Source organism: Pseudomonas folii (assembly GCF_014357575.1).
GTDB classification, from domain to species: domain Bacteria; phylum Pseudomonadota; class Gammaproteobacteria; order Pseudomonadales; family Pseudomonadaceae; genus Aquipseudomonas; species Aquipseudomonas folii.
Genome location: NZ_JACONW010000006.1, coordinates 1 through 57,671 on the forward strand (window position 1 = coordinate 1; position 57,671 = coordinate 57,671).

Here is a 57,671-nt window from a genome sequence, read left to right on the forward strand (position 1 = left end):
GGAGTTTTTCGTTCTGTCTGCGCCAGAAGAGGTGCGAATTATAGAGAGATCTGAGAGGCCGTCAATAGCTAATTTGTGCTTTCCATGAAAAACCTTATAAAGCCCTTCTTCTATATAGAGAGCCTATATATAGAAGCGCTACAGCACACCAGCCTGCTGCAGTCTGACCACTTCCGGCGTCGACAACCCCAATATGCGCTCCAGCACTTCTGAAGTGTGCTCACCCAACAAAGGCGGCGCACGCCGATATTCAACTGGCGTCACAGACAGCCGTATGGGGCTGGCCACTTGAGGCACACTCCCGCCCAGCGCATGGGGCATGTTCATCGCAAGCCCTCGCGCCTGCACATGCGGATCATCAAACACCTGAGCCAAATCATTGATAGGCCCGCAAGGCACACCCGCAGCCTCCAGCTCGCTCACCCACTGTGCAGTGGTCTTGAATACGGTCGCCTGACGAATCAGAGGGATCAACTCCGCCCTGTTGGCGACCCGCAGCTTGTTAGTCAGGAATCTTGGATCGTCCGCCCACTGCGCCTGCCCGGCCACTTCAGCGAACTTCCTGAACTGGCCGTCATTACCCACTGTCAGGATGAAGTCGCCATCAGCCGTGGGGAAGTCCTGATAAGGAACGATGTTCGGATGCGCATTACCCAAACGAGTAGGAGCAACGCCGGTAGTCAGGTAGTTCAACGCCTGATTTGCAAGACAGGCCACCTGCACATCCAGCAACGCCATATCGATATGCTGACCAAGCCCGCTCTGATCACGATGCACCAAGGCAGCCAGTATCGCTGTGCTTGAATAGACTCCGGTCATCACATCTGTCAGTGCAACCCCCACCTTCACCGGACCGCCCCCCTCCTGATCATCAGCACGCCCGGTCAGGCTCATCAAACCACCCAGCCCCTGAATCATGAAGTCGTACCCTGCACGCTTCGCATAGGGGCCGGTTTGTCCAAAGCCGGTTATAGAGCAATAGATCAGACGCGGATTGATTGCGTTAAGTGAGGCGTAATCCAGTCCGTAAGCAGCCAGACCGCCGACCTTGAAGTTCTCGATCAGGATGTCGGACTTTGCTGCCAGCTCCCTGACCAACTTCTGCCCCTCAGGCAACGTGAAGTCGATGGTGACGGACTGCTTGTTCCGGTTAGCCGACAGATAATAAGCCGCCTCACTGGTGCTCTCGCCCTGAGCACCCTTCAGAAATGGAGGCCCCCACGCGCGAGTGTCATCACCACTGCCCGGCCGTTCGACCTTGATGACCTCGGCTCCCAGATCAGCCAGTATCTGCCCCGCCCAGGGCCCGGCCAGGACACGAGATAAATCCAGCACGCGGATATGCGATAGCGCCCCCATTGCCGACCTCCTTAATAGAAGGCCTGAATGCCGGTCTGCGCACGCCCGAGAATCAGCGCATGTACGTCATGAGTCCCCTCGTAGGTATTTACCACCTCAAGGTTGACCAGATGCCGGGCAATGCCGAACTCATCGGAGATACCGTTACCGCCCAGCATGTCGCGAGCCATACGGGCGATGTCCAGAGATTTGCCGCAGGAGTTACGCTTCATGATCGAAGTGATTTCAACCGCTGCCGTGCCCTCATCCTTCATACGCCCCAGACGCAGACAGCCTTGCAGCGCCAGAGTGATCTCAGTCTGCATGTCCGCCAGCTTTTTCTGGATCAACTGATTGGCCGCCAATGGACGCCCGAATTGCTGACGATCCAGGGTGTACTGCCGCGCCGTGTGCCAGCAAAACTCGGCCGCCCCCAAAGCGCCCCACGAGATGCCATAACGAGCCGAGTTAAGACACGTAAAGGGCCCTTTAAGGCCGCGCACATCCGGGAAGATATTTTCTTCAGGGACAAAGACGTTATCCATGACAATCTCGCCGGTGATGGAGGCGCGCAGACCGACCTTGCCATGGATAGCCGGCGCACTCAGCCCGGCCCAACCCTTCTCAAGCACAAAGCCGCGAATGTCACCCTCATCGTCCTTACCCCAGACCACGAACACATCGGCGATCGGACTGTTGGTGATCCACATCTTGCTGCCTGAAAGCCTGTATCCGCCGTCGACTTTCTTTGCCCGGGTAATCATCGCACCAGGGTCAGACCCGTGATTAGGCTCCGTCAGACCAAAGCAGCCAATCCACTCGCCGGACGCGAGCTTTGGCAGATACTTCTGCTTTTGCGCCTCAGTACCGAACTCGTTGATAGGGACCATGACCAGCGAGGACTGCACGCTCATCATGGAACGGTAACCCGAGTCGATGCGCTCGACCTCTCGTGCAATCAATCCATAGCAAACGTAATTGAGGCCGCTGCCGCCATACTCTTCCGGGATAGTCGCACCGAGCAGGCCGATATCACCCATTTCGCGAAAGATCGCAGGATCGGTCTGCTCATGGCGAAAGGCTTCAAGCACTCTGGGCGCCAACTTGTCCTGGGCGAACTGCGCCGCGCTTTCTCGCACCATGCGCTCTTCTTCCGTGAGCTGTTGGTCCAACAGCAGGGGATCGATCCAGTTAAAGCTTGCCTTGCCAGCCATGAGCCATCCTCAATCATTGAAATAGTTATGGGTTGATCCTAGACCTGACACGACGACCTCACAAACGATGAATCTGCACGCTATTGTGCTAATTTCTCACTCCGAGATTCATAACAAGACCCATATCGGCTGTGATTAGTGAGGGCTGCGTACATGCGTCGCAAAATTCCCAGCACCGCTGCACTCGTCAGTTTCGAGGCCGCCGCTCGCCATGAGAGCTTCACCAAAGCCGCTGACGAACTGTCCCTGACTCAAAGCGCCATTTGCCGACAGATCGGCAGCCTCGAATCCTTCCTCGGCATAGAACTGTTCCGACGCTCTCGGCGGGGCGTGAAGCTGACCGACGCGGGCTTGTCCTACAGCAGGCGTGTCGCGACGCAACTGGACGCGGTAGAGCGCGACACCTTGTCAGTGATGGGCAACCAAGGCGCCAACGCGATTGAGCTGGCAGTCGTACCGACGTTTGGCACCCAATGGCTACTGCCTCGCCTGAAGGACTTCCAGCAGAACCAGCCCGACGTCACGGTGAACCTCACCAACCGAACCCGACCGTTTCTGTTTGCCGATACTGATTTCGATGCCGCTATCTACTTTGGTGATGCCGAATGGCCAGGCACCGAGTCCTACCGGCTGATGGGTGAAAACCCCGTCCCGGTCTGCAGCCCCGCTCTATTAGGCAAACGGAGCCAGTTCTCCCCAGCAGAAATCGCGACTCTACCGCTGCTGCAACAGACCACCCGCCCCTACGCCTGGCGACAATGGTTCAGCGGACTGGAGATGAACGTCGCACGGGACATGACAGGCCCGCGCTATGAGCTGTTTTCCATGCTAGCCCAAGCTGCCAGCCACGAAATGGGCATCGCCCTGATCCCGCCCTTCCTTATACAGCGCGAGCTGAAAGAGCAGCGACTCGTGATCGCCAACCCGCACGCACTCGCCAGCCCCAAGGCCTACTACCTGATGATTCCGGTGCGCAAAGTGGAATCGGCTTCACTAGGCGCATTTCGAGACTGGCTTGTAGAGCAAGCCAGGACTTATGAGCGTGAAAGCTCTAAAAAAGCCTGATAGTTGTGTAGTCATGCCCTCACAAAACCTACAGATATAAGTTTTTGTCGCATAAAGACTCTCCTATCTCCGCATGAAAAATAAGGCCTCTAAGCCACAAACTGCCTGATGCCCAGCCCGATTCTTCCTCAAAATCCCTGATTCCAGAACCGGATTCAGGGTTTTCTGATATTTCGACTACTTTCCCTGTAAGGCCCAGCAATTAAGGGCTCGCAGCCGAATGCTGCGACATTTGGTCACGGGATGACTTGTAGTTAATTTATCGTCTCGTTACAAAATGAATTGAAGGTACCAAACTTCGCCTGCAAAATGCCGCGCCCCGCCCGGAAATGGCGGGATCATGCTGATCGGCAGCCCCAGTCGTACTTGCTGAAGTGCGCTGGCCTAATTGAAGAAAACAAGAAGATCACGCAGGAGATTACACGTGCACATTGGCGTTCCTCTGGAGACCCAGTCGGGTGAAAAGCGGGTTGCTGCAACCCCCGAAACCATCAAGAAGCTGATCGCCCAAGGCCATCGGGTTACGGTGCAAAGTGGAGCGGGCATCACTGCCAGCGTCACGGACAGCGCTTACCAGGCAGCAGGCGCCACCATTGGCACCGCCGCCGATACGCTGGCTGCCGAGCTAGTGCTCAAGGTCTGCGCGCCGAACGACAGCGAACTGGCGCAGATCAAGAGCGGCGCGATCGTTGTCGGGATGCTTAACCCCTTCAATAGCGAAACCATCGGCAAGATGGCCGAGCAAGGTGTCACCGCATTTGCTCTGGAAGCCGCGCCGCGTACTTCCCGCGCGCAGAGCCTTGATGTGCTGTCGTCCCAGGCCAACATTGCGGGCTATAAGGCCGTTTTGCTGGGCGCTCATCACTATCCGCGTTTCATGCCGATGCTGATGACCGCAGCGGGCACAGTCAAAGCTGCGCGAGTACTGGTACTCGGCGCTGGCGTGGCTGGCCTGCAAGCGATTGCCACTGCCAAGCGCCTGGGCGCCGTGGTTGAAGCTTCCGATGTCCGCCCTGCCGTGAAGGAGCAAATCGAATCTCTGGGCGCCAAGTTCATCGACGTGCCTTACGAAACCGATGAAGAGCGTGAGTGTGCCGTCGGTGTGGGTGGTTACGCCCGCCCGATGCCTGCCAGCTGGATGCAGCGTCAGGCGGTTGCAGTTCACGAGCGCGCCAAGCAGTCGGACATCGTCATCACCACCGCACTGATCCCGGGCCGCAAAGCGCCGGTATTGCTCAGCGCCGAAACCGTGGCCGAGATGAAGCCCGGCTCTGTGGTGATCGATCTGGCTGCTGCACAAGGCGGCAACTGCCCGCTGACTGTGGCTGATCAGGTCGTTGTCGAGCACGGCGTCACGCTGGTGGGTTACACCAACCTGCCCGCGCTGGTCGCCGCAGACGCATCGGCCCTGTACGCCCGCAACCTGCTGGACTTCATGAAGCTGCTGTTCGACAAGGACGGTCAGCTGCACATCAACCTGGAAGACGACATTGTTGCCGCGTGCCTGATGTGCCGCGACCGCCAAGTCATCCGCAAGAACGGCTGAGGATAAAACAATGGAAGAGCTGATCTCCCCAGGTATCTACAACCTGATCATTTTCGTGCTGGCGATCTACGTCGGCTATCACGTGGTCTGGAACGTAACGCCAGCACTGCACACACCGCTGATGGCCGTGACTAACGCCATCTCGGCGATTGTCATCGTCGGCGCGATGCTGGCCGCTGCGCTGACCGTCACGCCGCTGGGCAAGACGATGGGCACCCTGGCCGTGGCTTTGGCTGCCGTTAACGTATTCGGTGGCTTCCTTGTCACCCGACGCATGCTGGAAATGTTCAAGAAAAAAGCGCCGAAAGCCAAAGATGAGGTAGCGAAGTAATGAGCATGAACCTCGTCACCTTGTTGTACCTCGTTTCGGCGATCTGCTTCATTCAGGCTCTCAAAGGCCTGTCGCACCCGACCACTTCACGCCGCGGCAACCTGTTCGGCATGCTCGGCATGGGTCTGGCCGTCGTGACCACCATTGGCCTGGTTTACAAACTGGCAGCCCTGTCCGACACCTCGGCTGGCATCGGCTATATCGTAATCGGCCTGCTGGTGGGTGGCACCGCGGGTTCGATCATGGCCAAGCGCGTTGAAATGACCAAGATGCCTGAGCTGGTTGCTTTCATGCACAGCATGATCGGCCTGGCAGCAGTGTTCATTGCCATTGCAGCAGTGGTAGAGCCGCAGTCGCTGAACATCGTGAAAAACCTGGGCGATGCTATTCCTGCGGGCAACCGTCTGGAGCTTTTCCTGGGCGCGGCGATTGGTGCAATCACCTTCTCCGGCTCGGTCATTGCGTTCGGCAAGCTGTCCGGCAAATACAAGTTTCGCCTGTTCCAGGGCGCACCGGTACAGTTCGCCGGGCAGCACAAGCTGAATCTGGTATTGGGTCTGGCTACCCTGGCGTTCGGCCTGTTCTTCATGTTCACCGGCAACCTCGCCGCGTTCGCCATCATGCTGGCCTTGGCCTTCGTGATCGGTGTACTGCTGATCATCCCGATTGGCGGAGCCGACATGCCTGTCGTCGTATCGATGCTCAACAGCTATTCGGGCTGGGCAGCGGCCGGTATCGGTTTCTCGCTGAACAACTCGATGCTGATCATCGCTGGCTCTCTGGTGGGCTCTTCCGGTGCGATCCTGTCGTACATCATGTGCAAAGCCATGAACCGCTCGTTCTTCAACGTGATTGGCGGCGGCTTCGGCGGTGCGACTGACGATGCAGGTCCGGCAGGCGCCAAAGAAGCCCGCCCGGTGAAGTCCGGCTCGGCCGACGACGCAACCTTCCTGCTGACCAACGCCGACACCGTGATCATCGTTCCGGGCTACGGCCTGGCAGTTGCCCGGGCGCAGCACGCGCTTAAAGAGCTGACCGAGAAGCTGACTCACCACGGCGTGACAGTGAAGTACGCGATCCACCCGGTTGCCGGACGTATGCCAGGCCACATGAACGTACTGCTCGCCGAGGCCGAAGTGCCTTACGACCAGGTGTTCGAGATGGAAGACATCAACTCCGAGTTTGGTCAGGCGGACGTGGTGCTGGTGTTGGGTGCCAACGACGTGGTCAACCCGGCAGCCAAGAACGACCCTAAATCGCCAATTGCGGGCATGCCGATTCTGGAAGCCTTCAAGGCCAAAACCATCATCGTCAACAAGCGCTCGATGGCCAGCGGTTATGCTGGTCTGGATAACGAGTTGTTCTATCTGGACAAAACCATGATGGTCTTCGGAGACGCCAAAAAGGTGATCGAGGACATGGTTAAGGCGGTCGACAACGCGTAGTCTCCAGGCGCGTTTAACCCGAGCCCCGGCGCGAAAACGCCGGGGCTTTTTACATTCTGCGCAACAGTGTTTTGCTTTGAAACCCGCTAATTAGAGCCTCCAATGCGACCTTGGTAGCGGGACGAACACAGTCCAACTCTCTAGACTTGGACTTCGCTTCCACCTCCGAGACAAGAATCCCATGTACCGTGATCGTATCCGCTTGCCCTCTCTGATGAATAAGGTCATGAGCGCGGCCGACGCTGCCGCCTTGATTCAGGACGGCATGACCATTGGCATGAGCGGCTTTACCCGAGCAGGTGAAGCCAAAGCCGTACCCCACGCACTGGCCGAGCGCGCAAAGCTGTCGCCGCTCAAGATCAGCCTGATGACCGGCGCCAGCCTGGGCAACGACCTGGACAAACAACTGACCGAAGCCGGCGTGCTGTCGCGTCGCTCGCCATTCCAGGTCGACAGCACCCTGCGCAAGGCTATCAACGACGGCTCGGTGATGTTCATCGACAGCCACCTGTCTGACACGGTCGAGCAACTGCGTAACCGGCAGATCAAGGCCGTGGATCTGGCAATCATTGAGTGCGTAGCGATTACCGAAGACGGCCATCTGGTACTCAGTACCTCAGTGGGCAACTCCGCCAGCTTTGCGATCCTGGCCAAGGAAGTCATCGTCGAGATCAACCTCGCTCAGCCTCTGGAGCTTGAGGGCCTGCACGACATCTACATTCCTTCCTATCGCCCTACCCGGCTGCCCATTCCAGTGCTGCAAGCTGACACGCGCATCGGCAATCCGGCGGTACAGATCGATCCGGCAAAAATCGTCGGCATCGTGATCAGCAACCAACCCGATTCGCCCTCAACGGTATTGCCTCCGGATCAGGACACCCAGGCGATCGCCAATCACCTGGTGGAGTTCTTTAAAAACGAAGTGCGCGAGGACAGGCTGACCAACAAGCTGATGCCGCTGCAGGCAGGGATCGGCACCATCGCCAATGCCGTCATGCATGGTCTGGTGGACTCGCCTTTCCACGACATGACGATGTATTCCGAGGTCCTGCAGGACTCGACATTCGAACTGTTCGACGCGGGCAAGCTGAGTTTCGCATCGGGCAGCTCCATGACCCTGTCGGCCAGCAAACACGCTGAAGTATTCGCCGACTTCGGGCGCTACAAGTCGCGCTTGATGTTGCGCCCGCAAGAGATCTCTAATCACCCGGAAATCATCCGGCGCCTGGGCATCATCGGCATCAACACCGCGCTTGAGTTCGACCTGTACGGCAACGTCAACTCCACCCATGTGTGCGGCACGCGCATGATGAACGGCATTGGTGGCTCCGGCGATTTTGCCCGCAACGCGCACTTGGCCATTTTCGTGACCAAATCCATTGCCAAAGGCGGCGCGATTTCCAGCGTCGTGCCGATGGTCAGCCATGTGGACCATACCGAGCATGACGTGGACATTCTGGTGACCGAGCAAGGCCTGGCGGATTTGCGCGGCCTGGCACCCCGGGAACGCGCCCGAGTGATCATCGACAACTGCGTACATCCAGCTTACCGGGACGCTCTCAACGCTTACTTTGCTGCCGCTTGCCTTAAAGGGGGACACACCCCGCATGTGCTCCGCGAAGCACTGAGTTGGCACTCTCGCCTGGACGAAACAGGGAGCATGCTTCCCGTCTAAAGCAAACAGTTGCGAGGCAGCAATACAGTTTTCTGCCTCGCAACCCGACCAAAAAAGCCAATACTGAAAAAACTGTACTGCTGTACCGGTCATTTGAAGGGGGTAAAACAGGGTTTCACCAAATCAGCGCACAAAATGCACCAAAAATGTGCAGACCGATACAGTTGCCCCAAATAGGAACAAAACAGTGCCTTTAAACAGTTAACTGAACTCGCACAATACAGTTGAACTGTGTCTAGAGAGACTGGCCAACTCGGAGGAAGATGGGCACCAGTTAAATCACTCTCTAGCCCGCCACAAGCGGAAGGATGCACACCATGGAACGTACACTCAGTTCCGACCTTTTCCACGAAAACACCGCTACAACCGCAAAAGCTGCATGGCCTCTTCGCGCTTTCGCTAACCTGATGCTTTGGCAACGTCGCCTGTCCAGCCGCCACCAATTGGCCCGCCTGGATGCACGTCTGCTGGCTGACGCAGGTATCAGCGAATCGCAACGTTACGAAGAGCTGAGCAAGCCGTTCTGGCGCTAACTGGCGCACGCTGGTCCTGACCTTCCAAGGTCACTCACCAGCAACCCGAATTGCTTCATACAAGACCCGTCGCAGGTAACTGCCGACGGGTTTTGTCATTTCTGGAACGTCAAAAACTCTGGCCTCGCCTTGTAGGAGCTGCCGAAGGCTGCGATGGCGGTATGTCAGCTTCAAAGCATTCGCAGCCTTCGGCAGCTCCTACAGGGAGTGCGCTCCCATTCGCGGTATTGGATGGAGGTAAACGGCTAAAGACCGAAATCAAAGCTAAACAGCCCGAACAAGTACAGTTATTTAAAGCCAACATAAAACAGGTACAGTTTGTTATAAATCCCTCGACCTTCACTCCGCCACTTCACCAACTAACGCCAAGCGCGTCAGTGCTAAAAAGCCAAAACCACCACGCATGGATACGCGCATGACCCATTCTCCACCCAGCCAGCCTTCAAGCTTTGGCGCCTTCTGCATCGCAAGCCTGCTGCTTTCGGTCTCATATGGCTCAACCTTCCTCCTGACGCTACTGATCAAATCCTTCGGCGGGGATGAGCGTTATGCGGGCCAGGTGATTTCCGTCGCGATGATCAGCACTATTGCAGCCGTGCTGGGCTCTGGGCATCTGACGGATAAATGGGGACCTGCGCGCTGTATAGCGTTGGGGGCAAGCTTTCTGGCGGCGGCGTCCTTGGGATTCGCGACTGCAGACAGCCTCGGCCCGTGGCTGATGGCCTGCGCCCTGATGCTCGGCCTCGGCTGGGGAGTCTTCTATACCCTGGGGCCCATTATGGTGGCGGGCATGGTTGAACCTGCCCGCCGCAGCCATAGCTTCGCATTGCTATCGGGCAGCATGCTTACGGGTATTGGCACAGGGCCTTTGGCGGGAAAGCTGGCAAGCATCTTCGGGCTACCGATACAGACAGCTTTTTTCTGTGCTGCGGCCATGGCAGTGGCAGGCGGGATGTACTTCTGGCGCACAGGACAACGCCAGATCATCAACCGTACAGACCGCGCACAAATCAGCTTCGGTTCGGTACGCAAAGTGCTGACGTCCAGAGCAGCTTTTTCGATTCTGATGGTGGGCCTGGGTGGCGCGATCTTCGGTGGCCTGGGCAGCTTTCAGACCAGCTACGCCTCAAGTCTGGGGCTTGATTACTCGATGTTTTTCGTCTGCTTCATGGGGGCGGCCATCTGCTGCCGCTTGCTGATTGCGAGCTGGGTGGTCAAGCGCAACCCTTTTGCGGCGTCCTGCGTGTTGAGCGCCATCATGCTGATTGCCGTCATCGGCTTTGGACAGTGGGTTCACGACAGCCTGAGCTACGGCGTGGCGGCTGCAATGCTCGGCGTCGGTTATGGGCTCAACTATTCGGTCATTAACGGGCTTGCTGCCAACGAAGCGCCATCGGGGCTTACCGCGCAGTCATTAGTGCTTTTCAGCCTGGCGTATTTTCTGGGCGTGTTCGGCTTTCCTTTCATTGCTGGCAAACTCATCGTTCACGGCGGGGTCAATGGAATGCTGTTCAGCACCGGCTTGATTGCCCTGCTGGTCTGGGTCATCAGCCTGGGCAGATGGCTCAACGACGCTCTGTTGGAAAATGCACGTAGAATATAGGAAACACCCTCCACAGCGCCGCCATGCTAGGCTTGGGCAGTCCCGTACCATGAGTTCTGTCACGGCCTTCACGAAACAGCCGGGTTACCCCATGTTTCTTTAATATCGCTTTCTGTTCCAATGGAGTCCGATCATGTCCCGTCTTCGCTTGCTAGGTGCCGCTGTCCTGCTGACTGCTGCTACCGGCGCCAATGCCACCAGCTTTGTTGTAACAACAGATGCCATGGTGCGCACCGTTGATTCAACGACCAACGCTACTTCTGACGTCAGCTCTTCCTTCAGGGACGACAAAATCGTTCGCGAAGCCCGCGATGACGCCGCCACGTTTGTAGGCAGCGCCGGTGAAATCCGTGGCGCCCGCCTGGAAAATGCTTTCCAGCACATTCGCCAGATCGCACCACAACTGCAAGCTTCTGACGCTCAACTGGCCCAAGCCATTCTGGCCATCTGACGTCGCGCCCTGACAGCCCGGGCATCCGCTCAGGCTGTCAGGCTGGCTCTAGACCGGCCATTGCGCTAGCCTTGCGACTCGTTTTTGCAAGTGTTAGAGAGCCATGCGTTTACTGCCGCTGCTGTTCATCACCCCGATAACGTGCCTGCTCTGGACCGCACCGGCCCAGGCGCTGGATACCACCACGCAATCTTTGGTCATAACAGGCTACGTCACCAGCAAAGTGACGACCGCGCCCTTTGATAGAAAGCTGATTGTTGCCGCGCAGGATGATGCTGCGGCTTTTGTCGCCAGTGACGGCGAACTGCTGGGAGCACGCCTGGAATCAGCGCTAACGGCCCTGCGCCAGGCTGATCCAAAACTTAGTGTCAGCGACCTCGAACTCGCGCAAGCAATCCTCGTCCAATAGCCACTTCACCTCTTCTGCATTACTTGGAGACCTTCCATGCGTACCCCCCTGATTGCTGCCACCCTGGGCCTGTTTTTGCTGGCTGATGTCGCTCAAGCACAAACCGTCGTGCAGACCAGCAACATCATCGTGCGCGCTTTCGGTCGCACCATCGACTTCACGTCCGACACCACCACCTCGATCCGCGACTCCAAAATCGTGGTCCAGGCCAAGGACGACGCGGCCAGCTACGTTGCCAGCGGTGGCGATATCCACGGCGCGCAACTCGACGCAGCGTTCGACATGCTGCGCACCCGCCTGCCAGAAGCGCGCGGTGCCAGTGATCAAGTGCTCGCCGAAGCCATTCTCGCTCTGTGAGGCGCCTTTGCGTCTGGCTGCTGGCAGGCGCATTGTCTCTGCTTGGCACGTCTGCCTTCGCTGACCTGAGCCTGTCGCTGGATGCCAGCGACCTCAGCCCTGCGCAGCAAAAAGCCACCCAGACGCTACTGGATGAAGCGCTCGGTGCCCTGCCGCCCAGCTTTGTCAAAGATCTGGATCGAAGTGTCGACGTGCGTTGGTCCACCGACATGCCTGCCAATGCATATGGCCAGGCATCCGGTCCCTATCGCCTCGACCTCAATACCAATCTGCTGGCGGGATTGACCGACGGCAGCGCCGCGACCAAACAGACCAATCGCCCCCACGGCACGGTGCGCAGAGAAATGCTCGCCACCGTGCTGCACGAGCTGACTCACATCTACGACCGCGCGCGCCTTTGGTCACCGGCCCAACGCTCGGTGATCTTCCAGTGCGGACGACGCAGTAGCTCGCTGGGAAAAGTCGGCTTGCCTGATTACTGCCGGGGCCAGACTGACCGCCGCTTCACGCTGAGCGATGACCCGCGCCTGCTGGACCTGGCAGGCTGGCCGCAATACGTCGGCCGCCGCGGTGATCGCGAAGAACACAACGGCCAGGTTGCACGCAGCCCAGACATCTATGAAACCACCAGCCCGCTGGAATTCGTTGCGGTCAACATGGAGTACTTCCTGCTCGATCCGGCCTATGTCTGCCGTCGTCCAGCGCTGTACGCCTACTACAAAGAACAATTCGGCTGGGCACCTGCCGCAAAAGAACAGTGCCCGTCGTTCTACCCATACCTGAACGCAGGCAACGACTTCGGTCGTGAGCCACTGGGCAAACTCGACCCCGAGCGGGTGTATGAGGTGGATTACCTGCTGGCCGAAGCCAACCAGAACATGATGAGCCGCTGGGGCCATAGCATGTTGCGGCTGGTCATCTGCAAACCCGGCCGTCCACGTGGACCCGACTGCCGCCTCGATCTGGACCAACATCTGGTGCTGTCGTATCGCGCGTTTGTCGGTGACGTTCAACTGTCCAGTTGGGACGGTCTGATGGGTGCCTACCCGTCACGGCTGTTCGTGCTGCCACTGGCACAGGTGATCGATGAATACACCAAGACCGAACTGCGCAGTCTGGCTTCGGTGCCGCTGAAACTGTCCCGTCCGGAAATCGAAGGACTGGTGCAGCACGCCGCTGAAATGCACTGGAGTTACGACGGCAACTACTTCTTCCTGTCCAACAACTGCGCCGTGGAAAACCTCAAACTGCTGCGCAGCGGCACCCACAATCCCAAGCTGGTCGACCTGGACAGCATCCTGCCCAACGGCCTGCTTGAGGTGCTTAAAGGCCGAGGCCTGGCCGACACCAGCGTGCTGGATGATCCCAAGGAAGCGCTGCGCAAAGGCTACCGTTTCGACTCCTATCGCGACCGCTATCAAGCAATGTTCGACGTGCTGAGGAAGCACCTGCCGATCAAGCAGACCTCTGTTGAAGAATGGATGTCGCTGTCTGCCGAAGAGCGCAAGCCCTGGTTACCGCAAGCGGACCTGCGCACCAGCGCGGCCATGTTGCTGCTTGAGCAAGCCAGCCTGCGTCGGCAGTTGCTGTTAGCTCAGGATGAAGTCAAGCAACGCTACCTCAGTGCCCGTGAGCAGAAAGACGGCAGCGTCTCCAAAGCCACTGGTACCTTGCAGGAAATTCTCGCCAGCAGCGGCTTCCTCAGTCGTCCGGCCGAACTGCTCGACAGTGGCGGCTACGGCTTGCCGCAAACAGCAGAATGGAAACGCCTGGAAGACGAAAGCAGCCAGCGCCAGAAGCAGCTACAGCGCCTGACCGGTGACCTTGATAAAGAAGTCCGAGCCCTGCTTGAACCCGAGCGCGCCAAAGAAATCGCCGCCAACGAGGCCAACCTCAAGCAGCTCAGTGAACACCTGCGGGCACTGCACAAAGCCGGTGGCGGCCTGGAGCTGCCTTAAGCTTTGACCGGCTGTTTTTTCTTGCGTGGTTTCAGGTACTTCATCAAGCCCTGAAACCACATTACCAGACCGGCATTGCCCTTGATCTGAATGTCTTTGTCCTGAATGCCCTGCATGAACGCCAATTGCTTGTTTTTGGCTTGCAGGGTGGCGAAGCCGTAGGCGGCGTCCTTGAAGATAATCGCGAAGCCGGGCTCTGCAATCACGCCCGAAGCACTGCTGACCCGCTGCCCACTGACCACAAAATGCCGTGCGACCTTACCATCAGCGGTCTGCAGCACGAAGGTCAATTCCTTGCCTGCCAACTGCTGTTGAAACGCAGGATTAGTGCGACTGGCCCGCGCCATCAACAGGCCCAGCATCCAAAGTAGAAAACGAAATTTCATGGGCATGCTCGAAGGAATATCGGGCCGAGAGTGTAGCTGCTTGTTCGATGCTATTCAGCAGCAAATTCGGAGGAGATGTATAACTTTTCGTGACTTATTGGTCACATTGAAGTCGCGCTAAACCCGGAGGAGATTCTATGTTGGCCTGCAATCCCGTAGGACCGACTTTAGCCGGGAGGGCGGTATTTCTGGCGAAGAATACTTGGTGAGTGTCTATGTGGGAGCTGGGCTTGCCCGCGATAAACGATGACGCGGTCTGAGTTCGAGTTAGTCCTATCGCGAGCAAGCTCGGCCACAGGGGTCGATACGATCTACTACTGCCTCGAGAGTCAAACTCACGCCCGGCAACACATCCCCGCTTCACCTGCTCCAGACAATAGCTATATATACCGCCATGGCCTCCTGCCGAACCTCTAACCTGCGCCTCGTCGTTGCCAAATCAACGACCGGATTTGACGATCCGTACAGTCGAAAAATCAGCAGAGGCCATGTTTATGGCAGCTGTGCACGGGAGACCTTCGGGTCTGCCGGTTTTATGGGTTTTTCGTCACCGGTTCGTCAACCCGCGCACAGCCGCCACCCTTTCATCAGCCGTGGCGACATCACATCGGTCAGGAGTTTTCAGCACATGAACCACGACACCGAACACGCCCGCTACATTCCCCTCACCCAGCCCGGATTGGATCGCTCGGTACTGCTACTCGACAGCCATGCGCCGCTCAAAGACCTGCACGCCTTCGCCGAAACCCGCATTAGCCTCGCCACCCGCTTCCTCGACACCCTCGCCCACATGAACCCGACCCACACCGACGAATCCGATATCACCACATTGGCCAGCACCGCGCATTTGCTGATGCTGGAGGCCTGTGATGTGAATCGAGTAATTGAGAAGAGACTGTGGAAGCGTGACGACTCCAAGATGAACATTAACTTTGCGTGATCCGAGAGAGACCAATAATTAGCATTGGAGCTTTAGCCCCCACAGAACCAGACGCACAACCGTCCATGTAGGAGCTGACGAGCAACGCGAGGCGTTCTACCGCAAACACCTAACAGGGCGCGTCCGAATCCGACAAAGAAGAAATAACCGCGCTATAGCGCACACCGGCTGCAGGGTTTAACGTTCGCCCCACGCCCAAGCGACGACTACAGTCGCAGGACATTTCTCTTTTTCTCGGCCTCAATTCGACCATGCCAGTTCAACTGCCTTCTTCACCGCCGTCACACGTTTCATTCACCTCACGCCTCCGGGCACTCTGGCCCGCACCCCACGCCGTCGATGCACAGGAAAAATGGCGCGCCTGTTGCGGCGCAGCGCTCGGCATTTTGCTGGTCGCCGTAATGGCAGCCTTCTGGCTTGAAGGGGCACCGGCAAGCCAACACAGCCTGCTTGCCATGGCCTTGGTTGCGCCGCTGGGGGCCAGCGCCGTACTGGTTTTCGCGCTGCCATCCAGCCCACTCGCGCAACCCTGGTCGGTACTGGGCGGCAACACGCTTTCCACTCTGGTGGGCATTGCCTGCGTAAAGTGGGTGCCCGACGCGACCTTCGCTGCTGCGCTTGCGGTAAGCCTGGCCATCGCCGTGATGTTCGCCTTGCGTTGCCTGCACCCGCCCGGCGGAGCGGCAGCCTTGTTAATGGTGCTGATTGGCTGTGACCGATTCGAGTTCGCGCTGAGCCCGGTACTTATCGACTCCGCACTGCTGGTGGTCGCAGGTCTGATCTACAACAATCTGACCAAACGACCATGGCCGCATGTACAGAAACCCGCCAACACGAAAGCTGCCAGCCGATTCAGTGACGCAGATCTGGACGCAGCCCTCGCCCATTACAACCAAGTGCTGGACGTCAGCCGTGACGACCTGCAAGCCTTGCTCGAACAGGCCGAAGCTTCTGCTTACCAGCGCAAGATGGGCGAACTGCGTTGCGCTGATGTGATGAGTACTCAGCCCATTTCGGCCCGCCAGGAAATGCCGCTGCGTGAAGCCTGGGCGTTGATGCGCAAACACAAGATCAAAGCCCTGCCGGTGATCGACAGACAGCAGCACCTGATGGGCATCGTAACGGTGGCGGACTTCATGCAACAGATCGACCTCGACGCCCACGAAGGCGTCGGCTGGCATTTGCGCGCACTGCTGCGCCACTCCCGCAAGGATCAACCTGCCAACATCGTCGGGCAAATCATGACCCGTACCGTCCGCGTCGCCAGCAGTGATCGCTTACTGATCGACCTCGTGCCCGTGTTCTCCGAAAACGGCCACCGACACATTCCGATCATTGATGCCGAACGACACCTGGTCGGCATCATCACCCAGTCGGATTTGATCAACGCGCTGTATGCCGCGGTGCGTGCTTGAGGCGACGTCATGAACTGTAGGCGCTGCCGAAGGCTGCGAATTGCGGTGATCGCAGCCTTCCGCAGCGCCTGTATTAAATAGTTGTCACAGCAGCCAATTGCACAAAAACCCGCTAAAAAGCGGGCTTTGTTTTTCTGCTCACTCTCGCTCAGATCAACGAGCAGTCAGCGCCGAGTAGCTGTTCATCAGATTGCGATAGTTCGGAATGCGCTGGGACAGCAGGTTACCCAAACCTTCGATATCGTTGCGCCAGTCGCGTTGCAGCTCACAGGCCACCGAGAACCAGTTCATCATCTGTGCGCCCGCTTGAGTCATGCGGTTCCAAGAGGCTTGTTGTACGGTTGTATTAAACGTGCCGGAAGAGTCAGTCACCACAAACACATCAAACCCTTCAGCCAGTGCCGACAGCGTCGGGAACGCTACACAAACATCCGTCACCACACCGGCAATGATCAGTTGCTTACGGCCAGTCGCCTTGATCGCTTTGACGAAGTCTTCATTGTCCCAAGCATTGATTTGGCCAGGGCGAGCGATGTACGGCGCGTCCGGGAACATTTCTTTCAGCTCTGGCACCAGCGGGCCATTCGGGCCTTGTTCGAAGCTGGTGGTCAGAATGGTTGGCAGTTCGAAGAACTTCGCCACATCGGCCAGCGCCAACACGTTGTTCTTGAACTCGTTCGGGGTGAAGTCCTGCACCAGCGAGATCAGGCCAGTCTGGTGATCGACCAGCAGAACTACAGCGTCATCTTTGTTCAGACGGTTGTAAATGGCGTTAGTCATGGTGGAATCCTTTATCGAAGTAGGTAAGTGATTAGTGGCGTCGTTCAACGTGAAGCCAGATTAATGGTCTTCGAATAAAGGATAAATCGGCTGAAAGGCGTTTTACTGTCAACCTGAAAGGGACAATTGTTCCATGCTTAAGCGTTCAACGAATCACCGGCCTGGAGGGAATTGATTACGCGGGCAATAGCCCGGCTGACTGATAGCTTTCGATAAGCGCATCGAACAGCGAGATATCCGAACGACTCCGCGCCAGCAACTGCGCGCCCGATACCGCTGCATAGATAGCGCGTGCCCGCCCTTCAACTTGATCGGCGCTAACCAAACCTGCAGCCATCAAGGCCTTGCTCAGCCAGGCGACATTCACATCGCCATAGGTCTGGACCTCGGTCTTCACCCCTTCCGGCAAATCGTCGTATTCAGCGGCCATAAAACTGCATAGGCACAGGCGGTTATGGTTCGCGAGGGAGTGACGAAAGATATCGGGATAGTGACGCAGCGAATCAATCGCGTTCGGTGCCTCGGCCAGCATGTCCTCAAGAGTAGCGGCGGTATCTTCCCAGTAACGCCTGGCAACCGCAGCGCCCAGATCAGCCTTGCTCGGGAAGTGGTAGTAGATGCTCGCACTCTTGATACCCACGACCTGCGCCAGATCACGGAAATTCAAGCCGCTGTAACCATGCGCCTGCGCAGCCTGTTTGGCAGCGGCCAGGATGGCTTCCCGATGGTTTGAGCTCACGTCACTGCCTCACGGTTTCGTTGGCTGGGCATCTTAAGCGACTAAAGGCCTTGACCGAGAAAATATTAGCGCCTAGATTCTACCTACCAACTGATAGGTAGACAGGAATTTCCCATGACTTCCAACGCGTCAACATTCGACCCAAGCGCCCTGCCCATGATGAAAATCTACGACTGGCACACTGGTCCTTACCCGGCCAGAGTGCGTATCGCCCTGGCAGAAAAAAACCTGCAATCGCGCACTCAATTCGAATCGGTGGACCTCTGGAAAGGCGAGCACAAAAAGCCCGATTTCCTCGCAAAGAACTATTCCGGCACCCTGCCCGTGCTCGAACTGCATGACGGCACGCTCATCGCCGAATGCACCGCCATCACCGAGTACCTGGACAACCTGGACGGCAGCCCTACCCTCACCGGCAATACGCCAAAGGAAAAGGGCGTGATCCACATGATGAGCAAGCGGGCCGAGCTGGAACTGCTGGACGCCATTAGCGTTTACTTCCACCACGCCACACCGGGCCTCGGCCCAGACGTGGAGCTGTATCAGAACGCTGAATGGGGCTTTCGCCAACGGGACAAAGCGCTTCGTGGCATGCAGTACTTCGATTCGATACTGCAAACACAATCTTACGTCGCCGGCGAAAGCTTCTCGATGGCCGACATCACCGTCATCGGCGGCCTGATCTTTGCGGGGCTGGTGGAGCTGGAAATCCCAGCGGAACACAAAGCGCTTCAGGCTTGGTACGCGAAGGTGCAAGAACGTCCTAGCGTGCAGAATCGGGTGACGATGTCTGAGCCCACAGCAGCAGGTGCGTAACGAAATGACGTTGGACGACATGTAAAAACGCCGCCCTAGAAAGGCGGCGTTTTCGTGGGGAGCATCCGAAGAATACCTATCAGCGAATTAGTAGATTAAGTCAGAACTGTGAACCTAAAAACGCTTTATACGCTGCATTTCTTCTCCAGCACTGAGTCAACCAGCGTGTGTGCCATTTCAGCAAGATGCACAGCTGCGAGAGCTAGCTTTCTGCGCGAACCATTCAGGTTTTCGGCAGTTTCGTAGCTGGTGGCTATCACGCTTTGGAGTAACTCGCAGGCAGTCGTTAGCGCTTCCTCCGCGGACAAATCCGGACTCGCCATAAATAGGCTCTGCGGCAAATCTAATACTGGTCTCTGACCATCAGGCACGTTCGCACCCCAGTGATCTTGTGCTAACTGAGCGGCAGCTTCGTCGCTGATCCGCTCAGGATGCAAAGCATGCGTAGGCGGTGGATCCGGCGTAATTTTAACCATGAATAAGAAATCCCTAACGTTTAGTGAAACCGCCAGGAGCCGCTGCTAAACGGAAGGTGGCGGCCATGAGCAGGTTAGCAGACCGGTACGTTAGGAAACCGGCGCATCCGAAGATGCCCTGAACACGGCCACCATAAAGTCCCGGAGAGAAAATCCCGGCTTAATAGAGGCGCAATGCACCTAACGTATTGTGGGCTGCTAAACCCGTTCGCTGTTTTCAGCGACTCGCGAAGGGTAGCTTCGTGAGAACACGGGATCAACCCAAGCAAGCGTAGGGTGCGGGTAAAACGAAAAATCGAGACGCATCCTACAGATTTTTCTGATGATGGACTCCATTTCTTAGGTTACTGCCTCTTATCAAAAGACAATCAGCTATCGGATCGAATAAAAATCTGTTGCAGACAATCCGGTGGGAATCACTGATCTTGCGCAATACGCCTTCAACCGACCAAAGGTCCTCGCTCGTTGCCCTAAATTCAATTTTTCTACTTTCTCTCTTGGTAATGTCACGGACAAGACTGAAGTCGGCGTTGCCACATTGGGTTAAAGGGTGTTCGGATTCGCTAAGGGTTTGCCCCCAACCTATTTAGTAATTGACTTAGAGATGCCTGCAATTCATCGTAGCAAAGCTGGGTAAACCTGAGGTGCGCCTAGCTAGGTAACCAGTAGCCCCCCTATAAAAACCATCACAGCAATTAAAGTCCTAGTACGAAATAGCTTCCCTCTAGTTTTCTGAATTGCATCATGGAGAATTAATAGTGCACTTCAATTACGAAATTATCGCTGACTTCTTCAAGCCCAAAAAAAAGGCTTTGCTTGCTATCAACTCTGAGCAACCGTCATCCGCCAGCATAGATGACAAAAATTTTCACGTACACTCATTTTTGAATTACTACCTATCTGTGGGACATCCACCATACTATGCAGCATTGATAACGGGGGCATGGGGAATAGGGAAAACTTATTTAGTAAAATCTATACTTAAAACTTTACTAGGCGATAGATCATACAGTTATATTAGCTTATATGGATTAAATAGCGTAGATGCTATCGACAGCGCAATGTACCAAAGCCTGCACCCAGCACTATCAACCAAGGGGGTGAAAATCGTAGGAAGGGCAAGTAAGGCGTTGATGAAATACGCTCGAGTTGACAACCTAATCAACATCAAAGACTTTGTTCATCCGGGTAATGATCGACTTTTTGTGTTCGATGACCTTGAGCGCTCACCTTTAGAGCCTGACATTCTGCTCGGCTACATAAACGAAATGGTTGAACACGATGGGTGCAAAGTATTAATTATTGGAAATGAGGAAAAGTTAATAGGAAAACAGGGTTACACTGAAACGAGAGAAAAGCTTATCGGCAGGACTTTGGAAGTCCAGCCTGAAATCAACGGTGCGTTCGACAATTTTCTCGCGCAGCTAAGCTCAGATATAGCTAGGGAGACCTTAAACAAAAACAAAGAAACTATAGTAACCATATTTCTAGAAGCCACCGCAACAAATTTTAGAATTATGCAGCAAACAATTTGGGACTTTGAAAGGCTGATTAACTGTCTAGATCAGAAACACCTCAACAGCCAAGACGGTATAAAAGCCTTAACAGAAACCTTCTTCGCTATTTCCTTTGAAACTAAGGCAGGTTTCTTAACCAAATCAGACATACTTGGAAGACCAGATTCATTACTCAGGGCAATGATGCAAGGTCAACAAGACCAGCCTGAGCTCGCCATAGACGTTGCCAATAAACGCTTTTCCGAGGCTGATCTACATGACCCTATATTGAGCAGCGAATTCATCTGTGAGTTACTCTTTAAAGGTCTTATCATTCCATCTCTACTGCGCGAGTCACTGGAGCTAAGTAAATACTTCATCGACGTCAGCACCGAGCCTGCTTGGCGAACGGTATGGCATGGCTTCGACCGATCAGAAGCCGAATTCAAAGACGCTGTGATCGAGATGGAGCGTCAGTTTCAAGCTAGAGAGTTACTTGATATCGGCATAATTCTTCACGTTGTAGGGATGAGAGTATGGCTATCGAAAATAGGAGAATTTTCGTTAACTAGAAAATTAGCGTTCGATCAGGCTAGGGACTATATATCAGACCTATACACAGCTGGTGAACTCACGCCTGCGGAACCAGCATCTATTGGGCGTAGTGGCTATGAAGGCTATGGGGGGTTGGGAATTCATGAGCAAGGTTCGGAAGATTTTTTGGAGTTTTTCAGTTTTATGGAAGATATGCAATCCAAGGCAGCAATCGATCAGTATCCCGTAAAAGCTAGAAAGCTGTTAGAGGACATGGAATTAAATGCAAGTGTTTTTTTACGAAAGATCTGCTCCACATATGAACATGAAAATATTTATGCATACACACCACTTCTATCGTCAATACCTCCGTCCGAATTTGTCGAGCGTGTAATGAAACTCGACGGAGCAGGTCAACGGACGGTCATTATTGCCTTGAACCTTAGGTACTCGCATGGAATGTTACAACGAGATCTCAAAAGCGAAACCAGCTGGTTTTTCGATGTATACAATGATTTCAGCTCTTCCTTAAAATCTTCAAGACCAATTGTTAGATGGAATCTATCTAATGCGCTAAATCACTATCTTAAACCTATAGCCATTCAAGCGGAGGAGGAAGGTAAAGAAAAAGAAGACTGAGCGCACAAAATCAATTCCTTCACTATACTTTGGAGCAAACTTGCTAGATTCTAGACACAAACGGATTGCGTTTACCCTTCAAATCTCAAACTAATATACCAAGGCTGTAGGTAGAGGATGGCCAAGTCAGGAGCCATCCGCCCCACTACGTTTACTTAACCCTACTACTCAAACTACTCACCAAACTCTCCCATCTCCCCACGCTAATGCGCAAGTTCGTAAACTCCTGCTGGAGGCTGCTGATCTCGCTGGCTTGAGGTGCTGTTCGGACCCGAGTTGCGCTGGAGGTCGCTCAGCTGGCTTTGGAGTTTGCTGATGGTACGACTTTGTCGTCCATCTTGCTCTTGAGGTCGGACAAATCGGCGGTACTGGATTGGGTGTTGGTGCCGTTGTTGCGTTTGAGTTCTTCGATCAAACGGCTTTGGGCTTTTACGGTTTCCTTGAGGGCGGCCAACTCACTGGCGTTTTGGCAGGAGTCTTCCTGCAGTTGCTGCAGGCTGATCAAGGCTGAATCCATGTCACATGACGAGTCGACGTCCGCTGGATCTGTGCGACTGGCAACGGTGCTGCTTTGAGGGGGGCCGTATTGGCGCTTGCATCGACAGCAGCATGGGCCTGGGAAATAGCGAGAACACCGATCAAACATGCTGCAAATAAAAGCGTGCAAAGCCGGACAACTACGTCTGAGCCAGTAGCAGCGGTGTTTAAATCGAAATAACGTTGAATGACACATAAAAACGCCGCCCTTAGAAGGCGGCGTCTTCGTGGGGAGCATCCGAAGGATACGTATCAGCGAATGCTGCTGATGCTGCCCTTGTTGCCAGTGACTTTCACGTCGACTTTTTTGAAGATGAAGTAGTCCTGAACATTCACTTCATAACGCGGCGCGACGATCAGGTCGGCACCGGAAGATTTGACTGCCTTGTATGCCGCTGCGGCTTTAGTCTGGGAGATCGGATCAGGGATCGGCAGGCCTGCCAGAGCACCACCACCGCCACCACCGTAAACAACGCCGTCAGCGAATTGCGTGTCGCCGCCGAAGCTCAGGAAGTTGAACAGGATGTTAGTGGAGGATTCGCCACTGATGGTCTCGCCGACTTTAACATCTGCTTTCAGGTTGCTTTTAACAACGCCTTCCAGCGGCGCGCTTGGCTGGCTCATGTTGTAGCTCACGCAGCCGCTGGTGGTTGCAATCAAGGTCGCAACGGCAGCAGACATCCATAGCTTTTTCATAACTATTTCCCGGTCAAATGTTTAGGAGTTGTAAACAGCGGCCGCACTTTAAGGGAAATAAATGGATAAAAATGTCAGAAAAATCCGTAGGTTACGTAGGTCTTTGGATTGGTTTTGAGGGAAATTTCAGACGCTAACTGGAAGGGTTATTCACAAGCTCCTGCTTGCGGTACCAAACGGATATCAACACGTCGGTTTGCTGCGCGTCCGGCCTCGGTTTCGTTAGTGTCTACCGGTTCGCTGGCAGCGAAGCCCTGAACCGCAAAACAGTTTGATGGTATGTCACCCATCCGCTGCATCCAATCACGCACAGCTGATGCACGGGCGTGGGATATCTGAAGGTTCTGCGCTGCATCTCCCGTCGCGTCGGTGTGCCCAGCAACAACAATCAGCCAGCCCGGCTGAGCTTTAATACTCACCAGTGCGTTGATCAGGATTTTGGTCGAGTCGGGTTTAAGCACTGTGCTACCGGCATCGAACAGTGAAAGGCCGTCCAGGCGAACAGAATCAGGAATAACGCGCTCTTTATAGAAGATGTTTACGACACCTGAATTCAAATCCATCTCAGGATTGGCTACCCAAACTTTCCAGACCAAGCCAATGCAAAAAGTAATCGACGCCACCCATGCAAACAACCATAAGCGGGTACGACGCTTCCTGATATTCAGACATGAAATCGGTGCTTCAGGCGCAAGGGGTGAGGCCAGGATTACTAAGGGCATCGCGGGTGCGGGTGCGGGCGTACTTGGCACTTGCTGCGCGGGTAGGCTTGCAACAGAGTCTTCCAATCGCAGCAGTCGGTTGGATATCTGTTGGCGCAGACCTGATAACGCGGCCACAGAAACCTGATTCTCACGCTGTAAAACCCTATCAAGCCCCGCCAGCCGAGATTCCAGATAAGTAAGCACTTGCGCATTCCCAACGTGAGTATTGAAACGGCGCAACACATGTTGAAGCTGCGCGAATAACCACGACAGAATCTCAACACGCGCTGACAATGCTGTCGGCCAGGCACTCGCCCATTTACGAACCATTGCCTCCATTAGCGCCATACCCTCTGCCATGCCATCCAGACCATGGCGCTGACTGCGCGCCAGGATAAAAGCAGCCACGGTTTGCAGTTCCGCTCCATTCACTTCAAATAGCGCCAGGCATAACTGCTCGACTTTGGCCCAGTCCACGTCCGGGCATGCGGGGTGGCTGAGTTTGGCAAGCTCGGCGCGCAGCGCTGCAAACTCGCCGAATTCCCGTGGATCGCCGCCAACCCGAATTCGCATTTCAAATAACGCAGTCATTCATCCATCCTTACGTCATGGCTTCACGGCTTGGGCAGATATTCCTGCTGCTTCAAATGCCGCACCAACACTTTGCCTTCCGGCCCGAGTGTCGTACCGAATGTCAGCCACTTACCCTCTTTCAATTGCACGTCAAGGGCGTACTCCAAATGACCCGGAAGCACCTGCTCAAGCATCTCGATCTTTACTGCGGCCAGCCTTGGCTCGTACTTGAGCAAAGTGGCAGTAAGCGTCGTCATAAGGTCATGCGCTGTGGCGGGTAGGCCCTGAAGAATTTGGCCCATATCCGGCAAGCCGTAGTGCGGCAAATGACTCAGTGTTCCGGCTCGGCTGTTAAGTATCCGCTGCACGTTATCCAGTACCGATAGCGTGTGTTGGTCTTCCTCACTGACGCGATACAAGTCCAGTTCGCCAGCGAAATTCTGCAAAAGCACCTCATAGAGCGAAGGATTCAGCTCCGTCATGCTCATTCCTTCACCAACGGTCGGAGCTTGAGCTGGTTGTCTCCCAGTTCGATCACCCGCGCTAAGTCCGGATCCAGATCATCGCGGGTCAGCGTGAGACGCCATGTATTCTTTTGGGTATCGGGATTACGGAACAGCCCCACCACCGCGACGAATTTGGCGTCCGCGTCTAGGGGTACGCTCAGTGTCGCGCCCTGCTCCGGGTTCACCACCACCGATTGTTTGTCCAGCAGATCACCGATCAAGGCGCCTTCGTCGTTACTGATCAACTTGTCGTAATCCGCCCGCTCCACTGCCTTTTCGCTGCGCAGTTGATAAATGCGGACCATTATTGGAACTGATAAAGCGTTCATCTGTGCGTCCTCAGTGTTAAGCGATGCTCGCGCACTGAAGTCCAGATGCAGGGTTTTGACCTGCTTGTAGAAAATGGCACTTGCGGTGGATGAAGTGGTATCGCTGACGCTCTGGGTCAGCCCACAGCCGCCGAGTGATGCGCTCAACGCCACCAGCATCAATGAATTACAAAGGGTACGCGACATGCTGTACCTCCCTTATCTTGGGGTTATGCGAAAGGCCTTGGTATCGGCCTAGATTGATAGTGATGGTGTCGTGATTCGCGACCTTCGATGCATCACTGCTCAAGCCGAGAACACCGGTCATGCCAAGCAGCACCGGTGCGCGCCCCAGCACTGGCATCGGCAAACTGCGTACAGGCAGAGACAGCTGCAATTTCGCCGTACAACGCCAACCGAGGTACACACGCAGCAGCACTAATAAGTCGTTATGCAGTTGGCCGCCAGGTAACCAGCCACTGGCTTCTTTGAGGTCTTCAGTGAAAAGCGCCAGATGCATTTGGCTGTTGGCATCGTGCCCGACGCTGCCCAGCGGCGTGCCCTGAGCGAGGCTAACCCCGCCGCCAACAGACAGGCTGGCGGGCTGATCCAGTAGAACTTTCTGCGGCCAGTGCGGAGTCACTTTTGCCTGTGTGTTGGGTGCCAGCAACTTGACCAGCGCGGTGACACCTTCGGCATTGCGAGTGGGCAGACGCATCACGCTGAGCAGTGCCAGAAAACGCGACACAGGTGTCGCGATCTGCTTCGCAGTACCAGGAATGCCAAGACCAATCAGCCCCAACAAACACTGTGAAGTCGCATCGGTACCGCAAGCCTCAAACGTCGCCGGGTATGAGTACTTGCGCCATATCCGGTAGAATTGGGTGAAAATCCGGTGGTTAAAAATGTCGAGAAAAGACTCCAGCGCTTCATGCCCTTCCCGGCGTTGGGCAATGTCATCCAGATAGGCAGTCGGCATCGGGGAGTCGACCCCATACAAACCAAGCAGACGAGTGCGTACCGTAGCCGGGCGCTGCGGGTGCGCATCGTCGGTTTCGATTGCCTTCAATTCACTGGCCGGGAAACCCATTCCGGGGTCTGGCCGAAAGCGTACCGGGTCATCCGCTGGGTTGGTCGTACTCCCCAGCGGGGGATGATCCGGTAACGCTTGCTCCAGCAACTGACAGAAGCGGTACAGATTGGCCTCAGCCACCCGCCCCTTCATTAATTCCAGCAAACCAGCGGACTTCAGCCGGGAATACGCTGACTGTGGTTCTCGTTCCATCGCAGGCACTTTCCGGTAGGTTGCAGAATCAGCGTGAGCTGGTTGTAAAGGTGGATGTCGGCATAGAGAGCGAAGAAGCGATTGAGCATCTCGCCGAAAAGGCTGATATCGCCCTCGCCGGAAAATCCGTTGGCATCCAGCGTGATTTCGATATCCACTCCGCGTAGCAGGAAGCCTTTTTCGAAGCGCTGAATCAGGTGGTGGGTGACCTCGACAATCGCTGAGAGACGTCTGCGGTTCAGTTCACTGCCCGTCCAGTCATAGAGCGCTAATGTGCCTCTCAACACCTCGGCGTTATCGAGCATGGGCAGGAAGTTCGACCCCAAGTGGCTGAGCACACGCCAATGAAAACGATCCCGGTTCGGCGGGTAGCAAGGCAAGGTCGGGGCGCAGAGATTGCGCACGCGCAGGCCCACTTGGTTGGATTGCACAACGGTGTCGAGCAAGGTGCTTTGCAACGCTTTGCGCGGTAGCTGACCGTGAGTACCCGTCAGCCGCAACGACAGGCTTTGACTGGCGGTCATCGAATCGCTGTCGAAGCCTTCGCCCCCCAGAACCAGCCATGTGTCGTGCAGCCCATTGGGGCCGCGTTTCAAGCGCGTGTGGAAGTAACGTTCGGGGGCCTCATCGCGCATCATCCCGCCTTTGTGACGGAAGCTGGAAAAAGGCACATAGTCCAGCCGTTCAGCATTCTTCGACGCCGTGACCTGATCTACTGAATAGATTTCAGTGTGGCCGTCCTGCAAGCGCATAGGCCGCAATAGGTAGTCGGTTTTCAAAGGCTCAACCGTCAGTGGATCAGCCTCAAGCGAAAACAAATTAATCACCGGTACAGCATGCATACGGATGTGCTCGGCGTTCAAATTGAACCCCGAAGGCCAGGCGTTACTGAGAACCACTTCAAGCTCAAACCACGTCGTGCCGGGAGGCAGAACAAGTTGCTCCAAACCACAGAGGGTCACGAACATGAATTTCTCGCGGAAGGTGAAGTACTCCAGCAACAACTGATAACCGCTGAACGCGCTGTCACCTTTGGGCCAGAGGCGATCTTCATCGCCAAAGCCCTTCGACGCGAAGCGACCCTCCAATGGAGAACGGTCCTGCTCAGGCAAGCGTACATATAGCTGTTGAGTATTCAGGGTCAGAGCCTGATGCAACGCACTGGCCAGCGGGGCGGCAGCATTCAGATACAACGGTAGTCGGCTCAGATCGACCTCACTCCAATCCGTCGATGCACCGCAGGCAAAACGCAGTCGCAGCACAGAACGGCCATCCGGCTCGTAGTCATGCCTGAAGGACTCAATGGCGAGCGGTTGCAACGTCAAATCTTGAGTGGTGGTGTAGCGACAGCGGGTCCGCTGCGGCCCAATGGGTTGCGACAACACTTCAAAGCCGCTGACTATCGGCTCACTGCGCTTGAGCAGCTTGAGGTCCGGTATCAGTTCAACAATCGATAACGAAGGGATAGTCCGCAGATAATGCGGCCACAGCAAACTGACCAAGCCTTCAGTTAGCTCAGGCAGGTCATCGTCCAGCTTCTCGCGCAGCCGTCCCATCAAGAAGGCAAAGCCCTCAAACAGTCGCTCCACATAAGGGTCATGCGCGCCCGGCTTATCCAGATTCAGCTGTGCGGCACGGTCCGGGAAAGCTTCTGCGAACTCCTTGCCGGCCTCGCGTAGATAACGCATCTCGGCGTCGAAGTAGTGCAGGGTCAGATTTTCCATGCTCAAAGAGAGAGTCCTGATAAGTGGTGATTAGGCGCAGAGCACTGAGGCGCGCACGGGATCAATCGCGACCAGTACGGCCAGCAGTGCTTCCATCCGGCGAGCCAGGGAAGGTTTGTCCGCGTCGCCACGCTGGGCTTTCACACGCAATAGCTTGAGCAGGCGGGCCTTGACCTCGAAGTTCAGTTCGGGCTCCCAATCCGCCAAGGCTTGGCGTTGAGCGGTAGCCTCCAGCTCGCCCAGCAAGTGGATGGCCAGTTCGCTTTTGCCGTACTGCTCGGCGACTCGTGCCATCAGCAAACGCAGCAGCCAGCGTTGCCGCCCGGTCTCAACCTCGGGACGTGCCGCCAGCCAGGCCAGCGCTGCATCAATGCCGTCGCTATCGGCTTGCGCCAGCGCCTCGCTTTCCAGTGACAAAATGTCGGTGTCTATCGAGGCGGGTGCAGCCGTAGTGGCCGGTAACCACTGCTCAGGACGGTTGCCGCTGACATGCTGGGTGATCCATGCACGAGTGGTCTCATCAGCGAATGCTGTGCCGTCACTCCAGTACAGCTCCTCAACGCCCGGCAGCCGATCAAGGAACATGCCCAGATCACGCTTGACGATATCGGCCCAACTGCCCTCCGGCGCCGGTTGTTTGCTCAATGCCTCACACAGGTACCATTGCAAATCGAGCCAGAAATGGTTCACACCTTCGGCATACATCCGCTCGACCTGGTCGAGCAGCTCCGTCCAGTTCTGTTGCAGGTACAAACGCTTCAGTTGCGCCCGATATTCCCCGCGCGGTGCGACCAAACGGGTAGTGCCGTTGGCGTCCTGAGGGGGTGTTTGGTGAATGGTGTCCCACCGCAAACTTTTCATTAAGCGGTGGGCCGCCAACCAGCCCTGAGGCTGCTCACGGAGATAACCCGCCAACGCCCGGCCTCCATCCAGCAAGTCACGGCCAGATTTCGGCGACGTTACCGGCGTAGCAGATGCCGGAGCATTAGAGTCGGGACGGGCGCCGTTCTGCGGCACGACCGCCTCTATGCCACCAGACCGGGTCAGCCGTGTGGACAATGCAGCATATAAGGTGCCCAACTCCGGACGCTGACTCTCCGGCCAAGCCTTAAGCGCTTGTTCCAACCAGGCCAAAGCAGCGACAGTGCCCTCGGCTTCGGCTTTCACCACTTCCGGGTACAGCGACAGGCTGTCCAGTACTTTGCTGCTAGCAAGCCACTCCAAAGTTATCTTGCGACTGTTGCCTCTTGCGGGCCGCACGTCAGGGAAATGCTCTATCAACGCGGCCAACAAACTGAGGCCGTCTGCCAGACCAACTTCCCCTTCCTTATGCAACCGTGCCCACAAGTAGTAAGTGGCTACGCGCAAATCCTTGCTGGTTTGGGTCAATAACTTCTCTGCCAACTGGATAACCAGATCGGCATCAGCCCCGGACAGCTTATTGACCTCCTCGCGGATAAGCTGGAAGTCCTCGTCATACCCCGCGTCCTCGCCCACCGATGAGTCCGCGCTGATCGGTAGTAGCCATGCAGCCCACTGCGTAAACTGTTTGCGACCAAACGACACCGCGTCGCGCGCCCCCAGACAATAGGTAACCAAGGCATCAAGACTCATTCGATACCTCCATTCAAGGCATAGGGATCAGTAGCCTTGCCCCCGCTGAGGAATATCTCTTTAGGCAACTTGAAGCCGCGCAACTTGAGCAGCTCCAGCGGCCCCGCACCCATTTCGGTGCGCAGGTTCCAGGTCAGGCTCAGGTCGTCGGGCGCTTTGATGATCATCCGGTAGCGGCTTTCGCCATCGTCCAGCAAGGTCATTTGGGCTTGTTCCAATAGTCTGATCAGGCCCCACGTCCCCTGATAATTGCCATATAAGCGCTCACCGGTTTTGACGCTGATCCAGCTCAGGCTCGCGCCGGGATAATCGCCGCGACCCGGCCAGCTAAAGCGCTGCCATTTTTCACGTTGATTGAAGTATTCGTGTTTTTCACCGTTGAGGATGAAGGTGGTTTGCACCACGTCACGCGCGGCTTTGCCGCTCAGTTCAAAACTCAAACCCATGCCGCCGTCGGTGTAGAGCACGTCGGCCAGATGGCTAAGCTGGTTGATGGCCATGAGGAATTTGGGATTCAGGCGCAAACCCTGACTGTGCCTTGTGTCAGCTACCCACTGGCTGCCTTCCTTACGCACCACGCCACTGAGTTGCTGCTGCAGAAATTGCTCAATGCGCCCGGAGTCTGCGCGGATCATCTGGCCCAGCATCGGCAGCGAAACATCGCTGCTGGTGGCCGCAAACGGATAACGGCCGGTGAATGCGCTATCCCAATGCGTGACGATTGAGCGCTGCCACTGCTTGTTGAGGCTCGCCGCCGAGGGTTGCAGGACCTTTTGCCACGCTTGATCCAGCGGTTGCACGAACAGGGTATTGCCGACCGTGCCCCACTCGGCACCAAGGCTGGCGGCGATCAACCGCCCATAAGCCTGAGTGTCGGTCAGGTCGACGCTTTGCCCCTGAAACACCGTTTGCGCCAAGACCTGTGTCATTTCCTGCGGGTCGGGCGCGTTGCTGATCTGTTGCAGCTTCAAGCGCACACGAGTCACTCGGGTGAGAAACGCTTGCAGGCTTAGATTGTCATCGCCGCGAGCGTCTTCCGGAGCTTTGCCCATCAAGGCCAGCAAGGGACCAAACGTGGCGTCGAGCGGCCCGCCCGGGCTATGCATCAATTGATTGGTGATCGGTGTGACGTCTTTCTTGATCAACTGCTGCGCCGACTGGATCAGCGAGTCGGTCATCGCTAGCCGCCGCGTGCCAGCCTGCCCCTGATAAGCCAAGGTGTTCATCAGTGCGATGACGGGCGACTGACGAACATCGCTCATTAAGGTCAACTGATCGATGACGTCGGCCAGGTTGTATGGCTGCTGCCAGCGCAACCCGTTGAGGAAGGACAACCAAGCGCTGCTGTAATCCTCAAAGTAACGATCGGTAAGACGTTGTTTGAGCACGTCCGGGGTGAGTTCAGCTGTGATATCGGCTTGGCTGTCGCTGAGTACCCAATCAATTTGCTCACGTCGCGCTTCGGCGATTTCATCAATGGCCTGTCGTACGTGGCCTTCCCAAGCCTGACGGGTGAATACGCCCGGCACTTCGCCGGTCGAGGACAACAGCGACAAGGCGTCGGTGTCGCCAACCATGTCGTGCAGGTTCAGTGGTGGGGTCTGATTGGCCGCTGCGTCGAGCACTTGCTTATAAAGGTTGGCTTCGGCGTTGCGTTGCCCCAACTGGCCCAGCAGCACACGACGCACTTGAGCGATCAGCGTCGGGTCGGCTTTGATTTTCCACTCCGGGTGGGTCGCAAGTTGCTCGGTGTAAAACGCCCACAAACCCGGTGACAGCGCTTTCCAAAGCCCCGGTGCCACGAAACCTGCGCGGGAAGGTTCGGCATGCCCCAGCGCTTCGGTTAGAAAGGCTGCATCGACTTTGTCCGGCCTTGCCATCATCAGGTAGGCCTTGAGTTGCTCGTAGGCCACCGGGGCTAGCTTGGTGCGCTCAGAATTGTCCGGCGCCAGCTTCACCCAGGCACTGAGCTGACGATGCAAATTAGCGGCGGCAGGATCTCGAATCAGTTGCTGGTTGGCAGCGATATAACGCGGCCATAAAGCGTCGAGCAGGGCCTGATTCTGGTTGAGGCCAAAACGCTGATAAAACGGCACGCCGTGTTCGGCGCGATAATCCAGCCGGGCCAGTTCGCGCATCAATTCGTTGAGAGCCAACAACTGCTCATCCGCGCCGACAGGATGATGCACGGCGGCCAGAGCGGTTTGCACCTGATTAATCTGCGCGCGGTTGCTGGCAAACGACAACAGCATGCCAGCGCCCCATAGTGCGGCTAGCGTCAGCAACAGCAACTGTCCGATACGCACTGGGTGACGGCCCAAACGACGGGGGTTGCTGGTCTTGTCCTCAATCAGACCCAGCCAGCTCGGCTCCTTCGGCCAGATGTGGTCATTAACACTATCGGCACGTTGCAGCGGCAGGCTGAACCATAGACCGCGCAAAGGCACGCCCGATACACCCAGCAACGGGGCCATGGCTTTACGCCAACGTGCAATGCCCTCGGTTTTCAAATCATAGGAAAGGCGGAACAGGAAATCATGACCCATCTGCGCTTGCATCTGCGCAATGCCTTGCTGGCGCAAAGGGTCCTCCAGCGAAGCAAGCCCCGACTGCAGTTGTTCGGGAGTGATTTGAGGCGGCAACACGCAACCCACCGGCTGATCAGGACGATCCGCCTGCGGCCAACCACTCGCGCAGACCTGCCACAGGTGCAACGGCAACTGCCAACCCAGCTCACGCGACAACGCCTGCAAGTTACGAGTCGCTGCGTACATCGCCGGCACGTCCGTACTCTGCTCTTTAGTCAGCGCCCAGACCACACCATCCAGAGCGCGCCAGCGACTCAAGCCACGCCATGGTTTGAATAATTCCTCGGGTTTTGCCGTGGCGCTACCGCCCCACAGTAGCACTGTGTCATGACCCTCCAGCCAACGCTTTTCAGCCAGACCGGGAGCGATGGCTTCGATTTGTTGGGGTTCGCCGATGACCAGCAGCAGGCGGACTTTGCGGCGCCAGAGGAGGTTGTAGTTTTCTCGGAGGTGGGCTTTGCAGCGCTCTGCAACATTCTGCTCAGGCTGATTGAAAGTTGGGCCGGGTAATTGAAGACCGGACGCCTCCCTCCTGCGGGAGACGAACTCCAACGCTGCCAAAGTCCTTTCAAACAGTCCGAAAACCCCTTCGAGCAAAAGAACTATCAAGCACGCAAACAGTAGCCATGCTGATAACTCGATCCTCTGAGGCTCATCCCTCAGCTTAATTATCGGGTTGTCGATCCAAATCAACAGGCCGCCAGTAACGAGCAAGCACATGACCACAACCCAGATACCAATGCGCATCTTTTTCACGATTAGTCCTTATCTCTCATCAAGCCGGCTGAACAACGCAAACTTGTGGTGAGGCATCCTGCAACATGATCATTTGAGCTCGACGGTCCGCCTTCGCACCCTCACTGGCGACAATCAAAGCGATATTGCCAACAGCGCAGCCTGGCCGACCAAAGCTGTCGTCAAGCGTCAGACGCGCCTCTATGTCAGGCGGATAACCCTCTGCATTCAGGGCGATAGTTGTGTCGCACAAAAAATCGGAAGGCATCTGCAAATACCATGCAAAGTATTGGGTGGCGCCCTTTTGGATCTGCCCCCATAGAAGCGCGTCTTTTAAGGCATCGGCCTGATCGCTTATTTGTACCGGACGATGAATCAACGCCGAGGGAGCAAAGCCTTTCCTGGCACACCAGTCAGGAGCCGCAAGCAATACCGTTGATACCGACTCGGCCTGTTCGGCGATCGGATCAAGAAAAAGATTTACCTCCAGCGACAACAAAAGTCCGCTGGCCGCAGGCTCATCCAGCAATGCATCAATCCAAAGAAGACCATCGTCCTGGTTTGCGAAGACCACCTGATCAACTGCGTGCCTTTCGCCGATAGACGAGCGCCACAGTGCCAAGACTTCGTCATCGCAAAGCACCTGGTTGTGCCTGATACGAACACGTAGAGGCGTATCGCTCGCGTACAGTTGCAACTCAGGCTCAAGCCCCTTCATCACCTGATCGAAATAAGCCGAGAGGCGCTGTGTGTATTCAGCCTTGTCGTGAAGCTGAGCCGGTGGGCTCAACTGACTCAGACGCACGGCTCGACCCTGCGATTTCAGAAAAGTCGGGTAAAGCGGTTTACTGCCATTGCGTAAAACCTGAGCAAGCAAGTTGTTGCCTGCTCCAGAACAGTAAGATGTGCCCAACAGGGCAATAGGACGTTGCCCATGCTCGATGAGCGCCTGCTCCAATTCCGTACGGTTTTGGTTCCAGCTCTCAACAAACTCAGTGCGTCGTTCAAAGGCCAGTAGACGTAACGCGTAAAGGGTCACACCTCCCATCAAGGGCAGTACCAATACACAGCACCAGAACCAAGGCGTCATGCGCCAGCGACTATCCGGCCAAAGAAAGAAAACAAGGCCCGCGACAATCATCGAGCAAAGCAAAACCACCAGACACCACCGCTTGTTACGCGGCGGCAGTGGCAACGACAATTTTTCGGGTAAAGCCCTGATATTGACCGGCACGCTACGTCCTCCCCGCGGCGGGCAGCGATGTGATCAACGTGCAGCCGCAAACACAGCGATGCCCATCCAGTGCAATTGGGCGACCTTTATAGGTCGAGCCCTCATCACCCTGAGCAATCTCGTTTATGCCGTGCAAGGGAATTGGGCAAGAAACCTTATCGCCCACACACGCGACAAGTTTGCCCATAAAGTCCATACCACTGACCCCGCTCAACACCACACCGCCAGATGAAAGTTTGTCGCCTTCTCGAATAACGCCACGCATGAGAATCTCCATGTGAAATTGCAGGCTTTTATTTGGCCAGTTGAGGGAGAAAAGAGGTATCAACGTAGTATTTTCGGGTGTTCTTTTTATCCATAAACACTCTGATATCTTCGCTGTTTATATAGCTGGAAGGATCGAACCAGATATTATCGCTTTCAAACACATGAACTCGGTAAGTCTCTGGATTCGTCCAGTGGCAATCAATCACGTAAGGATTACGACCATTGACGGAGAGGGTATGGTTTAGCCTCACCCCTTGGAACCTCGCATTGACGGCTACACCATCACGCTGCAAATATCCATTTTTCCTGTTTCGCAACTTTCCAATCAAAAAGATAAAAACACCCACAGAGGAAAACGACGCACCTAAAAAGGCGGTGATCAACGTCACCCCCCAGAGAGAAAAAAAGCTATCCAGCGATGCTATTTGAGAGTTTAAAGGCGAATAAACAACTCCTACTTTTTCGCCAAGGGAATAAGCGCTACGACTCCCCCCCATGGAGGAAATGAATTCGATCATCTGGCCGTTATTATCAACGAACTGCACGACTGGGCGGTAAGTGGTAGAGCCATCGCTATAACGCTCCTCAAAGTCCGTAATCGTACCCTCGGCAGACAGCGCATCCTCTAGAAAGGAAGACGTGCCGTAGTAGCTTAGAACGGCACCTATGAGCATAGGCAGGCCGATGGCCATGAATATGTATTTAATTTTGGAAATGATTTTCATTTTGGAATCCTTATAGCGGGCAGCATGAAACACACCACTTTTTGGATCGTGGTGTAGACTTAAATTTCAAAAATGGTCCGCACAAGCCAACGCGGCGGCCATTTCCAGCTGTTTATTTATTCGAACAGGCAGGCGTTACACAGGTAAGCACAGCATGAGCCTTGAGCCACTCATTAAACATTCTGTGTATCGATAATGCCGCTTTGGGCTAAGGTGTAGTCACTGGAGCTGAGCTGTTAACTACACAGCGCATGGTTTTATCGGCCACTAGAAATAAGTCATTGCTTGAAAACCGTCCAAGTGGCGCTTGTGCCTTCCTATGCACATTAATTCCGACTCCCCAATAAGGGTCCGCAACATCTTGCCCGCGCAAGACTTTTGTGAAATGACCGAGGTGATCTTTGAACACCGGTTTATCTGGCCCTTGGGGATCTTTCAATGGAGAATTTTTGTAGTAATCAGGGTCATACCAATCGCTAACCCACTCAAAACCGTTATCAGACATTGAATAAAGCCCCAGAGGATTGGGTGGAAACATGTCCACTGGTAGCGGTGTATAGCTTTCAGTTGTCCACCCCATTTCTTTTGCAAATGTCACTCGATTCCCCCTACTGGAAATATTGATGCCTTTAGGGTCATATGACTCACTAATCAAACTCCGTGGCTCCGCTCTGTAAGTACCATCGTCGGTTGCAACGGCCAAAAACTGCCCACGGCTACGAGCCGCATATTCCCATTGCGCCTCAGTAGGCATGCGGACATCTAGTTTTGTGACCGATGCGAGCCATCCGCAGTACCTCTCGGCTTCATACCAATCGACATGGGCAGGCGTATAGGGTAATGAGTTGATATCATCCCATTTTTTTTTGTTTATTGTGCCCCTATCCCGCAACACCAACCCATTGGACTTTAGATAGTACTGGTACTCCGCATTCGTCACCTTGAACTTACCGATAGAAAAGCTACTAAGCTCGACCTTGTGTAGCGGCTTGCTATCTGTATCTGCATCGTAATACTTTCCCTCGCTACCATACTGAAAACCAAAATCCCCCATCAAGAACTCTCCGCCCTCAACGAATATCAGATTACTTTTAATGGATGCTACAAACTGCTGAAGCTCCATATCAGTAACAGCTACAGGTAAAGGCGCTGATGGTATTACTACCTCCTCGCAGCCCTTTAGCGCCAAAGTCGTAAAAATGACCACCGTAACTATGAACCTGTTCATTGTCGAACCTTTAGCTTTGATGAGTCGACATCAAGTTTATTCATGGATGACGAGGTCGCCGGTTCGGGGCTATTGATCACACAACGAAAAGTTTTGTTATCTACATGAATCAATCCAGCTTTTCCGAAGCGCCCAAACGGATCTTCCGCCCGTCTAAATACGTTCACGCCCTGCCCAAAATATGGGTCTGCAACATCTTGCCCACGCACTACTTTGACAAAGCGCCCGAACCTGTCTTTAAAAGTTGGTTCGACCGGCCCTTCAGGATTTTTTTCCGGGGAGTAGCTATAGTAATCAGGGTCATACCAATCCCCAACCCATTCATAGCCGTTGTCCGACATTGAGTAGAGACCTAAAGGATTTGGTGGAAACATATCGACAGGCAGAGGAGAATAATATTCTGTACTCCAGCCCATTTTCTTTCCGAAATCTGAACGATCCCCGTTGCTCGATATATTTATACCTTTTGGCGAATAGGTTTGGCTCAGCATGCTACGGGGTTCCGCTTGATAGGTACCGTCATTCGTTGCAACTGCTAAGAACTGGCCACGGCTGCGCGCCGCATACTCCCATTGCGCCTCAGTCGGCATAAGAACATCTTGATTTGTGATAGATGCCAGCCACTTGCAGTATTTTTCGGCCTCATACCAATCGGTATGGGCCGGTGTGTTGGGTGCGGAGTTGATATCGTCCCACTTTTTTTTATTTATCGCACCCTTATCCCGCAAACTTAAGCCATTATAGCTAAGATAGAATTGATACTCCGAATTGGTCACCTTAAACCTATTAATAGAGAAGCTGCTGAGTTCTACTTGGTGAACAGGCTTGCTGTCGTTATCTTCATCGTAATACGCCTGCTCGCGGCCATATTGGGCACCAAAATCGCCCATTAAAAACTTGCCACCTTCTACATACACGAAATTATTTTTTACCTCGCTTATGAACAACTGCACCTCCGCCGGTGAGATATTCATCGGTGCGGGCACGGTGGGTTCAATGGATTGATCACAGCCCGCCAGAGCCAAAGTAACGAAGGTTATCGAGATAGTTCTTTTTGTATCCAGTGCATTCGCGACCATCACACATATTCACTCGAGTCAGACGCGCATGGACCAAACACGCAGCGCTGTGGGTAATTGTAGTTAGGCTCATTATTGAATTTGTAGTAGGACGTATTATTCATGGCAAGGGCATAGCCTATGGCGCTAGTTTTTTTCAGACGATTATAAACCTGTACTAATTCCTGCCTGGCTTTTATAAGTTCGTCGTCACGGTTGTACCCTTCCTGGAGGAAATTTACTAAATGTGCCTCCTGCTCTCTGGCTACCTCAGCGGCAGAAGTAGCCCCAGTCAGGCTCGATCCATCCGCACTCATGTGGCATAAGACTTTTTCCCACTCGGAGACTGTTTGAATACTCGTCAGCACCCAAATGACTGCGCTCTTCCTGTCTTTATAGATATCCCCCGATGGGGTTCTGTTCTCTGGGTCTATGTGATCGAGTTTTCCATGACGCGTCAATAGATACAGGAGAATGCCCTTTGCCTCAGGGGTGTGAAGTAGCAAATCCTCCCTGAAATCAATGACGTTTCTGGCTAAAAAATTACGGCCCTTCGACGCTTCCAATCCTTTTGTACCATGACCCCAGAGACCATCAACGATCTCTGTTAGCATTTTAGCAATGTCGTCCGGTGTCGTTACCATCCAATCATATCCACGGTAAATATTTTCACCGACGCTAGCCTTTATAACGCAATATTGGCTATAAGCCTTAAAAGCACGCTCGTCTATTGCCTCAAAAAAGCCATAATCTAGACTATATAATTGATAAACCAACCAAGCTCCAAATTCGACAATAGTGGCGGCATCAACTTCTGCTATAAACCCACCCTTCGCGCCCACACCCCAGCACAGACTCGCCGCCACATGGAAACAGAACTTCCCATTTAGAAACGTGCAATAGAATTTGACACCAGCTCCCGCTCCAGCCAATCCGGCAATGTTGTTACCAACGGTGCAGAAGTCAGTGTATGTACCGGTGGACTTCAATATCGGAGACAGTGGTTTTTCTGGATCTGGCGGAGGGGTCGGTTTAAGCCACTGCAGTGCTCCTTTGAGACTACCTTCCAGCCGGGCACCAGCGAACACTTCACCGCCGAGGTGTAGGCCTTCATCCTTGGCATCCATCGCTTTATAAAATTTAATGCCCGCATCTTTTCGCTCACGCAACCGTGGCAAACGTCCGCCGGACTGTCCGACCAATGCCTGCTGCTTACCGTTGGTTACCACCTGCACCTGTGCTTCTAACTGCAGAGATGCGCCCGCGAAACCACTGAGTTCCGCCTCTCCACGCAGACGAAGCATACCCAGATTGATCTCTTGGCCATCGTCCAACTGCATCGCGAGTTTCCAGCCGATCCGATCCGGTGCATAAAACTCTTGGCTTACAACTCCTGAAGCCAAAGCCAGACTCGATTTAGCCTCACCTTTAAAAACCGCTTGTCCTTTCTTCGGATCAAATTCCGCGTTCATGCCGACGTTCGACACAAAGCGCATAAACTGCGCGCCACCGGTCACATCAACATTGGCTGTATCGCCCTTGTGCCCTGTCTGCTCTTGCTGAACTCCTCCGTCGCTGCCGATCCGATAAGTCCAGCTTTTTGCCCAGTCGAACAGCGCGAAGTCTTTGTTCAAGGTGTCCGGGTCGAAATCGGACCCCATCCATTTCATAACCTTTTGCAAATCAAGCTTGGCTTTGGGCTTTTGCAGAGCTGTGAGCTGTTGAGTGAGCTTTTTCATATCGATTTGGGTGTTACCGCTCTTATCTATGCTGTAGATACTTTTGGCACCGCCCCTCTCGTCGCTTCCTTTCAAGGAAACCAGATGAAGTTTTAGACCGCTCTCGATCTGGCTGAAGTAAGCCTTTCTGACGTAGGCAAAACGAGTCGGCCTAATGCCTCCCTTGCTTTTGCTCCCCTGCCCCAGGACGGGGATAAGCTCGACGACATCGTCATAGCTCATCCCTTTAACAGACAGATCACCAAGCTTCTTCTGTAGCTCTTTTCGTTTTTCCTCCATCTCGCGCTCAGCCGTTTCGACAGCGGCAACATCTTTTGCCTTTTCAGCAACTGAGCCTGGCGTGTCTTTGGAGTACTCAAGCGCACCGGAGTAATTAGCTTTGGCCGTGTGAAACGCATCCATGCTGACCGACATCTCACGCCAATGATTTTCAAAATTGGTGGCCTGGCAGGGACTGATGAAAACGAACTCTTCCGTTTCAGGTCGGAAGTAGCACTGCGTTCCTCGATCGTGAACAGTGGTTTTCGCGCCCTGTTTGCAAATCTGATTTTTAGCGACTGGTTGGTCAGCTTCGCTCATGTTTTCAAACTCCCACGATTATTCGAAGAACAGCTCAGAGTTTTGCGGCTCGAGTCCGTAGTGGACTTGGGTATCGCCGTTCTCATCGGTAACGCCATGAAATACGCGCCCATCATTTGTTTCTATTCGGTAAGGCCTATGCACTCTCGGCACGTTGTGATCCAGGTCCTTGACCTTATAGCCGCCTGACATTGAGTACTTATATACAGGGTCCTCCAACACCATCGGCTTCATGGCCTTTTCCAGCGACGCCGACCCTCCCCAAACGATTTTGTCGTTCTTGATACGTACATCGCCTGGAGCGCCTATTTCGATGGATCCATCTTTGAGCTTGATATAAGCGCCACGGCTTACCAGCGTTATTCCCATCTCGGCATTGAGCGTGATCTCGCCATTGATGCTGTTCAACGTCAGTGCCTTGTCGGCCTGTAAGGTCATGGCATCACTTTGGGCTTCGATCTCTACAGGACCACGAGCAGCGATGAACTTAAGGCCGACCTTGTAAGCGAACATACTGATGGCATCACCAGCTGCGACACTGAAGCGCTTGAATACACTGAAGTCAGCACTATCGCCGGCAGTACCAGCGATGCTTTGCCCTGCCGAGAGTTGAATATTCTTTGGGGTCGTGAGCGCAATGCCCGCAGGTGCCGACGCAACAAGTCCAGCTTCCTTAAGGCTAACTAATGCGTTTTTAAGGCTCTCTTGGGACTGAATATCTGCTGCGAGAGCACCGGATATCTCAGCGCTTTGCGCCAAGCTATGGACGAGCTGCAAAGCCTCGTTCAACTGCGCAACAGCTGCGTTCATCTCCAATGCCTGACCTTGAGCCTTCGGCTGCCCGTCAGCACTGATGAACAGCCCTTTACCACCCCGGATAGCACCCCAGCCATCCGTCCTCAGCTCAAACCCTTCCCCACGCTTTTGCTTATGGGCATCAACTAGATGCCCAAGGTTGAGCTGGCTTTTGCCGCTGTGTTCGGTGCTGAGTTTGATGTGCTCCGAGCCGCGCAGGTCTTCCATGCGCAGTTTGTTGTTGGACGGCGTGCGGAGCACGTTGCGGGTGTAATCACGTTTATCGAGGGTGACGTGATCGGGGCGGTGGTTGTCATGCAGGGCATGGGCGATATAGGGGCGATCCGGGTCGCCTTGTTCAAAGGCGATGGCCACTTCGGTACCGGCAATCAGTGGTAAATGCAGGCCGTGCTTATCACCGGAATAAGGCCGGGCCAGACGCAGCCACATGCTTTCCTGACCGGTTTTCCATTCATCGCGGTCGAACAGGAAGTTGACCCGGTAGCGCCCCTCCATATCGACTTCGGCGTATATGTCGCCGAGCTTGGGGCTGGTGACGCGGGCTGGGACGGTACCGGCGATTTGTGGCTTGGCGTGCAGCGGTGGCCGGAAGCAGACGGTTTCCGAATAAGGGATAGCCTCGAAGAGGGTTTCGAGGCTGCTGTCACGGGCGGCGCGGGTGATCAGTCTGGTGAGCACGGCCCCCGGCTTGAAGGCCAGCGGTGCGCCACCGCTGATGTTGAGTACCTGGCCGAGTTCCAGAGTCGCGCTGCTGCTGACGCCAGCGAGTCTGGTCTGGTCGTTGAGGTAGCGCTCGTGCCGCAAGCGGGCATAGAAGAAGCCGCTTTCGCTTTCTAGGTCTTCGTCATGGGCGAGGCTATCGCCCAGCACGGTATAGGGTTCGGCATAGTGGTACGCCTCGCCGTAGGTGGTTTTGTCACCTCGGGTCTGATCGACTTCGCCATTAAGCCAGGCATTGGCATCGCGGTGGTAATAGGCGCGGAAGTTGATGTTTTTTTCCACGACGGCATGGCTGGTTTGCAACAGCCAAACGCTGTCTTCGCCGTTGCTGGTGAAACCCGATTGCTCGCGAAGCGGCAGTTGCACATCAAACTGATAATGACGCTGATCGTCACGCAGCTCGACGACCCCAATCTTCAGGCGTTCATCACTCCTGAAGTGATACCAGATGCCGACTTCGGCCAGCAGTCGGGAGATAAACGCCAGGTCGCTTTCACCGTACTGCATAACTTGGTCGCGCTTGGGGTATTCGCGGGCCAGCTTGAAGTAGAAGTCCTGACCGAGAAAACCATGCCGACTGCGGAAAATGCTCTCGACGATTTCCGGCACCGACTGGTGCTGGTAAATGCGGTATTGCTTGCCTTTGTCGAGCAACGCCAAACGCGGTTGCAGGGTGATTTCGTAACGCGCCTCATCGTTGGAGCTGGACAGGCGCTTGAAGCCGGTGATCACGCCATAGAGTGTGCGCTGGGTAAGTTTTAACTTTTCCTTCTTAGCTTCCTCTGATGAATAGGTGTACTTCAGCGGCGCCTTATAAGGTGCGGCGTGCAGACTGAACGTGGCGTATTGGCCAAGTATCTGTTCGGCGGCAATGTCCTGCTCGACACAGGTGAATTCCACCGTGTATTTGAACGGCTGGCTGAGGCTTTCTTCGCCCTCGAAGGTCAGTACGTCAAGGGTGGCGTCCAGGTCTGCAACGCTGAGCTTATGGCGGCTGTGGTCGAAGAAGGCGGTGAGTTTGTTAAGCATGTTCAGGCCTCCTTGGCGTCATATTCGTCAATGAATTGCAGGGTGATGCCTTCCTCGTCGCTGAAGCCCAGGGTCACGTTGCGGGTTTTCTGCTGAGCTGCCTGGCGCTGCAGTAATTGCTGGCTGAGCACTGGCAGGATTTGCTGGTTCAGCAGGCTGTCGATGTTGCGGGCACCCGAGTCGGGAAGCAGACATGCGGCAACCAAGGCATCGTGAAGTTGCTCGTCAATCTGGCAGTCCAGCCCGTAGTGGCGATGCAGCCGCTTGGCAACTTTTGCAAGCTTCAGGGCGACGATGCTTTTGAGTGCGTCGGCTTGTAGCGGGCGGTAAATCAGGGTCTGAAAGCGCGCTAACAATGCGGGCTGGAAATGCTCACGGAGGATTGGTCGCATCAGCTCGTGCAGGGTGCTTTCAGGCGCGTCGGGTAACTCTTGCAAACAGGCTTGCAGCTCGTCGCTGCCAAGGTTGGAGGTCATGACAATGACGGTGTTTCGGAAGTCGATTTCTCGTCCTTCGCCGTCGCGCATGAAGCCGCGATCAAAGACCTGATAGAAAATATTGAGAACATCGCGATGAGCTTTTTCCACCTCATCGAGCAGAACGACGCTATACGGACGTTGGCGAACAGCTTCGGTCAGCACGCCGCCTTGGCCATACCCAACGTAGCCCGGAGGCGAGCCTTTGAGTTGGCTGACGGTGTGGGCTTCCTGATACTCGGAAAGGTTGATCGTGATCAGTGACTTCTCGCCACCGAACAGACTATCGGCCAGTGCGAGCGCAGTTTCGGTCTTGCCCACGCCGCTGGTGCCTACTAACAGAAACACACCCAGCGGGGCCTGCTCTTCAGTCAAACCCGTTTTGGCGGCGCGCAGTCGTTGAGCCAAGGCGCTAAGGGGCTGATCCTGACCTATGACTCGCTCACCCAGTTGCTGCTCCAGCGCCAACAGGCTGGATTGTTCGTCCTTGAGCAGACTGCCCAGCGGTACGCCCGTCCAGTCGGCGATGACTTCTGCGACGCTGCGGCCTTCCACATCAAGTGAGAGCAATGGCTGACTACCTTGCACTTCACTCAAACGCTCTTGGATCTGAGCGCAGGTGTTCATGTCTGCCGGTTCAACCTGACGTGCATCGAGCAGTTGTTTCGTCAGGCCGAGTTCAAGCCGGTATTGATCTTCCAGTATTATTTGCTGGTCATGCAGTTCGACGCATTGCGCCGCAATTGTTGCCAGACGCTCGTCAGCCCTGCAGCCGCTAAGCTGCGCGTCTTCTTCCAATGCCTGACGCTCCAGTTCCAGGGCAGCCTGCCGGGCTTTTATCTGGACTAATGATTGCGGCTCGCAATCCAGACTCATTCGGACTCGTGCACTGGCGGTGTCGAGAAGATCGACGGCTTTGTCCGGCAATTGCCGACCTGTCAGATAACGCCTTGAAAGACTGACCGCAGCCTGAACTGCTGCATCCTTAATATGGACGCCATGGTGGCTGGCATAACGGGCCTTGAGACCGCGCAACATCAGACAGGCGCTCGCGTCGTCCGGCTCATCAACCTTGACCATCTGGAAACGACGCTCCAGTGCCGCATCGCGCTCGAAATACTGTTTATATTCGCTCCACGTCGTGGCGGCGATGGTGCGTAACTCTCCGCGAGCCAAGGCCGGTTTGAGCAAGTTTGCGGCGTCAGCGCCACCAGCTTGGTTACCGGCACCGATCAGGGTATGAGCCTCATCGATAAACAGCAGAACCGGGTTTTCCGACTTCTGGACGGCATCAATAACGCTCTTCAGGCGTTGTTCAAATTCACCTTTGACGCCCGCACCTGCTTGCAGCAAACCCAAATCTAGGGTTCGCAAACTGACCGACTTGAGGCTGTCCGGAACATTACCTTCAGCGATTCGCAGCGCCAGGCCTTCAACCAGTGCGGTCTTGCCAACTCCAGGCTCACCGACGAGGATCGGGTTGTTCTTGCGACGGCGGCTGAGGATGTCGATAACCTGGCGAATTTCGTCGTCACGACCTAATACGGGGTCGATTTGGCCAGCCTTGGCTTTGACGGTGATATCTTGAGTGAATTTATCAAGCACGGCATCGTGCGCAGCGCTATTGGCTGGAGCGCTACTGGCAAATGAATCGCCGATTAAATCTGACGGAGCTTCCATCGTGTTCAAAGCTGTCTCTTGCTGCAGTTGCGGGCGCTCTTCTGAGTGCTGGTCCAGCAACGGCAACAGGTGTCGTAATTGCGTATCGCTAAGGCTGAGCAACGGCCAGGCTGCTTCGCATGCAAGCAGGTTTGGGGCTTCCATCAGCGCACCCAGCAAATGCGAAGAACGTAAATTGTCCGCGTGATCATCCAGCGATGCGCGTAGCCAGGCGCTCTTGATCAGTTGCTGCAGTTTTTCACACAACTGGGGCTTGCTCTGCACACTGCGCGGCAGGGTGTCGAGGTGTTCAAGCAGGGCTTGCCAGATAGCACCGATATCCCATTCATAGCGACGCGCAATAAGCGTGAGGTCGCCCTCGCCTTGTCCCAGCAGTTTGAGCAACCAATGCTCGATGCTGATACTTGAATGAGCGCGGCTTTGGCACAGCGAAGCCGCCGCACTCAGCGCTTGTGCGCAGTAGGGGTTGAGGCGACGTAGCAAACGGGTTGAATTCTGTGCCATGCAGGCGGTGTCCTTCTTCTGGATCTCGATCCGTATTCGGAGAGCTTGAAACTCGATGTGCTGGGCTGACCGCCCGCGAACGGAAATTCAGCCCAGCACACAGGGAATCAGCAGACGGGCGCCCGCCTGCTGACTCATTCGCATCAGGCGCTAGGGCGTTCGTTCCAGGAGTCGGAATGGATGAGGTTGCCGTCTTTAAAGGTCCAGGTGATCTTTTCGTAACGCAGCTCGATCTCTTCCAGGTGACCGTACTTCTCCATATCTGCATTCTTGATGTCATGCAGCTTGGGTGCGACGCCTACCACCTTTACGTTGTCCAACAGGACGTTGTAGTACTCAACTTCCTGGCCTGCGTCGTCGATGCGATAGAACTTGAACTCAGCGCTTTTGAGCGTCTGGCCAGTGCTCACAGCCTTGTGGAAGTACGTGCTGCTGGCATCGATTTCCTTGGTGATCTTGTAAGGAGTATGGATACGCGTCCCGGTCAACTTGCCCGTGTTATTGTCGGTCGGGATGTATACGCTGTGGTTCTGCGCAAGGATTTCAATACTGCCCTCACGCTTCTGCACGTTCACGCAACCTTTGATGTCCGCGCCGCCATCATCTTTCAGCCACAGGTAAATGGGAGTTGCCATGTGAAGCTCCTTTTTCTCAGTCATTGAATGTCGCGAGTTGCGACGGGGGTTTTCTGTCTGGCCCCGCAGTGAGAGGCATGCAGGCCCCCACTTCCGGCACCAAACGGATATCGACGCGACGGTTGGAGCTGCGCCCCAACTCGGTGTCATTGCTGGCGATAGGTTGGTGGGCACCAAAGCCCTGAACCGCAAAGCAGCTGTCGGGGATGTCGCCCATGCGTTGCATCCAGTCACGTACTGCGGCAGCGCGGGCGCGGGACAACTGCAGGTTGTGCTCAGGATTGCCAGTGGCGTCGGTATGCCCGGCGATGACGATCAACCAGCCTGGCTGGGCCTTGATGTCGACCAGCGCACTGATCAATACCTTGGTTGAATCGGCCTTGAGCTGGGCACTGCCGGTACTGAACAGCGAGAGGCTGTCGAGACGAACCGGCTGGGCAGTTTTAATGGGGGCGGAAGGCGTCGGCGGCTTGCGATGACTGGCTATAGCCGAGAGCACGGGGGCCCTCAGGCGCTCACCACGATAGAGGCCAAAACCTAACGCCAAGGGCGCGCCATTTCGGTAGTAATCGTCCAACCGTTTGGCGTCCCGATGCAGTACAGCCAAAGCATCTTCGCGCAATGCAAACTCGGGCTGATCCTGACGGCTTGGCTGGGGTATGGCCGTATAGCGACGCAGGTCATCACTGACTTGGCGTAACAACAGATTGTTTTGCCAGCCCGAGCTGGCAATGCCGATAAGGCAAAACAGTGCGAAAAGCCAAACGGCGATAACACTCGCGCGACGTACCGCAGTGTTCTTGAAATGCGTGGGGAGTAAATGAAGCAAGGGATCAGGAAACGGCAATGCCGTGTCTATCTCAGACAAAGTCGGTCCTAAGCCGGTGAGCCCTACCTTGTCACGTAGCCATTGCTGCCAAAGGCTAGCCGACACGGCCTGAGGCAATTGCGACACCAAGGTAATGGCGCAGGAAAAAGGCAGACCGACAGCGTTACGCACGTCAGTAGTTATGAGGTGTGGCAGTACCTCGTCGCTTAACCAACCTGCAATGCTGTTTAACTGAACGCTGGTCTGTAGACGTTCGGCGTACGTCGCGCAATCAATGCTATGCCGCTGCCATTCGCACAAGCTGACGCAAGCACCGGGTTCGCGAACGCTGGGACTGGTTTGACCAGCATCCCAACTAAACCAAGGGCCGCTGCCTTGGGAAGCCTGCAGATAACTGGCAAGCAGCAACGGCAATGCGATGCCGCGCCTGCGAATCAAGATTGTCTGGTAACAGAAGGTCCGTACCCGACCAGCCATTGCTGCGCTGTCGGTATGCTCGCCCGGATTGACGATAAACATGACGCTGAGCTGACCGCCCCAATCCGGACGCAAACTCATTACGCTGTTGGCGACTGCCGATAACTGCTGGAGATCAGGTACCCGAATGTAACAACCCTGCCGGGTAACATGCAGAGCGGACTGTTCGGCAGGAATGGCACCAAAAAGCCCCTGAAGGCCATCGCCACACATCAGGATTACAGGCTGACGATAGGCTGCTGGAGGCAAGGACATCGCGTCGATTAGAACGAGTGAATTATTCTGACGCGCAGCCCGCCGTCCGACACGAACCCATGCGACGATCATGCAGCATGCGATAAAGAGCACACCCCACACCCGTAGCCCGGTGCTAATCGGGATGATGGCGAGCAGTGTCAAAGCAAGCACACTTGCCCACAGCCAAAGGCCGCGCGTCAGTTTAAGCGTCATCTGTCTGCCCTCACGCCCGGCCAGACGGGAGCGATTCAATCAGATCACTCAGCAGGGAATCCAGCCCCCACCAAGCTCCAGCAAGCAGCACACAGAACGCGAATAAATGGCCCATCAGCGATTGAGGCCAAGCTCGCAGACGCAATCCCGAACCAACGTTTCTTTTCGTAGGCAGCGTATGGCTGGGTTTCAATGGATCGACAAGGCCATTTAATGCTGCCAACAACTGCATGCGCTCGGGGTCTTTAACATCGGCATAACACCCCTGAAACCCAAGCATCAACACGCGTTGGAAAACAGTCAGCACAGCTAGATCAGGTGCTGGCTCGCGAAGTACTTCGCGCATGTCTTCATAAAGGGACTCGCCTGCCTGATGGCGACTGAAGAACCTGGCTTGTAACGGCTCGCCAGCCCAGTCGGCATGTGTTTCATCTTTCGCGCAAGTGAGGATGGCTTCATCCAGCAAAGCGCACTGTGCATGACTGATGTAGTCAATATTGCGCTGACTAAAACCCGCACCTTTCAGGCGATACCTTACGTTTTCGATCTGTTTCGTACAGAGCTCTGCCAGGTTCGTGCTGCCCTGCACTGAGCCGCCTTGACGCAGCTCTGCCACCAGCAAGTAGCTGTCGTGTAGCAGCGAGTCGGTATCTACGGCGATCACGGTTTGTCTCTTAGGGGTAATCCGGCTCATGTGCGCAGCACCGCAAAAAGTTCGAGCTTCACATCAGCAAGCGTGCTTGGAACGTAGAAGGAACAAACGCCCTCGGCCAGCATGGCCTGCCCCTTTGGGTGGGCCAGATCAAGCGAGAAATACTGGTTCTCCAGACGCAGAGGAATAGCGGCAGGAACGTGGCTGAGGGGCAGCAAAGGGATACCGTCGAGCGCTGCATTGATCAGACGATCAACGTCATCCGGCGTACCGGCCTTGCACAAACGAGGGAACTGACTTTGCAACTGGGCAGCAGGCAGGCGGCAACGTACCGATAAGTAAAAATCGGCACCTTCAGGCTCACGCAGACGAGCGTCGTTGAGCGTGACCTTCCAGCGATTCGCGCCGATCCCCTCCAGCTCCAGCGCGATAACGCGAGACGGCAAGCTGGCTTCCAGCAAGGTAGAAATGATGCTCAGCAACGGCGGGAAAACTGTCTCCAGTTGCTCATGGCGATAGGCTGGAATCTTGTCGAGGTCGTACTCCAGCGAAAAGGTGAGCAGGCCACCTGCCAATTTGACCAGCTCTAGATAGACCTGCTCAGGATGTCGCGCCGGGTGAGCTTTAAGATCAGCCAATACGGGCTGGTAGGTATTCAAAGCATTGAGCAACCAGAACAATGACACGTCCGCCACGGCGAAGTCGGCCATTCGCTGATTGCTCTCACGACGCATGCTCATCAGCCGCTGGCGCTTGGCTGATAGCTGGGTCAGCAAGTTATCCAGCTGGGTCAGTAGACCCAAGTGAGCGGAGAAACTCAGCAAGGGCGGCACGTAAGCCGGGTCGAGACTCCAGGCGCCCTGTCCGTCACGTACCAGACGCGCAATCGGACAAGTCAGATAATCAGCATTTTCGTCGCTATCAAGGCGCAGGCTTAGCGCCTGCTCCATGATGGCAACCGATTGCGCGTCATCAGCGTATAAATCCTGAACGTCCCTCCAACTTTGGCGATAACGCTGAGGCCGATCCGCCCTGCCCCCCTCCAACAAGCAGTTGTTGCCGTTGGCCTGCTCCAAAGGCAAGGCCAATAGCAAGATGGCGTTCTGGCTGTCATCGGAGAGCAGTCGAGCCAACTCAAGCGCGGGCGGCAGACGATCCACATTATTGGTATCGATCAGGGTGCCATCCGGCATGCGCAGACGGACTTGAGTGGCTTGGAGCTTACCGAGCCGAAGGGCTTCAAGATCAAATGCCACAGTCTGAACACCCCATGGGTGTACCAGCGACAAATGGGCAATAGACTCATTGGCCCAGGCTTCCCACCGTGCTTGTTGCTGGAACTGTTGCGGGGACAATAGTGTTCCCGCGAACCAGAGGGGGCGGTCGATTTTCATAACGTCATTTCCCTACGAAGTGACTCAGGCTTTTGCCTTTGGCATCTGCGAAACCAGAGACAAATTGACGTCCATGCCCTCAACCTGAAAGTGCGGTACGGCGTACAACTTGACCCGGAAAAAGCCTGGGTTGTCGTCGATGTCTTCTACGGTCACTTTGGCGTCGCGCAGCGGGTGAGAAGCCTGAAGGTCATCACCGGGATCGTTCATTTCGGTCACCAGTCCACCGACCCACTTGTTCAGTTCGAGCTCAAGTACGCGACGATCTTTGGTTGTACCGATGTTTTCGCGCTGGATTACTTTCAGGTAATGAGCAATGCGCGAGAGCAGGAAGATGTATGGCAAGCGGGCGTTGATACGACTGTTGGCAGTTGCATCAGGCGTGTCATAGAGCGCTGGTTTTTGCGAGGAGTTGGCCGAGAAAAAGCACGCGTAATCGCGATTTTTGTAATACGACAATGGAATGAAACCGAGGTTGGCGAACTCGAATTCGCGCGTCTCCGGAATCATTACTTCAGAAGGAATTTTTACTTGGCTGCCGGTGCCCAGATCGTACAGATGGATGGGTAGATCCGTGACCGCTCCACCCGATTGCGGGCCGCGAATCTGGACACACCAACCGTTTGCGATGAAGCTTTTAACCATGTTTGCAGCGAATGCGAACGAGGCGTTGGTCCAGAGATACTTGTCATGATCCGGGCCCTTGACGCTTTCAACGTAGTTGAAGCTCCGCACAGGAATGGTGTCAGGACCATAAGGCAATCGACCTAGCACTCGTGGCATGGTCAAACCAATGTAGCGCGAGTCGTCACTGTCACGAAAAGCCTTCCACTTGATGTACTCGGCACGATCAAAATAGTTGGCGATGTCCTTGATGGCTGCGACTTCCTCCATGGACTTTTTACCAAAGAACGCAGGACCTACTGCACCCACGAATGGCATGTGCGCTGCCGCTGCCACTTTCGAAATATTCCGCAACAGAGCGATGTCTTGAGGGCTGCGATCAAACTCATAATTGGAGATCGCCGAAGCGATGGGCTCACCCCCAGGGGTGTCGTACTCCTGGGTATAGGTATGTGCGTACAAACCGCTTTGGGCGATTTCAGGTGCATCTTCAAAATCTTGTACGAGATGGTCCTTGCTGATATCCAGCAACTCAATACGTACGTTTTGGCGGAAGTCGGTTTGATCTATCAGGGATTTAACGCCGCGCCAGGTAGATTCAACACGCTGAAAATCCTCATGGTGCATCACGGCATCCAGTTGACGGCTAATCTGCGCGTCGAGTGATGCAATGTGTGCATCCAGAAGTGTTTTATCCAGACGTTCAACTTTTTGCGACGAATCTTTGAGTAGATTCAAAAATACATTGACGGCAGCAGTTACCCGCATATCGGCAGATGCATCAGCAAGCGATTCCGTCGTCTGGAAGGACTCGATACCACCCAGCACTGATACCGGACTCAAGTTTATTTTTTCGAACAGAGCGCTATATACACTTTGGCTTTCTTCAGACACTGTTACTTCACCGCTCAATTGAGCGGAAGACTGTTTTGCAGGCATTTGACAACTTCCTATTTAACGTACCGAGATAGAATAAAGGCCTTATGCGGAGGCCAATGCGGCCAGCTCCGCTCTGAGCTCGTTACTCAGTGCTTCATCCTTGAGAATGAGCTCTAGCTCATGTCGGAACGTCGCGTTGTCGAGCAGATTTGACTTGAGATCGCGAAGCAAATTTCTCATTGCCAGCAAGGCACGCAGCTGAGGAATCTGGCGGGCAACCTGCTCCGGCTCGAAATCCTTCATGCTCTGGAAATTCAACTCGACAGAGGTATCTGTGTTGTCCCCTGCAAGGGTATTTTCAACCGCTAGCGTCAAGGCTGGTGAATACTCGGCAAGCACGCTATCAAAGTTGTTTTTATTGATATTAACCTTACTTCTTTCAGACAGAGGGCGCTGCTCTTTACCATTGCTGTAATCCCCCATCATCATGAGCTTTAGGGGTAACTCCACCTTCTTCTGCGCGCCACCCGTGTGCAAATCGAGCTTAATATTTACTCGTGCTTTGGGTACTTCATTTTGAAAACTGTTTGAAGCCATAACTCCTCCGGACCCGCGCAGAAAAATCGTCATAAAATAATGAATACATCTGAAATTTACTCGCGACAGGACATCAGGCGGCAACAGCAGCACTGACAGCTACCTCTGCGGGTAATCAGTTATCAAACGTATTGATTTGCGTAGAGCTTGAGGATATTCCATCGAAACGGACAACTCTACCCACCAAGGTGAGCCTAGGAATATTCCCTGCGAAATAGGGAATATTCCTACAAACCAACACCGTTTTTAATTTATGAAAAGATTTCGTACGAATATTGTAATAAACATGGACAGCTTGAATTTCAAGCTTTCGAAAGCAAGAGAGGCTAGATAAAGAACGCAACGAAGCTTAGTACGACGAGATGCGCATGCTGAGTGCATCAGCACCCAAGCGGATAGCAAAGCTGCGGCCTAAAAGGATGATGGCTGATCATGCGCAGACCAAAAACAAACGGGGCCCAAGCCCCGTTTGCTACACCACCGTCACTTAACCTTACTGTTCAAACTACTCACCAAACTCTCTAACCTCCCCACGCTACTGCGCAAGTTCGTAATCTCCTGCTGGAGGCTGCTGATCTCGCTGGAGCTTGAGGTGCTGTTCGGACCCGAATTGCGCTGGAGGTCGCTCAGCTGGCTTTGGAGTTTGCTGATGGTGCGATTTTGCTCGTCCATCTTGCTCTTGAGGTCGGACACATCGGCGGTACTGGATTGAGTGGTGGTGCCGTTGTTGCGTTTGAGTTCTTCGATCAAACGGCTTTGGGCTTTTACGGTTTCCTTGAGGGCGGCCAACTCACTGGCGTTTTGGCGGGAGTCTTCCTGCAGTTGCTGCAGGCTGATCAAGGCGGACTCGAGGTCGCGGGACGAGTCGACGTCCGCTGCCTCGGTGCGGCTGGCAACGGTGCTGCTTTGAGAGGTGGCTGTATTGGCGCTGGCGTCGACTGCGGCATGGGCCGGTGATATAGCGAGAACACTGATCAGACATGCTGCAACTGAAAGGGGGAAACTCAAGAAAGCGGACTTACTAGTCATCACTAGGTTTTCCATAGGAGGTGCAGATTTGGCACAGCGCTACGACCGGGTTTTGGGGCTGAAGTTCGCGGCGTTGACGCCCTGGGGACAAACTTGGTAACGCATTAGCGGCCCTGTTCGTGTAGATACTATGCCATCCGGCAGACGTTCACGCGACGTCACTTCCTGATACTCGGACTTCCTTGACGCAGCCCGCAGCGGCTGGTCGTTGTTCGAATAGTGGAGTGATGTATGCGTAGATTGATCCTTCTCGGCACGCCGGCGCTGATGCTGACCATGGCAGCCTCTACAGCCCAGGCGTTTGAAGCCGGGGATATTATTGTTCGGGCCGGTGCAGTGACTGTCGACCCACGAGAAAGCAGTTCCAGCGTGCGTGTTGATCGCGGAGGTCTGGCGGGCACGGATCTGGGCGGCAAGGCCAGCCTGGGCAGCGATACCCAGTTGGGTCTGAACTTCGCTTACATGATCACCAATCATTTAGGCATCGAGTTGCTGGCGGCCACGCCGTTTGAGCACGACGTGAATATCAAAGGCACTTCGGGCGGTATTGCGGATGGCAAGCTTGGCTCACTCAAGCATCTGCCGCCGACGTTGAGTCTGATTTACTACCCGCTGGACAACAAATCAGCCTTCCAGCCCTATGTGGGCGCCGGGATTAACTACACCTGGATCTACGACGAAAGCGTGGGCAGCAGCGCCAGTGCTGCCGGGTTCGATAACTTCCACGCCAGCAACTCATGGGGTTGGGCCGCACAAGTGGGCGCAGACTACATGCTCACTGACCGCCTGATGATCAATGCGCAGATGCGTTACATCGACATTGAAACTGACGCTTACGTCAGCAATACCAACCTAGGCGTCAGGGCCAAGGTGAATGTCGACGTGGACCCCTTCGTGTACATGGTGGGGCTTGGCTACAAGTTCTGAGATAACAGAGCAGAGCGTGGCATTAATGACGACACAACAAAAAACGGGCATCCAACGCAGGTTGGTATGCCCGTTTTTTCACTGCTCGCCTCCGCCGAGGCGTACAGCTGGTAACTAGGGGTTAACGCTGTCTTTCAGGGATTTACCCGGCTTGAAGGCAACGGTGTTGCTGGCCTTGATTTTCACTGGCTCGCCGGTTTGTGGGTTTTTGCCAGTGCGGGCGCCGCGATGGCGTTGCAGGAAGGTGCCGAAGCCGACCAGGGTCACGCTGTCTTTGCGATGCAGGGCACCGGTGATTTCTTCCAGTACGGCATTAAGAACGCGATTGGCTTGCTCTTTGGTCAAGTCCGCCTTTTCAGCAATGGCGGCCGCTAGTTCTGGTTTACGCATATGAAGCCTCTTATACGGATTTTTGTTTTTATGTCCCGCGCCGCTCATGCAGAACGGTAGTCAGGTGACGCAACGGCTCTACGTTGCGGCAGACGGGAATGAGGATGGCACGCTGTTCTGGCGGACGCCAGTGGACCAATGGCCTTTATGGGGCCAAAAATGTGGCTTATCCGACAGAACGTCCAGTATTTATGCCAACAGGGCTGGAAGCGCCTTATTCAGAGCGAGTTTCTCCATCACTGCCGCTCCAGTCAGGGCATAGCCCAGGAGGTTGCCTGCAGGGTCGTGGCACAGCGCTCTGATGTCAGCGCCCTGCCCTTCAACGCTCCAGATAGCTTCGATGCCACGAGGCGGCGGCGACACAACGAGGGGACACACCGGGGTTTTTACGGTAATCGGCATGGGGCCGTATTTGACTGCGCTCGGAGTCCCCGCAAGAGTCTGGGCCAAGGCGCGGGCGCAGCTCATCAACGGCATGACATACAGCAGATTCAAGCCGTCCACTTCGGCACAGTCGCCCAATGCATAGATATTGGCATGAGAGGTTTTCAGCTCCCGGTCAACGATGATGCCGCGGCCAGTCTGCAAGCCTGCCGCCGCAGCGAGATCGACTCGTGGGCGCAAGCCGATGGCGGAGACCACCACATCGCACTGAATGACCTGCCCATCGGACAAGTGCGCTTCAAGGCCATCGGCAGTGCGTTGCAAGCGGGTCATCAGTGGACCGAGGTGGAAACGCGCACCGAGACTCTCCAGACCTGCTTGCACGGCAGTTGCGGCGGCGGGAGGCAATAAGGTCGGCATTACTTGCTCGCAAGGCGCCACAAGGTCAACTTCGTAGCCCCCCAGAATAAGGTCATTGGCGAACTCGCAGCCAATCAGCCCGGCACCGAGAATCAGCACCCGACGTTTGCCCGCTGCCGCAGCTCGAAAACGGGCGTAATCCTCAAGATCATTGATCGGGAAGACGGAGTCGGTGGCATCACCCTCTACCGGCACGCGAATGGTTTCGGCACCCCAGGCGAGGATCAGGTCGCGGTAGTAAACCGCCTCCTCGCCAATCCACAGGCGTTTGTGCCCAGGATCGATGCCACTGATGCGGGTGTGGGTACGCACTTCGGCCTTGAGTTGGTCGGCCATTGCGCCAGGTTCAGCCATGCTCAGACCATCGGCTTCCTTGTTCTTGCCAAAGCCGGTGGAGAGCATCGGTTTGGAGTAGGAGCGACCGTCATCAGCAGTGATCAGCAGCAGCGGCGTTTCGCCATCGAGCTTGCGAAATTCCCGAGCGAGGTTGTAGCCCGCCAGGCCAGTGCCAACAATCACAACAGGTGCGTTCATACGTACTTCCAAACCAGAGAGTAAAAATCGGATCAGCCGATTTCGATCATTTCGAAATCCATTTTGCCTACGCCACAGTCCGGGCATAGCCAATCTTCGGGAACATCCTGCCATGGAGTGCCCGGCGCAATGCCGTCATCCGGCCAGCCATCGGCTTCGTTGTAGATCAGGCCACAGACAATGCATTGCCACTTTTTCATCGTTATCTCTCATGTTTTCAGGCTAATTGGGGCGTACGCGGTCGTGAGGTGCCACGCTTGCGCCAAACTCAGGGCGTTTTGTACTGATCACGACGCCGACATGCAACCCCGGTGATCACTACAGGGCGTTGCCGGTCGTCGGCTGGCGGGGGCAATCATGCTAAGCTCGCGGCCTCAATCAGCCTAAAAATGCTTACCGTGACTGAGCAAACCCCCCCTGCCCACCCTGTGAACTGGCTTGAGCGCGAGTCGCTTGAGGTTGACGTCGAACCGTTGGTTCAGACGTGGCTGTTTCACCGGGACTCGTTGACCCGCCGCCTGACTACCTTGTCTTCCGACCATTTCAGTGTCACGCCGCTCGTCGAAGGCTGGCAAGCGCTGCGCGACGATGAGTGTGTCGCGCTGGATCTGCCAGAGCAAAGCATCGGTTGGGTGCGCGAGGTCTATCTGCGCGGGCATGACGAGAAGTGGGTATTCGCCCGCAGTGTTGCGGCGCGTAGCACGCTGCAGGAAAGCGGCCTGCACATGGATGAACTGGGCACGCGTTCACTGGGCGAGTTGTTGTTCTGTGATCCGGAATTCGACCGCGGCTCGCTGCAGGTCTGTCGTTATCCAGCGGCGTGGCTGCCCGTATCAGACGCCGCCGAAGGTTTATGGGGACGACGCTCATGCTTTAGCCGCGGCCCTCTGAAAATACTGGTGGCCGAAGTCTTCCTGCCGACGCTCTGGCAGACGATTCGCACCGTGGAGCACTGCTGATGTACTTGACGCTACTCAAATCCCTCAATCGCCTGAATCCGCGCATATGGGACTTCATCCAGTTGATGCGCGTCGATAAGCCGATTGGCATCTATCTATTGTTGTGGCCGACGCTCTGGGCGCTATGGATTGCCGGTGAAGGTTCGCCGTCGCTGCTCAATATCGCGATTTTTGTGGTGGGCGTGTTCCTGATGCGTGCGGCGGGCTGCGTGATCAATGACTTCGCCGACCGCAAGGTCGATGGTCACGTCAAGCGCACTGAACAGCGGCCGTTGGTGAGTGGCAAAGTCAGTTCCAAGGAGGCGCTGGCTCTGTTTGCAGCGTTGGTGCTGGTGAGCTTCCTGCTGGTACTGCTGACTAATCCGACAACCATCTGGCTGTCATTTGGCGGGTTGGCATTGGCAGCCTGTTATCCATTCATGAAGCGTTACACCTATTACCCGCAAGTGGTGCTGGGCGCGGCCTTTTCATGGGGGATGCCGATGGCGTTCACTGCCGAAACCGGTAGTCTTCCCGCTGCTGCGTGGCTGTTGTACATCGCCAACCTGCTGTGGACAGTGGCTTACGACACCTATTACGCGATGGTCGATCGGGAAGACGATCTGAAGATTGGAGTGAAATCCACCGCCGTGTTGTTTGGCGATGCTGACCGGATCATCATCCTGACGCTGCAAGGGTTGGCCCTGGGTTGCCTGTTGCTGGCCGGTGCGCGCTTTGAACTGGGGGCGTATTTCTACCTGGGTCTGCTGGTAGCAGCGGGATGTTTCGTCTGGGAGTTCTGGTCCACCCGCCATCGCGGCCGTGACGCCTGTTTCAAGGCGTTTTTGCATAATCATTGGGCAGGGTTGGCGATCTTTGTCGGGATTGTTGTGGATTATGCGTTGCGGTGATGCGGTAGCCCCGTGGGACCGAATTCATTCGGGAAGACGGCCGTTCAAGCGGCACATATGCAACAGATGCGCCGCCCCCTTCGCGAATGAATTCGCTCCTACAGGTATTGCAGTTGCGACACAGATGCTA

Annotated in this window: 51 protein-coding genes; 18 read left to right on the forward strand and 33 right to left on the reverse strand. The window is 55.1% G+C overall.

Translation table 11 applies throughout. From position 1 onward, the window contains the following. Nucleotides 1-138: 138 nt before the first annotated feature. Nucleotides 139-1,359 (reverse strand): CaiB/BaiF CoA transferase family protein, encoded by a 1,221-nt coding sequence (locus H8S59_RS02520; protein ID WP_187520401.1) that lies wholly within the window; start codon nt 1,357-1,359, stop codon nt 139-141. 11 nt (nt 1,360-1,370) lie between these two features. After that, nucleotides 1,371-2,552 (reverse strand): acyl-CoA dehydrogenase, encoded by a 1,182-nt coding sequence (locus tag H8S59_RS02525; protein WP_187520402.1) that lies wholly within the window; start codon nt 2,550-2,552, stop codon nt 1,371-1,373. A gap of 153 nt (nt 2,553-2,705) precedes the next feature. On the opposite strand from H8S59_RS02525, the gene H8S59_RS02530 reads away from it, so the two are divergent. From H8S59_RS02530 to H8S59_RS02580, 11 genes are all read left to right on the forward strand, one after another. Continuing rightward, nucleotides 2,706-3,617 carry a LysR family transcriptional regulator gene (locus tag H8S59_RS02530; RefSeq protein ID WP_187520403.1) on the forward strand — a complete coding sequence of 304 codons (912 nt, stop codon included), beginning with the start codon at nt 2,706-2,708 and terminating at the stop codon, nt 3,615-3,617. Nucleotides 3,618-4,041: 424 nt separating this feature from the next. Next, nucleotides 4,042-5,163 carry a Re/Si-specific NAD(P)(+) transhydrogenase subunit alpha gene (locus H8S59_RS02535; RefSeq protein ID WP_187520404.1) on the forward strand — a complete coding sequence of 374 codons (1,122 nt, stop codon included), beginning with the start codon at nt 4,042-4,044 and terminating at the stop codon, nt 5,161-5,163. A gap of 10 nt (nt 5,164-5,173) precedes the next feature. Further along, complete coding sequence (locus H8S59_RS02540) at nt 5,174-5,494, forward strand: NAD(P) transhydrogenase subunit alpha part 2 (RefSeq protein WP_027899877.1); 321 nt, start codon at nt 5,174-5,176, stop codon at nt 5,492-5,494. Continuing rightward, on the forward strand, nt 5,494-6,939 hold the full coding sequence (locus H8S59_RS02545; protein WP_187520405.1) for an NAD(P)(+) transhydrogenase (Re/Si-specific) subunit beta: 1,446 nt from the start codon (nt 5,494-5,496) through the stop codon (nt 6,937-6,939). Before H8S59_RS02540 ends, H8S59_RS02545 begins: the two co-directional genes overlap by 1 nt. 181 nt (nt 6,940-7,120) lie before the next feature. Further along, on the forward strand, nt 7,121-8,614 hold the full coding sequence (gene scpC / locus H8S59_RS02550; protein ID WP_187520406.1) for a succinyl-CoA:acetate CoA-transferase ScpC: 1,494 nt from the start codon (nt 7,121-7,123) through the stop codon (nt 8,612-8,614). Between the two features lie 317 nt (nt 8,615-8,931). Continuing rightward, nucleotides 8,932-9,147: a DUF1127 domain-containing protein gene (locus H8S59_RS02555; protein WP_027899874.1), complete on the forward strand. Its 216-nt coding sequence runs from the start codon at nt 8,932-8,934 to the stop codon at nt 9,145-9,147. Nucleotides 9,148-9,562: 415 nt separating this feature from the next. Next, on the forward strand, nt 9,563-10,750 hold the full coding sequence (locus H8S59_RS02560; protein ID WP_187520407.1) for an MFS transporter: 1,188 nt from the start codon (nt 9,563-9,565) through the stop codon (nt 10,748-10,750). Between the two features lie 133 nt (nt 10,751-10,883). Further along, the gene (locus H8S59_RS02565) at nt 10,884-11,201 is read left to right on the forward strand and encodes a DUF2388 domain-containing protein (protein ID WP_027899871.1); all 318 of its coding nucleotides are present in this window, start codon (nt 10,884-10,886) and stop codon (nt 11,199-11,201) included. Nucleotides 11,202-11,304: 103 nt separating this feature from the next. Next, on the forward strand, nt 11,305-11,610 hold the full coding sequence (locus tag H8S59_RS02570; protein ID WP_187520408.1) for a DUF2388 domain-containing protein: 306 nt from the start codon (nt 11,305-11,307) through the stop codon (nt 11,608-11,610). Between the two features lie 36 nt (nt 11,611-11,646). Next, nucleotides 11,647-11,967 carry a DUF2388 domain-containing protein gene (locus H8S59_RS02575; protein WP_095093259.1) on the forward strand — a complete coding sequence of 107 codons (321 nt, stop codon included), beginning with the start codon at nt 11,647-11,649 and terminating at the stop codon, nt 11,965-11,967. Beyond that, nucleotides 11,964-13,925 (forward strand): DUF7844 domain-containing protein, encoded by a 1,962-nt coding sequence (locus H8S59_RS02580; RefSeq protein WP_187520409.1) that lies wholly within the window; start codon nt 11,964-11,966, stop codon nt 13,923-13,925. The genes H8S59_RS02575 and H8S59_RS02580 overlap by 4 nt, the downstream gene beginning before the upstream one ends. On the opposite strand, the gene H8S59_RS02585 is transcribed toward H8S59_RS02580, so the two are convergent. Continuing rightward, nucleotides 13,922-14,311: an SCP2 sterol-binding domain-containing protein gene (locus tag H8S59_RS02585; RefSeq protein ID WP_095093257.1), complete on the reverse strand. Its 390-nt coding sequence runs from the start codon at nt 14,309-14,311 to the stop codon at nt 13,922-13,924. The genes H8S59_RS02580 and H8S59_RS02585 overlap by 4 nt on opposite strands. Nucleotides 14,312-14,939: 628 nt before the next feature. On the opposite strand from H8S59_RS02585, the gene H8S59_RS02590 reads away from it, so the two are divergent. Together H8S59_RS02590 and H8S59_RS02595 are read left to right on the forward strand one after the other, a co-directional pair. After that, on the forward strand, nt 14,940-15,251 hold the full coding sequence (locus H8S59_RS02590; protein WP_187520410.1) for a hypothetical protein: 312 nt from the start codon (nt 14,940-14,942) through the stop codon (nt 15,249-15,251). 251 nt (nt 15,252-15,502) lie between these two features. Next, nucleotides 15,503-16,666 carry an HPP family protein gene (locus tag H8S59_RS02595; protein ID WP_187520411.1) on the forward strand — a complete coding sequence of 388 codons (1,164 nt, stop codon included), beginning with the start codon at nt 15,503-15,505 and terminating at the stop codon, nt 16,664-16,666. 153 nt (nt 16,667-16,819) lie between these two features. On the opposite strand, the gene ycaC is transcribed toward H8S59_RS02595, so the two are convergent. After that, a complete protein-coding gene (ycaC, locus tag H8S59_RS02600; protein ID WP_187520412.1) occupies nt 16,820-17,446 on the reverse strand; it encodes an isochorismate family cysteine hydrolase YcaC in 627 nt (208 codons plus the stop codon). A 175-nt stretch (nt 17,447-17,621) separates the two neighbouring features. Beyond that, nucleotides 17,622-18,185, reverse strand: coding sequence for a TetR family transcriptional regulator (locus tag H8S59_RS02605; RefSeq protein WP_187520413.1), 564 nt, complete (start codon nt 18,183-18,185; stop codon nt 17,622-17,624). A gap of 114 nt (nt 18,186-18,299) precedes the next feature. Here H8S59_RS02605 and H8S59_RS02610 point away from each other — a divergent pair, with 114 nt between their 5' ends. Further along, on the forward strand, nt 18,300-19,001 hold the full coding sequence (locus H8S59_RS02610) for a glutathione S-transferase (RefSeq protein WP_187520414.1): 702 nt from the start codon (nt 18,300-18,302) through the stop codon (nt 18,999-19,001). A 125-nt stretch (nt 19,002-19,126) separates the two neighbouring features. Here the strand turns inward: H8S59_RS02610 and H8S59_RS02615 are convergent, their stop codons facing one another. Beyond that, nucleotides 19,127-19,477: a DUF6124 family protein gene (locus tag H8S59_RS02615; RefSeq protein ID WP_187520415.1), complete on the reverse strand. Its 351-nt coding sequence runs from the start codon at nt 19,475-19,477 to the stop codon at nt 19,127-19,129. Between the two features lie 758 nt (nt 19,478-20,235). Between H8S59_RS02615 and H8S59_RS02620 the strand changes: the two genes are divergently transcribed. Next, nucleotides 20,236-22,146, forward strand: a complete 1,911-nt coding sequence (locus H8S59_RS02620; protein WP_187520416.1) for a P-loop NTPase fold protein — start codon at nt 20,236-20,238, stop codon at nt 22,144-22,146. A 292-nt stretch (nt 22,147-22,438) separates the two neighbouring features. On the opposite strand, the gene H8S59_RS02625 is transcribed toward H8S59_RS02620, so the two are convergent. The 24 genes from H8S59_RS02625 to H8S59_RS02740 form a co-directional block, all read right to left on the reverse strand. Next, complete coding sequence (locus tag H8S59_RS02625; RefSeq protein WP_187520417.1) at nt 22,439-22,663, reverse strand: hypothetical protein; 225 nt, start codon at nt 22,661-22,663, stop codon at nt 22,439-22,441. A 272-nt stretch (nt 22,664-22,935) separates the two neighbouring features. Beyond that, nucleotides 22,936-23,379 carry a hypothetical protein gene (locus H8S59_RS02630; RefSeq protein ID WP_095093009.1) on the reverse strand — a complete coding sequence of 148 codons (444 nt, stop codon included), beginning with the start codon at nt 23,377-23,379 and terminating at the stop codon, nt 22,936-22,938. A gap of 146 nt (nt 23,380-23,525) precedes the next feature. Beyond that, nucleotides 23,526-24,674 carry an OmpA family protein gene (locus H8S59_RS02635; protein ID WP_187520418.1) on the reverse strand — a complete coding sequence of 383 codons (1,149 nt, stop codon included), beginning with the start codon at nt 24,672-24,674 and terminating at the stop codon, nt 23,526-23,528. A 23-nt stretch (nt 24,675-24,697) separates the two neighbouring features. Next, nucleotides 24,698-25,138, reverse strand: a complete 441-nt coding sequence (gene tssE, locus H8S59_RS02640) for a type VI secretion system baseplate subunit TssE (RefSeq protein WP_187520419.1) — start codon at nt 25,136-25,138, stop codon at nt 24,698-24,700. Between the two features lie 2 nt (nt 25,139-25,140). Continuing rightward, a complete protein-coding gene (gene tssJ / locus H8S59_RS02645) occupies nt 25,141-25,677 on the reverse strand; it encodes a type VI secretion system lipoprotein TssJ (protein WP_187520420.1) in 537 nt (178 codons plus the stop codon). Next, entirely contained in the window at nt 25,658-26,755 is a 1,098-nt protein-coding gene (gene tssG / locus H8S59_RS02650; protein WP_187520421.1) for a type VI secretion system baseplate subunit TssG, read from the reverse strand. The genes tssJ and tssG overlap by 20 nt, the downstream gene beginning before the upstream one ends. Beyond that, nucleotides 26,719-28,485: a type VI secretion system baseplate subunit TssF gene (gene tssF / locus H8S59_RS02655; protein WP_187520422.1), complete on the reverse strand. Its 1,767-nt coding sequence runs from the start codon at nt 28,483-28,485 to the stop codon at nt 26,719-26,721. Before tssF ends, tssG begins: the two co-directional genes overlap by 37 nt. A 24-nt stretch (nt 28,486-28,509) precedes the next feature. After that, entirely contained in the window at nt 28,510-30,093 is a 1,584-nt protein-coding gene (gene tssA / locus H8S59_RS02660; RefSeq protein ID WP_187520423.1) for a type VI secretion system protein TssA, read from the reverse strand. Further along, on the reverse strand, nt 30,090-33,428 hold the full coding sequence (locus tag H8S59_RS02665; protein WP_187520450.1) for an ImcF-related family protein: 3,339 nt from the start codon (nt 33,426-33,428) through the stop codon (nt 30,090-30,092). The genes tssA and H8S59_RS02665 overlap by 4 nt, the downstream gene beginning before the upstream one ends. 28 nt (nt 33,429-33,456) lie before the next feature. Then, entirely contained in the window at nt 33,457-34,650 is a 1,194-nt protein-coding gene (locus tag H8S59_RS02670; RefSeq protein ID WP_187520424.1) for a hypothetical protein, read from the reverse strand. A 1-nt stretch (nt 34,651) separates the two neighbouring features. Next, nucleotides 34,652-34,915, reverse strand: a complete 264-nt coding sequence (locus H8S59_RS02675) for a PAAR domain-containing protein (RefSeq protein WP_187520425.1) — start codon at nt 34,913-34,915, stop codon at nt 34,652-34,654. Nucleotides 34,916-34,943: 28 nt separating this feature from the next. Next, on the reverse strand, nt 34,944-35,642 hold the full coding sequence (locus H8S59_RS02680) for a DUF3592 domain-containing protein (RefSeq protein WP_187520426.1): 699 nt from the start codon (nt 35,640-35,642) through the stop codon (nt 34,944-34,946). Nucleotides 35,643-35,850: 208 nt separating this feature from the next. Continuing rightward, nucleotides 35,851-36,870 carry a formylglycine-generating enzyme family protein gene (locus tag H8S59_RS02685; RefSeq protein ID WP_187520427.1) on the reverse strand — a complete coding sequence of 340 codons (1,020 nt, stop codon included), beginning with the start codon at nt 36,868-36,870 and terminating at the stop codon, nt 35,851-35,853. After that, nucleotides 36,867-37,949: a formylglycine-generating enzyme family protein gene (locus tag H8S59_RS02690; protein ID WP_187520428.1), complete on the reverse strand. Its 1,083-nt coding sequence runs from the start codon at nt 37,947-37,949 to the stop codon at nt 36,867-36,869. The genes H8S59_RS02685 and H8S59_RS02690 overlap by 4 nt, the downstream gene beginning before the upstream one ends. Continuing rightward, a complete protein-coding gene (locus H8S59_RS02695; protein WP_187520429.1) occupies nt 37,949-40,246 on the reverse strand; it encodes an ATPase in 2,298 nt (765 codons plus the stop codon). The genes H8S59_RS02690 and H8S59_RS02695 overlap by 1 nt, the downstream gene beginning before the upstream one ends. An 18-nt stretch (nt 40,247-40,264) precedes the next feature. Continuing rightward, nucleotides 40,265-42,811 (reverse strand): type VI secretion system Vgr family protein, encoded by a 2,547-nt coding sequence (locus H8S59_RS02700; RefSeq protein ID WP_187520430.1) that lies wholly within the window; start codon nt 42,809-42,811, stop codon nt 40,265-40,267. A gap of 2 nt (nt 42,812-42,813) precedes the next feature. Next, nucleotides 42,814-45,471 (reverse strand): type VI secretion system ATPase TssH, encoded by a 2,658-nt coding sequence (gene tssH / locus H8S59_RS02705; protein WP_187520431.1) that lies wholly within the window; start codon nt 45,469-45,471, stop codon nt 42,814-42,816. Nucleotides 45,472-45,614: 143 nt separating this feature from the next. Continuing rightward, on the reverse strand, nt 45,615-46,106 hold the full coding sequence (locus H8S59_RS02710; protein WP_187520432.1) for an Hcp family type VI secretion system effector: 492 nt from the start codon (nt 46,104-46,106) through the stop codon (nt 45,615-45,617). A 16-nt stretch (nt 46,107-46,122) separates the two neighbouring features. Next, nucleotides 46,123-47,862 carry an OmpA family protein gene (locus H8S59_RS02715; protein ID WP_187520451.1) on the reverse strand — a complete coding sequence of 580 codons (1,740 nt, stop codon included), beginning with the start codon at nt 47,860-47,862 and terminating at the stop codon, nt 46,123-46,125. Between the two features lie 10 nt (nt 47,863-47,872). Then, entirely contained in the window at nt 47,873-48,556 is a 684-nt protein-coding gene (gene tssL, locus H8S59_RS02720) for a type VI secretion system protein TssL, short form (protein WP_187520433.1), read from the reverse strand. After that, complete coding sequence (gene tssK, locus H8S59_RS02725; protein WP_187520434.1) at nt 48,553-49,908, reverse strand: type VI secretion system baseplate subunit TssK; 1,356 nt, start codon at nt 49,906-49,908, stop codon at nt 48,553-48,555. The genes tssL and tssK overlap by 4 nt, the downstream gene beginning before the upstream one ends. Nucleotides 49,909-49,932: 24 nt before the next feature. Beyond that, on the reverse strand, nt 49,933-51,471 hold the full coding sequence (gene tssC, locus H8S59_RS02730; RefSeq protein WP_187520435.1) for a type VI secretion system contractile sheath large subunit: 1,539 nt from the start codon (nt 51,469-51,471) through the stop codon (nt 49,933-49,935). Nucleotides 51,472-51,513: 42 nt separating this feature from the next. Further along, entirely contained in the window at nt 51,514-52,008 is a 495-nt protein-coding gene (gene tssB, locus H8S59_RS02735; protein ID WP_187520436.1) for a type VI secretion system contractile sheath small subunit, read from the reverse strand. 483 nt (nt 52,009-52,491) lie between these two features. Next, a complete protein-coding gene (locus H8S59_RS02740; RefSeq protein WP_187520437.1) occupies nt 52,492-53,037 on the reverse strand; it encodes a hypothetical protein in 546 nt (181 codons plus the stop codon). 231 nt (nt 53,038-53,268) lie between these two features. Here H8S59_RS02740 and H8S59_RS02745 point away from each other — a divergent pair, with 231 nt between their 5' ends. Next, the gene (locus H8S59_RS02745) at nt 53,269-53,964 is read left to right on the forward strand and encodes an OmpW/AlkL family protein (protein ID WP_187520438.1); all 696 of its coding nucleotides are present in this window, start codon (nt 53,269-53,271) and stop codon (nt 53,962-53,964) included. Between the two features lie 114 nt (nt 53,965-54,078). Here H8S59_RS02745 and H8S59_RS02750 read toward each other — a convergent pair whose 3' ends face one another. From H8S59_RS02750 to H8S59_RS02760, 3 genes are all read right to left on the reverse strand, one after another. Further along, entirely contained in the window at nt 54,079-54,354 is a 276-nt protein-coding gene (locus H8S59_RS02750) for an HU family DNA-binding protein (protein WP_003213368.1), read from the reverse strand. 189 nt (nt 54,355-54,543) lie between these two features. Beyond that, nucleotides 54,544-55,692 carry an NAD(P)/FAD-dependent oxidoreductase gene (locus tag H8S59_RS02755; protein WP_187520439.1) on the reverse strand — a complete coding sequence of 383 codons (1,149 nt, stop codon included), beginning with the start codon at nt 55,690-55,692 and terminating at the stop codon, nt 54,544-54,546. A 32-nt stretch (nt 55,693-55,724) separates the two neighbouring features. After that, entirely contained in the window at nt 55,725-55,892 is a 168-nt protein-coding gene (locus H8S59_RS02760; RefSeq protein WP_095093029.1) for a rubredoxin, read from the reverse strand. 198 nt (nt 55,893-56,090) lie between these two features. Here H8S59_RS02760 and H8S59_RS02765 point away from each other — a divergent pair, with 198 nt between their 5' ends. Then, nucleotides 56,091-56,651: a chorismate--pyruvate lyase family protein gene (locus H8S59_RS02765; protein ID WP_425504551.1), complete on the forward strand. Its 561-nt coding sequence runs from the start codon at nt 56,091-56,093 to the stop codon at nt 56,649-56,651. Further along, nucleotides 56,651-57,541, forward strand: coding sequence for a 4-hydroxybenzoate octaprenyltransferase (gene ubiA / locus H8S59_RS02770; RefSeq protein WP_187520441.1), 891 nt, complete (start codon nt 56,651-56,653; stop codon nt 57,539-57,541). The genes H8S59_RS02765 and ubiA overlap by 1 nt, the downstream gene beginning before the upstream one ends. Nucleotides 57,542-57,671 lie beyond the last annotated feature (130 nt).

Coding starts and splice junctions, on each gene's coding strand:
- H8S59_RS02760 (WP_095093029.1), bottom strand. CDS start 55,892: ATGAAAAAGTGGCAATGCATTGTCTGTGGCCTGATCTACAACGAAGCC.
- tssK (WP_187520434.1), bottom strand. CDS start 49,908: ATGAAAATCGACCGCCCCCTCTGGTTCGCGGGAACACTATTGTCCCCG.
- tssA (WP_187520423.1), bottom strand. CDS start 30,093: ATGAGTCTTGATGCCTTGGTTACCTATTGTCTGGGGGCGCGCGACGCG.
- H8S59_RS02680 (WP_187520426.1), bottom strand. CDS start 35,642: ATGAAAATCATTTCCAAAATTAAATACATATTCATGGCCATCGGCCTG.
- H8S59_RS02545 (WP_187520405.1), top strand. CDS start 5,494: ATGAGCATGAACCTCGTCACCTTGTTGTACCTCGTTTCGGCGATCTGC.
- H8S59_RS02665 (WP_187520450.1), bottom strand. CDS start 33,428: ATGCGCATTGGTATCTGGGTTGTGGTCATGTGCTTGCTCGTTACTGGC.
- H8S59_RS02715 (WP_187520451.1), bottom strand. CDS start 47,862: ATGACGCTTAAACTGACGCGCGGCCTTTGGCTGTGGGCAAGTGTGCTT.
- H8S59_RS02585 (WP_095093257.1), bottom strand. CDS start 14,311: ATGAAATTTCGTTTTCTACTTTGGATGCTGGGCCTGTTGATGGCGCGG.
- H8S59_RS02635 (WP_187520418.1), bottom strand. CDS start 24,674: ATGACTGCGTTATTTGAAATGCGAATTCGGGTTGGCGGCGATCCACGG.
- H8S59_RS02750 (WP_003213368.1), bottom strand. CDS start 54,354: ATGCGTAAACCAGAACTAGCGGCCGCCATTGCTGAAAAGGCGGACTTG.
- H8S59_RS02740 (WP_187520437.1), bottom strand. CDS start 53,037: ATGACTAGTAAGTCCGCTTTCTTGAGTTTCCCCCTTTCAGTTGCAGCA.
- H8S59_RS02555 (WP_027899874.1), top strand. CDS start 8,932: ATGGAACGTACACTCAGTTCCGACCTTTTCCACGAAAACACCGCTACA.
- H8S59_RS02695 (WP_187520429.1), bottom strand. CDS start 40,246: ATGAGCGAAGCTGACCAACCAGTCGCTAAAAATCAGATTTGCAAACAG.
- H8S59_RS02530 (WP_187520403.1), top strand. CDS start 2,706: ATGCGTCGCAAAATTCCCAGCACCGCTGCACTCGTCAGTTTCGAGGCC.
- H8S59_RS02525 (WP_187520402.1), bottom strand. CDS start 2,552: ATGGCTGGCAAGGCAAGCTTTAACTGGATCGATCCCCTGCTGTTGGAC.
- H8S59_RS02540 (WP_027899877.1), top strand. CDS start 5,174: ATGGAAGAGCTGATCTCCCCAGGTATCTACAACCTGATCATTTTCGTG.
- H8S59_RS02520 (WP_187520401.1), bottom strand. CDS start 1,359: ATGGGGGCGCTATCGCATATCCGCGTGCTGGATTTATCTCGTGTCCTG.
- tssJ (WP_187520420.1), bottom strand. CDS start 25,677: ATGTCGCGTACCCTTTGTAATTCATTGATGCTGGTGGCGTTGAGCGCA.
- tssC (WP_187520435.1), bottom strand. CDS start 51,471: ATGCCTGCAAAACAGTCTTCCGCTCAATTGAGCGGTGAAGTAACAGTG.
- H8S59_RS02570 (WP_187520408.1), top strand. CDS start 11,305: ATGCGTTTACTGCCGCTGCTGTTCATCACCCCGATAACGTGCCTGCTC.
- tssH (WP_187520431.1), bottom strand. CDS start 45,471: ATGGCACAGAATTCAACCCGTTTGCTACGTCGCCTCAACCCCTACTGC.
- tssL (WP_187520433.1), bottom strand. CDS start 48,556: ATGAGCCGGATTACCCCTAAGAGACAAACCGTGATCGCCGTAGATACC.
- H8S59_RS02630 (WP_095093009.1), bottom strand. CDS start 23,379: ATGAAAAAGCTATGGATGTCTGCTGCCGTTGCGACCTTGATTGCAACC.
- H8S59_RS02755 (WP_187520439.1), bottom strand. CDS start 55,692: ATGAACGCACCTGTTGTGATTGTTGGCACTGGCCTGGCGGGCTACAAC.
- H8S59_RS02560 (WP_187520407.1), top strand. CDS start 9,563: ATGACCCATTCTCCACCCAGCCAGCCTTCAAGCTTTGGCGCCTTCTGC.
- H8S59_RS02590 (WP_187520410.1), top strand. CDS start 14,940: ATGAACCACGACACCGAACACGCCCGCTACATTCCCCTCACCCAGCCC.
- H8S59_RS02625 (WP_187520417.1), bottom strand. CDS start 22,663: ATGGATTCAGCCTTGATCAGCCTGCAGCAACTGCAGGAAGACTCCTGC.
- H8S59_RS02685 (WP_187520427.1), bottom strand. CDS start 36,870: ATGAACAGGTTCATAGTTACGGTGGTCATTTTTACGACTTTGGCGCTA.
- tssG (WP_187520421.1), bottom strand. CDS start 26,755: ATGGAACGAGAACCACAGTCAGCGTATTCCCGGCTGAAGTCCGCTGGT.
- H8S59_RS02615 (WP_187520415.1), bottom strand. CDS start 19,477: ATGGTTAAAATTACGCCGGATCCACCGCCTACGCATGCTTTGCATCCT.
- H8S59_RS02610 (WP_187520414.1), top strand. CDS start 18,300: ATGACTTCCAACGCGTCAACATTCGACCCAAGCGCCCTGCCCATGATG.
- ycaC (WP_187520412.1), bottom strand. CDS start 17,446: ATGACTAACGCCATTTACAACCGTCTGAACAAAGATGACGCTGTAGTT.
- H8S59_RS02710 (WP_187520432.1), bottom strand. CDS start 46,106: ATGGCAACTCCCATTTACCTGTGGCTGAAAGATGATGGCGGCGCGGAC.
- H8S59_RS02700 (WP_187520430.1), bottom strand. CDS start 42,811: ATGCTTAACAAACTCACCGCCTTCTTCGACCACAGCCGCCATAAGCTC.
- ubiA (WP_187520441.1), top strand. CDS start 56,651: ATGTACTTGACGCTACTCAAATCCCTCAATCGCCTGAATCCGCGCATA.
- tssB (WP_187520436.1), bottom strand. CDS start 52,008: ATGGCTTCAAACAGTTTTCAAAATGAAGTACCCAAAGCACGAGTAAAT.
- scpC (WP_187520406.1), top strand. CDS start 7,121: ATGTACCGTGATCGTATCCGCTTGCCCTCTCTGATGAATAAGGTCATG.
- H8S59_RS02675 (WP_187520425.1), bottom strand. CDS start 34,915: ATGCGTGGCGTTATTCGAGAAGGCGACAAACTTTCATCTGGCGGTGTG.
- H8S59_RS02575 (WP_095093259.1), top strand. CDS start 11,647: ATGCGTACCCCCCTGATTGCTGCCACCCTGGGCCTGTTTTTGCTGGCT.
- H8S59_RS02690 (WP_187520428.1), bottom strand. CDS start 37,949: ATGGTCGCGAATGCACTGGATACAAAAAGAACTATCTCGATAACCTTC.
- H8S59_RS02565 (WP_027899871.1), top strand. CDS start 10,884: ATGTCCCGTCTTCGCTTGCTAGGTGCCGCTGTCCTGCTGACTGCTGCT.
- H8S59_RS02745 (WP_187520438.1), top strand. CDS start 53,269: ATGCGTAGATTGATCCTTCTCGGCACGCCGGCGCTGATGCTGACCATG.
- tssE (WP_187520419.1), bottom strand. CDS start 25,138: ATGACGGAGCTGAATCCTTCGCTCTATGAGGTGCTTTTGCAGAATTTC.
- H8S59_RS02595 (WP_187520411.1), top strand. CDS start 15,503: ATGCCAGTTCAACTGCCTTCTTCACCGCCGTCACACGTTTCATTCACC.